This window comes from Sphingomonas sp. CFBP 13706, assembly GCF_014842355.1.
Taxonomy (GTDB): Bacteria; Pseudomonadota; Alphaproteobacteria; order Sphingomonadales; family Sphingomonadaceae; genus Sphingomonas; species Sphingomonas aerolata.
The window spans coordinates 229,484-287,154 of sequence record NZ_JACYVM010000005.1; the positions used below are offsets into that span (position 1 = coordinate 229,484).

The window sequence follows — 57,671 nt, forward strand, 5'->3', positions numbered from 1 at the left end:
GCGCGGCCGATCTTCGCACAGCTTGCCGAACAGGCGCGAAGCTATGTCCTCATGATCTTCAGCGTCGCCGATCTGGCCGGGGTCAATCAGCGCTTCGGCCACGCCGTCGGCGACAATGTGCTGAGCGCCTTTGTCGCGAACCTGCGACGGGTGTTTCCCGACGAGGAGATCATCCGCTGGACCGGCAATGAATTCGTCGTCGTCGTGACCGACGTCGCCCTGACGGCAGCCCGCGATCTCGCCGACGAAGCCATCGCCGCGTTCGAAACCCGCCGCCTCAGGCTGCGCGGCAGCGGCGCATGGATCGGCCCGGTCCGCGCACTCGCGGGACTGGTCGTCGGCCAGGGCGACGATCAGGACGCTGCCCTGAGCCAGGCCCGCGCCGATCTGTACCGTGCCACCGTCGAGGGTTTCGCCCCTGTGGACGGCTGAGCAGGTCGGAGCCGACGGTTCGCTCGCTCCGGCCGCGATCATGGATTCGATAAGTATCTGCATTATGGCGTTTCTATCCCGCGACCCACGCGTTCCAGCGCGATGAGCATCTCGCACCATGGCCGCTACGCCTATCGCCCGATCGTCGACCGCCCGGACTATGACTGGCCCGACGGCCGCCGCCTCGCCATCTATTTCGGGGTGAATTACGAGGTGTTCGATTTCGGCGGCGGGCTGGGTCCGGAACTGGCCCCCGCGCAGTCCGACCCGGACGTGATGAACTATGCCTGGCGCGATTATGGCAACCGGGTCGGGGCGTGGCGCTTTTTCGACCTGTTCGACCGGCTGGGCCTGCGCACCACCGCGCTGCTCAATGCCGACGTCCTCGATCGCTGCCCCGGGCTGGCCGAGGCGTGCCGGGACCGCGGCGACGAGATCGCGGCGCATGGCGGCACCAACGCGACCGCGCAAGGATCCCTTGCGCACCCGCACGAGACCCGGATGATCGCCGACGTGACCGAGCGGCTGGCGACACTCGGGGTGCGTCCCACCGGCTGGCTGGGGCCGTGGATCTCGGAGAGCGACGCCACGCCGGACCTGCTCGCCGAAAATGGCTATCGTTATGTCCTCGACTGGGCACATGACGACCAGCCGACCCGGCTCGCCACCTCTCATGGCGGACTGCTCTCGATTCCCTATTCGCAGGAAATCAACGACCTGCCCGCGATCATCGCGCGCAAGCAGGAGGCGGCGACGTTCGCCGCCATGATCCGCGACGGCGTCGAACAGCTGCTGTCCGAATGCGACCGGCGTCCGCTCGTCCTGGGCATCGCGCTCCACCCCTATATCATGGGACAGGCACACCGCGTCCCCGCACTGGCCCGCGTACTGACCGAACTCCGCGCGGCGAACGATCCGCGCATCTGGTGGACCACCGCCGGCGACATCGCGGCGCATGTCGAGGCGAACGGGCTGGCCGCCTGACCCCGCACTCACTCAGGCTTCACGACCGCCGCGCCACAGGCTCTCTTTCAACGGGCCGATCAGATAGTCGAGCGCGGACCGTTTCCGGAGCGGGACGAGGATCTCGGCGGGCATGCCCGGCGTCAGTGCGCCGGGCCCCTTGAGCGCGACGAGCGTCCGATAGCTTTCCGGCAGCAACGACGCCTCCGCCCGGAAGAAGCGGTTGCCGGTCCGCTCCTCGGTGAAGCTGTCCGCCGACACCGTGTCGATCCGGGCGTCGAGCGCGGGCATCGCGCGGTCGTGGAATCCGGTGAAGCGGACCTGCGTCGTCTGGCCGGGGCGCATGTCGTCGGCATCGTCGGGCGAGACCTGCACCTCGATCACCAGCGCCCTGCGATCGGGCACGATCTCCATCAGCGTCTGCCCTGGCGAGACCACCCCGCCGATGGTGTAGATCGTCGGGCCGACGATCGTGCCGGCCACCGGCGCGCGCACCATCGAACGGGCGAGCTGTTCGCGCGCCGCGAGCAATTTGGGTTGCAGCTCGTTCATCCGCACCAGCAGATCGCGCAGGCTGCCCTCCACCTCCTCGATCTGGCGGCGATCGACGCCCGCGGCCGAGAGTTCGGCTTCGCCGATCGCATCGCGCGTCTGGAGGATCTGTGCCCCCAGCGCGCCATGCTCCCCGTCGAGCGCGGCCTGCGTACGCTCGAGCGCGCGGATCCGGTTGATCGAGGCAAAGCCTTTGGCGGCGATGACCCGCATCCCCGTCAGCTCGTCGTCGAGCAGCGCGCGTTGCCGGCGGTTCGCCGTGATCTGCTCCCCGAACCCGCCAATCTGTTCGGCATTGGCGTGGGCGCGCCGCATCCACACCGCCTTCTCGGTCTGCGCAGTCCGCAGCCGCGCCGCCAGCAGCAACCGCTGCCCACGCAGCGCATCCTCCGCCAGCACCCGGTCCGCCGCCGGCAGCGTGCGGAATTCGACCGGCTCGGCCATCACCGCGCGCCGGTCGCGTTCGGCGAGCAGGCGTTCGCGCTGCGCGAACAGCATCATCAGCTCGGCGGTCATCCCGCGTTCGAGCGCATGCAGGTCCGCCGACGCGATCTCCAGAAGCACCTGCCCGCGGGCGACCTTCTGGCCTTCGACGGCGCGCAATGCCGTGACGATGCCGCCGTCGCGATTCTGCACCGCCTGCCGCTTGCCCGACACGATCACCGCGCCGCGGGCATAGACGCCGGCGTCGAGCGGCATCATCGACGCGCCCCCCAGCAGCCCGATGAAGAACAGCGCCGCGACGCGCAGGCCGCGCCGGATCTCCACCCGCGCCGAATCGTCGATCATGGTCATGACACCGCCCCCTTCAGTCCGACGACATTGCCGCGGCTTCCGCCGGCGCGGCGCGCCAGCTCGGCCAGAACCTCCTCGGCCGGACCTTCGCAGTCGACCGACCCGGCGTTGAGGACGAGCAGCCGATCCGCGGCGGCCAGCACGCTGGTGCGATGCGCCGCGATCACGATCGTCGCGCCGCGCTGGCGACTGGTCTCCAGCGCGCGCATCAGCGCCGCCTCGCCCTCCGCGTCCAGCGCGGCATTGGGTTCGTCGAGCAGAAGGATCGGCGGGTCGTCGAACATCGCCCGCGCCAGCGCGATCCGCTGCCGCTGCCCCGCCGACAGCGCCAGCCCGCCGCGCCCGATCGGACAGTCATAGCCACCGGGCAGCGACAGGATCAGCGCGTGACACCCCGCGACCTTGGCCGCGTCGATCACCCGCCGGTCGAACGAGACCGGGTCCACCGCGTTCGGATCGGCGAACCGGGCGATGTTCTGCGCCACCGTGCCCGTCAGGAAGCCGGGCTCCTGCGGCACATAACCGCGGTACCGCGCGAGCCGCTGCGCATCCCAGAGGATCGAGTCCGCGCCGTCGAGCAGCACCTGTCCGGATTCGGGCGCGATACCCCCGGCGAGGATGCGGATCAGCGTCGTCTTGCCCGCCCCCGACGCGCCGACGATGCCCAGCATCTGCCCCGCCTGCAGGTCGAAGCTCACGCCCTTGAGCAGCATCGCCGCGCCATCGCCGCTGCGCGTGGTGATCTTGCGCGCGGTGATCCGGCCGAGCGGCGCCGGCAGGACGGTCGCGGGCGCCGCCGCCGCGTCCGTGTCGAACAACTGCTTCAGCGATTTCAGCGCCTCGTTCGCGTTCTGCAGGTTCGACCAACCGCCGATCAGCAGCTCGACCGGCTGCAACGCACGGCTGAGCAGCACCGATGCGGCGATGATCGATCCGACCGAGATCTGCCGCTGGACCGCGAGGATCGCGGCGAGCCCCAGCGCCAGCGACTGGAGGAACAGCCGCATGAACTTGGCGATCGCGGCATAGCGCGCGGTCGCCATCTGCGCCGCGGCCAGCGCTGCCTGCCCGTCGCTGCGTTCGGTGATCTGCCGGTCGACCATCGCCCGGCCCATGCCCAGCGCGCGGACGAGCTCGGCCTGCTGGGCGATATCCTCCTGGACGATCGCCGACCGGGCATTGGCGGTGTGCGCGACGGTCATCAGCCCGCGCGTCCCCCGCTCGGACATCCATGTCAGCACCGCGAGGCACGCGCCCGCGGCGATGATGAACAGCCCCAGCAGCGGATGGATCAGCACCGCTGCCAGGACATAGATCGGCGTCCAGGGCGCATCGAAGATCCCGACCAGCGTCGGCGCGGTGATCACCTGCCGCAGCGTGTCGAACTCGCGCATCGCCTGTGCGGTCGTCGGGTCGCGCTGCCGGGTGTGGCCGCGCTCGATCAGCCGCGCCAGGATCGCCCGCGACACACGCTGGTCGAGCCGCAGCGACACCTTGACCATCAGCCGCGACCGCAGGGCCTCGAGCACCCCGATCGTGGCGATCGCCGCGCCGAGCACGAGCGTCAGGATCACCAAGGTGACGACGCCCCCGGTCGGCACCACCCGGTCATAGACCTGCATCATGTACAGCGTCGGTGCGAGGTACAGGATGTTGACCAGCGCACTGAACAGCAGAGCGGCCACCACATGCGACCGGCACTGCCTGACCGCGTCACGTACCGGCAGTGGCAGCCGGTCCTCGAACATCTGCATCATCGATCAGAACCCGAAATCGCTGTGGTCGATCGTCGTCGCGTTCACCCCGGTGAGCGTGATCGTCTGCGTGCCGATCGTGATCACCGTGTTGACGCCGACCTGCGAAATCAGCACCTGTGCCCCGAAATTGGCGGCGGTGATGCCGCAACCCGAAACATCGAGCAGGTCCTGTCCCCCGGCCGCATCGAAGTCGAAATCGACCACCGTGTCATTGCCCTGCCCGGTCACGAACACGAACACGTCGTCGCCCGTGCCCCCGGTCAGCCGGTCGCTGCCCGTGCCGCCGACGAGCCGGTCCTGCCCCGCGCCGCCCAGCAGCTGGTCATTGCCCCCCAGCCCCTGCAACAGGTCGTCGCCGTCGAACCCGGACAGGATATTGCCCGCGCTATTGCCCGTCAGTGCGTTCGCGCCGGCATTGCCGTTGCCGTGCACCCCGGAAGTGCCCGTCAGCGTCAGGTTTTCGAGCCCGTCGGCCAGCGTGAAGGTGATGCTGCTGGTGACGAGATCGACGCCGTCCCCGTCGGTCTCGTCGACGCTGTCCCCCAGAGTGTCGACGATGTAGATATCGTCGCCCAGGCCACCCGCCATCACGTCCGCGCCGGTGCCCCCGTCGAGCGTGTCCGCCCCGGCGCCGCCGAACAGCCGGTCGTCGCCGGCCATGCCGCGCAGCGTGTCGGCCCCCTCCATCCCCGACAGGATGTTGACGCCGGCATTGCCCGTCAGGATATTGGCATCCGCGCTGCCCGTCGCATCGATCGCCGCCACCCCGCTCAACGTCAGACGCTCGACCCCGGCCCCCAGCGTGAAGGACACGCTGCTGGTGACCGTATCGAGGCCGTCGCCGCCGGTCTCGTCGACGACGTCGCCGATATCGTCGACGACATAGCTGTCGTTGCCGCGCCCGCCGGACATCACGTCCTGGCCCGTGCCGCCGTCGAGCGTATCCGTGCCCGCGCCGCCGAACAGCTGGTCGTTGCCGGCAAAGCCCGACAGCGCGTTGGCGCCGTCATTGCCGGTGATGACGTTGTCGGCGGCATTGCCCCGCCCCGCGATTCCCCCCGTCCCGGTCAGGGTGAGGCGTTCGACGCCGGTGCCGAGCGTGTAGGTGATGCTGCTGGTGACGGTGTCGATACCGTCGCTGGCGGTCTCGTCGACGATGTCGCCGGTCGTGTCGACGCTATAGAGATCGTCGCCGTCGCCGCCCGTCATGATGTCCGAGCCGGTGCCCCCGTTCAGGATGTCCGCGCCCGCACCGCCGTTCAGCCGGTCGTTGCCCGACAGCCCGATCAGCGTGTCGTCGCCGTCGAGACCCGTCAGCGTGTTCGCCGCACCATTGCCCGTCAGGATGTTGGCGGCGGCGTTGCCCGTCGCGCTGGGCGAACCGCTCCCCGTCAGCGTCAGATTCTCGACACCGGCGGCGAGCGTGAAGGTCACGCTGCTCTTGACCAGGTCGACGCCGTCACCGTCGGTTTCGTCGACGACGTCGCCGACATTGTCGACGGTATAGATGTCGTCGCCCGTGCCGCCGGACAGGCTGTCCGCGCCGGTACCACCGTCGAGGTCGTCCGCCCCGCCCCCGCCGAACAGCTGGTCGTTGCCGGCCAGCCCGCGCAACGTATCCGCGCCGTCCAGCCCGGTCAGCCGGTTCACCCCGGCATTGCCCGTCAGGACGTTCGCATCGGCGTTGCCCGTCGCGTTGATCGCCGCACTGCCCGTCAGCGTGAGGTTGTCCACGCCGCCCGCGAGCGCGAAGCTCACGCTGCTGTTGACCAGATCGACGCCGTCGCCGCCTGTCTCGTCGACGACGTCACCGACATTATCGACCGTATAGGTGTCGTTGCCGAGCCCACCCGCCATCGCGTCCGCACCGGTCCCGCCGTCCAGCCGGTCGTTGCCGCCGCCGCCGGTCAGCCGGTCGTCCCCCGCGAGCCCCGCCAGACTATTGTCCCCGTCATTGCCGGTGACGATGTTCGCGACCGCGTTTCCGGTGGCGTTCAGTGCCGCGATCCCGGTCAGCGTGACGTTTTCCAGCCCCGTCGCGAGCGTGTAGGCGATGCTGCTGATGACGGTGTCGGTCCCGTCACCCCCGCTTTCGCTGACGACATCGCCCGTGCTGTCGACGACATAGGTGTCGTCCCCCAGCCCGCCCGCCATGGTGTCGGCGCCCGCTCCCCCGTCGAGGAAATCGGCGCCCGCGAGCCCCGTCAGCGTGTTGGCGGCGCCGTTGCCGGTCAGCACGTTGTTGCCCGCATTGCCGGTACCGCTGATCCCCGCGGAGCCGCCGAGCACCAGATTCTCGACCTCGGTGCCCAGCGTGTAGCTGATGCTGCTGGTCACCGTGTCGGTGCCGCCCAAGCTGCCCTCGACGACCGTGTCGCCGCCGTCATCGACGACATAGGTGTCGTCGCCCAGCCCCCCCGCCATCCGGTCGGCCCCGGCCCCGCCGTCGAGGCTGTCGTTTCCGTCTTCGCCGAACAGACGGTCGTCCCCGTCGAGCCCTACCAGCGTGTCATCGCCGCCGCGCGCAAAGACGAGGTCGGCGTCCTCCGTGCCGGTGAGCGCGTTGGCCTCCTCGTCTCCGAGGATCGCGTAATCGGGGATCGCCACCGCCATCGTCGCGTCGGAATAGACCACCGATTCCGGCTGGTTCGTCCCCTGCGTGCTGAACCCGCGATTGTCGGTATAGTTGGTCGCGACGCGCAGCGGCTGGCCGATATCGTCGACCGTGACCTTGTACGTGTCGCCGGTCGCCCCCGCGATATCGACCCACGTCCCTTCGACTTGACGCTGCCACTGCCGCGCAAAGCTCGTCGTGCCGTCATAATCGATGAAACTGCCCGCCGTGACGGTCAGCACCTGATCGAGCTGCGGCGTCACATTGTCGATTCCGAAGGTGCCGACATGCTGGCGGTTGATCTCGGCGACGCTGTCGGCGAACTGGATCCGCTCGACATTGCGCAGCATGTCGCTGCCCTCGTCGCCGATATTGTCGACGACGCTGACCCGCCCGTCGGGCCGCAGCGTGATCGTGAAGTTGGAGCGGTTGCCGATATAGACCGCGGTATCCATCCCCGACCCGATCGTCGCCGCACCCGTGGCATAGCCGTTGACGGTCTCGCGGTAGACGATCTCGCGCGACGCGACGAGCTGGCCGGGGTTGATCGTCCCGTTCAGCAGCCGCGCCTGGATCTCCGTCAGCGAATCCGCGCGGAACAGCTCGGCACCCGACCCGTCCTTGTTTTCGCGCACGCTGATGAAGACGTGCATATAGGCGTCGCCGTCGATGACGTCGTTGCCCGCGCGCCCCTTGATGACGTCCGCACCGCCGCCGCCGATCAGCAGGTCGTCGGTCGTGCTGCCGTCCATCACCAGCGCATCGGCATCGTTCGCATCCCAGGTCTTGAAGCTCAGCAGCTCGCGCAGCCCGGTGATGAGCCGCACGCCGTCCTCGTACAGGTTGTTGCCGAGGATCCGGGGATTGTCGTCGCCGAGCAGATCCGGGAAATTGGCGCCCGTGCTGACGAGCCCGAGCGGGATCTGCCGGCCGGTCAGCGTGTCGGCATATTTCCAGCCCGACAGCGCCTCGACCAGGTCGTTGCGGTCGCGCAGCGTGAACGCCTGCTGGTTGACCGCGGCACTCAGCCCCAGATCCGAATTGGCGGCGGTCGTGTCACCCTGGTGGATGACCCAGTCGAACCCGGCCATGCCGTTGTTGCGCTGGATCCCCGCCCCCTGGATCATGATGTCGTCGCCGCTCTCCCCGTCATAATCGGTGTCGTTGCCGCCGCCGTTCAGGATGTCGTTGCCGATGATCGGGCTGTTGAAGAACAGGTTCGAATTCTCGCCCGTCACGCTGTCGAAGCCGTCGCCGCCCTCGATCCAGTCGTCGCCTTCATTGCCCATCAGACCGTCGCTGCCGCTGCCGCCCAGCAGGAAGTCGTTGCCGCGGCCGGCGAACATCTCCTTCGCGTCGGTGCCGCCGACCATGAAGTCCTGGCCGCCGCCACCGAACATGATGTCGAGCCCAGAGCCGCCGCTGACGACGTCATTGCCCTCGCCACCGCGCAGGAAATCGTCGCCGAACGGATCCTCGATGATGTCGTCGCCGTCACCGGCATAGACCTGATCGGACTCCGTGCCCGCGTTCAGGTAATCGTCGCCGCCATCGCCCCACAGCGTATCGATGCCCTTGTCGCCATATAGCCGGTCATTGCCCTCGGTCCCGCCGAGCACGACATGCTCGCCGCCGCTATATTTGAGCATCCCGCCATCGTCATGGCCGTCGCCGTCGACGTCCTCGCCCGGGGCGATCCGATCCACCTTGGGATCGAACGCCTGCTGAAAACTGTCCTCCCAGACCGGATCGAACGTGCCGCCCGCCAGATACGTGCCGTCCTCGCCGATATTGGTGACCTGCGGCGTCAGCGGATCGAGTTCGAGGATATAGTCCGCGGTGTTGAAGATCTGGCCGTCGACATGCGTCGAATGCACGTCGCCCAGGTCGGAATTGCGCATCACGAGATCGGCGAAGCTGCTCTTCTCCAGCTCGTTGAGCATGTTCATGCCCTGCGTACGGCTGAGATAATAGAAGCGGTCGCCGTTCTGCAGGCTTTCGAGCTGGTGTTCGAACACATAGTTGAACGTCGAACCCAGCATCCCGCCGAATTCCATCTTCTCCTCGGCCAGACCGCCGATCCACAGATCGACCAGGTTCAGCCCGGTTTCGTGGCTATCGACTCCGTCGACGATGCTGGGCGCCCAGTTGCCCTTGCTCTGCAGGAAGTTGAGCCGATCGGCCGGGGCCTGCAGCACATGCTCCTCGACGCCCATCGCGGCATTCGCATGGACGACGATATCCGCGCCGCCCATCACCAGCAGGGTCGCGGCGGCGCGCTTGCCCTCCAGCGTCGTCTCGCCGGTGATCAGCGGATGCGTGCCATAAGCGGCGATGAAATTGACGATCGACAGCGGGTTCTTGATGTTCTGCGCGAAGTCGAACCAGCTCGTATAGGGCTTCAGCTGCGACTCGTTGGTCGAGGCATAGAGCTCCGCACGCACCACGTTGAACGCCGCGACGCCGGCATCGCGGCCGCGCGCGATGTTGAGCGCGGCGAGGTCGAGCGGCAGCCCGACGAGGAAATTGCGCAGCGAATCGGGCACGAACTCGTCGATCTCGCTCCCCTCGACGCGCGTCATCCCGCGGATGATCGCGCCGGCGGCGATTTCGGCATCCTCCTCGCCGGTGACGGGATCCAGACCCGCTTCCGCAAAGGCCTGCGGGTTCAGGAACGCCTCGACCAGGCTCAGCGATTGCGTCGACAGCGTCGGGTCGGTGATCTCGATCGTGTCGGTCAGCATCGAATGGCCGAACCGGTACACGGCGTGCGCGAACTCGGCGGTGATCGCGGGGTCGATGTCGGCGGTATTGCTGAAGATGAACGGATCGATATTGGGCTGGATCCGGCGCGCGAATTCCTCGAACACCAGATGCTGATACTGCATCTCGGTGCTGAACCGCCCCGCCTGGAACAGCCTCTCGCCATCCCAGTCGAGCGCGGCGATCGCCTGCGTCTTCGCCGTCCCGGTCAGCGCCTCGATCGCATCGAGCTCCGCCTGCGTGATCGCGCTGCGCGTGCCGTCCGCGGCGGGCCGCAGCCATTCGTTGACGATGGCAAGGTCACCCGATGCGATGATCGTCAGCTTGTCCGCCTCGACCACGCGGTTGTGCTCGGAATGGAAGACCGTGTGGACCGCGGTCAGCCCGATATTCTCGTTGCCGCGGCCATCGCCCGTGACGAAATGCGCGTCGAGCATCTCGCTGTCATAGGTCAGCGGGTTGTTGTCGTCGGCGATCAGGTCACGCGCGTTGATCACGCCGTCCAGATTGACGTCACGCAGGTCGTCGAGCGTGATCGCGTGGTCGCCATCCACATCGACGATCCGCCCCTCGCCCGCGACCAGGTCGGCCTCGTCGGACATGCCGTCGCCATTAAAGTCGAGCAGGTCGGTATCGGCGGTCTGCCGCACCGCGGGCGTCGCCGGATTGTGATCGAGGTCGACCAGCACCGGCTCGGCATGATGCGCGATGTCGTTGAGGAACGCGTGGCCGGTGAAATAGGCGTTCGCCGGCACCGCGACGCCCTCGGCCGTCCCCTCGAGCAGCGTGCCGTCCTTCAGCATGATCTGCGCATAGCCGTTCGCGCCGGGGATGAACCGGCCGTACGCGTCGGTCAGCAGCAGCGGCACATTGTGCACGTCGTAATCGTCGAGCCGGATGCCCAGCATCGTCAGCGCCTGCGCCTTGGTCTCGGCCCAGTTCGCCATCCCGCCGATCGCGCCGTCGAGCAGCCGCCCGGTCGAGATCGCATGCGAATCCTTGACCCCGTCGCCGTCCGAATCGACCGAGAACTTGTATTCGCGCAGGAACACCTGATGCGATGCATGCGAGGTATAGGTCTGGTTCTGGTCGATGAACGGCGTCGTCGTGTTGACCGTCTCGGTCCCGCCGACGACCGGGTTGCCGTTGGCGTCATATTGCGTCGACCGGGTCAGCGGCATGAAGTTGGGGCCGCCGGGCACATAGAGCGGATCGTCGGGCTGGAGCGGGATCAGCACCGTGCCGTTGCCGCCCTTGGTGATCAGGTCGAGCCCATGATCGAAGAACTGGCCGAAGAACGTCATCCAGGCGTTGAACGACGGCGACAGGCCGATGTCCGGCGACAGGTTCGGGATCGACGCCAGTTCCTCGTTGGTCGGGATATAGCCATCGGGCGGCGCGTCACCGCCATGCGCATCGGCATAGGCCGCCTGCGCATGCGCGTTGACGTACCAGGCGGCGATCGCCGCAGGATTGGTGTTGGTCATGTCGGCGATCAGGTTGCTGATCAGCCGCGGATCGGCATCGACCACGCTGCCCGGCGTGCCATAATCGGTGTTGGTCAGGACCGGCCCGCCGGGCCCGGTGCCGAACGTCGCGCCGTCGTTCAGGTTGCGGAACACCGGCGTCGTCAGCCGCGGCAGCAGCTGGTCCGCCGCGCCCAGCACCGCATTGCCGGGCAGCAGGTTGTTGTAGCTGCCATCGACGGTCCGCAGACCATAGGGGATCAATTGCGCCTGGGGGCCCAGGATATCCGCGAGCGACTCGCCAGCGGCATTGCGCTCGCTGATCCTGATCTGCGCCAGGATGAAGTTCAGGTCTCCCAGATCGACGGTGAAGTCACCAGACATGATGCAATTTCCCCTCTGAATGACGAAACGTGAAACGCCTCGAGCGATCGTGATCGGGTCGTGATCGAGAACCGGCGCACGTCGTGACGGCACCGTTCCATTCCTCGTCCGATTCTATAAGCCGCGTGAAGGACTTACGCCGGCCCTTGGCAGCCTAGGCCCTGTCCTAGGCCGAACGGCCGGGTTCGCGGCCGCGCCGCCTGGCGATGGACCCGAACACGCATCGAATCCCGGTCTGTGCGAGGTCGAGCGGGGCCACGCGCGGCGCTACCCCGCCGCCAGTGAGGGGGGGCTCTTTCCGGCGGCGGGGTCCCGATCCGGCGAGCAAATCGGCCGGTCGAGACGATACTGGACACGAAAGCCGCCGGGTCAGCCCCGGCGGCGTGCCAGATGACGGATCATGTCCTCGAGCGCGACCGAGGGCTGGTCGTGCATCGCATAGCCCGCGACACGCGTGTCGGGCGCGAGGACATAGATGAGCGAGGAATGGTTGATGCTGTGCCCCATCTCGCCGGGCCTTGGCGGGATATGTTCACGCGCGACGTTGAACGCCTGCGTCGCGGCGTTCAGCTGCGCGCGCGTGCCGGTCGCCACGACCAGCCGCCCGTCGAACTTCTTGGCCAGCGCGCGCATCGCGGCGATGCGGTCGAGTTCGCCATGGCCGTGATGCGGCGGCGCCTGCAGCGCCATCGCCGCCGCCGCGCCCGGCCGGCGGAATCGCACCACGCCGAGCGGCGGCACGTCGATGTCGACGAACAGCGCACGCGCCGCGATCCCCGACTGGCGCAGCCGTTCCGCCGTCTGCACCATCCGCGGAATGGCCATCGGGCAGCTCGCGCGGCAGCGGCTGTACCCGAAGAACAGCAGCGTCCATTTATCGCGAAAGTCCGCCGCACCGATCGGGCGGCCTGCGACATCGGAAAAGTCGAACGCCCCGCCCAGCTGCGTGGGCATTGCCGCATGCGTCGCATGGCCGGGACGTGCGGACGGGGAGGCGGACGGGGGGGCGGATCGGGTCGGGGGTGTGGTCATGATACGACAATCTGCGTCTTGGCCACGCCGCGGCCATTGTCCTGGACGCGGCGGGTGATCCAGTGGAGATATTCGATCGTTGCGTTGATCGCGCCGCGCTGAGTCGCGGTGATCAGGAAATCGAGCCGAGCGGCGCTGGTCAGCTCGATCGGCGTGCCCGCGGGAAAGACGATCGGCGCATTCCAGTTTTCCTTGCCCAGCCGGTGCCCGTCGCACGACACGCAGGTCACCGGCACCTGGAACGTCACCCGAAGGATCGAGTAGCTCGCGTTGAGCAGCCGGATCAGGATCGTGTCGCCGACCCGCGCCTTGGCCGCGACCCGCTGATCGGTCATCGTCTTGGTCGGGAACACACCGTTGATCAGGAAATATTTGGGCTCGAACCGGTTCAACCCGACATTCTCCCCGCACATGCCCGCATCATGGTTGTTGCTCAGCACATTGTGCCAGCGCGCATCCATGTCGTCGCACACCCAGAGCCGCTCGACCTGATAGCGCTGGTACGGCGCATTCGCCATCGGCGACGAATAGAGATAGCCGGGCCCCTCCGGCGGATCGACGATCAGCCCGCCGAACATCCCCATCTCGAAATGCAGCGGGGTGTTGCGGTGGCAGTGATAGAAGAAGGTGCCGGGGCTCGACGCTTTCCACTGATAGGTGAACTGGTTCGCCACCTCGAACGACACATGCCCGACGCCGTCATGCATCGTCGTCGGCTCGATCCCGTGATGATGGATCGTGTGCGCATGCTTGGCGGTGAGCAAAGTGACATGCACGATCTGCCCCTGCCGCACGCGCATCAGCGGCGAGGGATAGGGCGATTTGACGCCGCTCGCCGGATCCTCGAACGCCCAGTAGCGCAGCCGTACCCCGTCGGGCGCGACCAGATTGCCGCTGGTCGTCACCTGCCGGACGAAGCTGATGTCGGGCGTCAGCCGGTCGGGCGTCGGCAGGCTCGCCTTGAAGACGTTGCAGCCGAACGTCTGGAAATTGGTGACGCCCTGTGCCGCGGTCTTGGTCCAGTCGATCCCCGACGGACTGATACTCTCATCGCCCATGGTCATTCCCCATCGTCTCGACCGGATCAGAAGGCGTAGATCGGGCTGGTCATCGTCCAGTGCGTGACCAGTCCCTGCGGATAATTGCCCCCGCCCGCGGTCTGCGACATCTCGGTGTGGCAGTGCATGACGTATTTCAGCGGGAACGGCTCCTCCCTCGGCGGCCAGACCGGCACGTCGGGCGGCCGCTCGAACGGCAGGATCATGTCCTTGCGGTCCATCGGCCGCATGATCCACACGTCGCGTTCATAGACGTTGGTCTCGCAATAGGGGACGCCGCTCGCGTCCGCCTCGGTACATTCGAACAGGTGATTGCCGTGGATGTGCGCCGAATGGGTGCACAGCCCGGCATTCATCACCCGGAGCAAGGTCGGTTGCCCCTGCTTCCCGACCGGCTCGATCGCCTGCGCGGCCGCCCTGTCGACGCTGGCCGTGGTGTCGTGGACCGCGGTATCGAACCCGCTCAGGCCGTTGATGTGGAAATAATCGGGCAGGAACGCATCGATCAGCGCCTGGCCTGATATCCGATACCCCGCCGCCACGCGCGCGTTGATCGCCGAATCGGTCTGCGAGAACAGCCACAGCTTGTCGCGGGCCGGATCCCCCGCCTTCCACCGCTCGCCGGGAAACCGCGGGTGCCGCCCGAACGCATCGAACACCGCGGCGATCTGCGGCGTGTGCATCGCGCGGCTGAACGGCGTCGCCGAGCCCGCAACCGTCGTGCCCAGCGCAGGGTCGACGATGAAGGCGCCGTGCAGCCCGAGGATGCGGTTGAGCGGCGGCTCATACGGATCATGATAGAGATAGGAGCCGCCGACCGGCGCGACGAAATCCGGCACCTGCCGCGTCTGGCCGGGGGGGATTTCGGGCACGGTCGCCTGCGGGATGCCGGTGATCGCAAAACCGTGCGGGACGAGGTCGTTGTTCGTGACGCTGAGCGCGACGGGTTCGCCCTCGCGGTACCGCAACACCGGCTGTGGCTGGCCGCTCTCGTGGAAATAGAACACCATGTAGACGATCTTGCCGTCGATCATCTCCTTCTCGACCGGCTCGATGACCAGCCGGAGCGACTGCGCAAGATCGGACGAGCCCGATAGCGACATCGGCGTCGGCGCCGGGCTGCTGAGCGGCGTGTCGGTCGGCGTGATCATCTGCTGCGCCGTCGCGGCGAGCGCCACCGTCGTCGCGCCGGCCCCAATCTTCAGAAAGTCCCGGCGCTCCATCGACTATCCCCATGACGTTCGCGCAGCGCAATATCTGCCCGATTTCCCGGTATTTAGGTGCCAGACGCTGCTGCAGGATCAAGTAGGCCGCTCGGTCTAAGACCATGGACGATGCGGGGCCCGGGCGGGCCGCCGCGCGGCATGGCTGCAGGCCGGCTCAATAGGCCTGCGCATGCACCGACGCGACCGCACCGGTTCGGTTGTGCACCCCGAGCGCCTTGAACAGCCCCGACAGATGCACCTTGATCGTCCCCTCGGCGAGGTTCAGCGCATGCGCGATCTCCTTGTTCGACGCGCCCCCGACGAGCAGTTGCAGCACCTGTTGCTGCCGCCGGGTGAGCGCGCCCTCGGCCCGCACCGAGTCCGGTTCGGGCGCCGACAGGTCGCCGACCATGTCGGGCAGGTAGATATGGCCCGCGGCGACCATCCGTACCGCCTTGGCGATCTCGTCCATCGGCATGGATTCGAGGATATAGGCGTGCGCGCCCGCGCTGATCAGCGACAGGATCTTCATCCGCTCGCGCGTCTGCCCGACGACGATGATCCGAAGGTGCGGGTAGGACAGGCGCAGCCGGCGCATCATCCCGTGACCCTGGCCGTTCAGAACATCGGTATTGATGACGGCGAGCTTGGTGCAGTGCGCCCTCAGGAGATGCGCCTGGACGCTGCTCCAGTTCGATGTCGTCAGAACCGTATCGGCTAGATGCTGCTGGCTGAGAATGCTCGATATGGCGTAGCGGAATATTTCGGCATTGCTTGCGACAATAGCGTTGGATCTATCCAATTCATCATTGCGAATGATCTGCTCATTCATGACGCCCCTCCATTGGATGTTTTTGTAATATTACGCGATAATCTTACCAAAGCTGCCTAGACCATTGGCCGAGGCTGCGACCACGCCGGGTCTTAGGCAAGTCCGTACGGATACGGACCCCAGACAGTCTGTTCAGGCTTGGCACACCATGACCGTCACACCGGCTTTGCTTCAATTTGAGACGGTTGCACTGCACGAAGACCCCGGCCGGTGTCTGGAAACCCCTATGCGGAAAGCGTAGCATTTTGGTTCTTTCCGGCGGATTCGAATTTGGAGCGATCGTGCAGCGGCTATGGGCCATCGTCGACCAGCAGGAGACCGCGTCCGACTGGCGCTGGAACCTGCTGCAGGGCGTCGGTTTCGGTAGCGCCGCGCTGGTCGCCACGGCGGTCGGCCGCCACCTGTTCGGGATCGACCTGCCCTTCACCTTCGCGCTGGCGGCGATCGCGATCGGCGCCGTCCTGGGGGGTGCGCTGACCGCGTGCGTGGGCGCCGCGACGACGATCCCCACCGCGCTGGTGTTCAGCGCGCACCATCCGCTCGTGACGCCGCTGAACACGCTGGTCGTGACCGGTTTTGCGATCGTCCTCGCGCTGTTCGGCGGTCGCATGACCCTTCTGCGCCAGCGCGCCGGCCTCGCGCAGCGCCGGTCGCACCAGCGCGAACTCTGTCTCCACTCGATCTTCAACACCACCCCCGCGGCGATGATCATCGTCGACGCGGCGGGCGACGTGCTCGCGATCAACCGGAGCGCGCGCGGCATCCTGGGGATCACCGACCCCGATACCGGACGCCTGCGGCTCGCGGACCTGCTTCCCGGCCTGCCCGACCTGTCCGGCGACACCCCGACCGCGCACGCGCTGTGCCGCGCCGATGGCACGCGTCTCGCGCTGTCGCTGTCGAGCGGGCCGCTGCCGTTCGCCGCGACCGGGCTGCGCACGCTCCATCTCCGTGACGAGACCGAACAGGTCGCCGCCGCCGAACGGCTCGCGCTGCTGCAGGCGGAGCTCCACCAGCTCGCGCGCGCCACCGCGCTCGGCCAGCTCGGCTCGGCGATCGCGCATGAACTGAACCAGCCGCTGGCGACCGCCGCGAACTTCGCCACCGTCGCGCAGGCGGCGCTGGCGCGCGGCCGCGACGCTAGCGAGGTCGGCGCGGCGCTCGACGGCGCGGTCCAGGAAATCTTCCGTGCGGCCGCCGTGCTCAAAAGGCTGCGCCGGTTCGTCGAGCGCGGCCCCCTGCAAGCGCAATGGGTCGATGCACGCGACATCATCGCGGAGGGCGCGACGCTCGGGATGCTCGCGGTCCGTCAGGCCCAAGCGGAGCTGAAGGTCAGTATCGCGCCCAATCTCGGCGAATTGTGGATCGATGCGATCCAGATCCAGCAGGTCCTGCTCAACCTGATCGCCAATGCGGCCGATGCGGTGTCCGACACGGCGATCCGCGTGATCGATCTGCGCGCCGTTTCGGGACCAGTTGGGCAGTGCACGATCACCGTCTCGGACACCGGCCCCGGCATCGCACCCGGCCAGGAACAGGCGATCTTCGCCCCGTTCCGGACCAGCAAGCCCCATGGTCTCGGTGTCGGGCTCGCCATCTGCCGCGCGATCGTCGACGCGCATGAAGGGACGATCACCGCCGCGACGAACAGCAACGGCGGCGCGACCTTCCGCGTCTCGTTGCCGCAACGTCCTGGTATTGGGTCCAGTGGAGAAATGGTCGCCCATGCCGCGTGACCGGCCGATCTACATCATCGATGACGAGCCCCAGATGTGCCGCTCGCTCGAAATGCTCCTCGCGCTGGAGGATTTCGAGACCCGATCCTTCGCAAGCGTCGAGGCGTTCATCCGCGACCTCCCGCGGCTTCCGCCCGGGATCATCCTCAGCGACGTCGCGCTGGGCGGCCTCAGCGGTCTCGAGCTGCTGCAGACCCTCCCATCGCTCGACCGGTCGGACCCGGTGATCCTCGTCACCGGTCACGCGGATATCCCGATGGCGGTAGCGGCGATGAAATCGGGCGCCGCCGACCTGCTCGAAAAGCCGTTCGAGGCGCAGCGGCTGCTCGGCGCGGTGGCGGCGGTCCGCGACCGGATCCTGCAGTCGACCCTGCTCGAGCAGCGCCTCGCCTCGCTCTCGCACCGCGAACGCCAGGTCCTGCGCCAGATCGTCGAGGGGCTGACCGCGAAACAGATTGCGACGCGGCTGGATATCAGCCCGCGCACGGTCGAAACCTACCGCGAGCATCTCATGCGCAAGACGGGCGCGACCAGTCTGGCGCAGCTCGTCCGGTTCGCGGTCGAGGCGCGAGTCACGTGCGTGCCGTTGTAAGAAACAGATGATCTTAGGCTATGCTTAACCCCGCCGCCCCATAGCGCTGTCGCAGGGAGACCGTGGCTATGGTACTGGAACAATACAGTTTTGATAATGTCGCGCTGCCCGAGCTCGACACGATGCGCGTCGAGGACCGCGACACCCTGCCGTTCGGGGTGGTCGGGTTCGAAGCCGACACGCTCGTCCAGGTCTATAACGCGACCGAGGCGCGGATGTCGGGCCTTGATCCCGCGACCGTCATGGGCGTGCCGTTCTTCGATGCGGTGGCGCAGTGCATGAACAATTTCATGGTCGCGCAGCGGTTCGAGGACGAGCCCGAGATCGACGACATCGTCCCCTATGTCCTGACGCTGCGGATGCGCCCGACCAGGGTCCGGCTGCGTCTGCTCGCGACACCCGGCATTGCGCGCCGCTATATCCTCATCGAACGCTAAGCCGCTTCGATGAGCGATAGGTCGAGCGAGGAAGAGCTTCTCGAGTTTCTGTACGCCTGCCCCGTCGGCCTGATCGAGTGCGACAGCAGCGGCGCGATCGCGATGATGAACCCGCACGCGATGCAGCATCTCCTGCCGCTCGCCGGGCCGCGCGATCCCGGTAACCTGTTTGCCGCGCTCGAACATCATGCGCCCGAGTTGCGCAGCATCGTCGCTGCCTATGCGCCGGCGACGGGCCGGATCTGCGACGGCCACCGGATCTTCGTCGATCTCGCCGCGCGACGGCGCACCACCACGCCCAAGGTGCTGGCGTGCACTCTGGTCAAGCTCGGCCCCGATCGACTGATGGCCACGCTGTCCGATATCAGCGAACAGGTCGCCCAGGAGGCGCGGCTGCGTCAGGCGGATACCTGGTTTGCGACCCTGCTCGACAGCGTCAGCCATTATGCCGCGCTGACGATCACGCCCAACGGCGAGATCCAGTCCGCCGACGCCTGCTTCGCCCGCCAGACCGGACACGCCGCCGCCGATGTCATCGGACGCCACCTCGCCGAGATCGGCGGGAGCGAGGCGAGCGGCGGCGATCTTCGCCTCGACGAGCAGCTGCTGATCGCCACGCGCGAGGGCTGGCATCTCCAGGAGGGATGGCAGCAGCGCGCGGATGGCGAGCGCTACTGGTGCCAGCGGCTCGTCGTCGCGCGATCCGAACGGGGCGAGCCGCGCGCCTCCGGCTTCTCGGTCATCCTGCGCGACGTGCCGCGGCGTGGCGAGGCGGCGGAGGACATGCGCCGCCTGTTGAACCATGATCACCTGACCGGCGCCGCCAACCGACGGCATTTTGGCGAGGTGCTGAAACGCGAACAGCGGCACTGGCGCGAGTTGCGGCAATCGCTGTCGCTGATCGTTCTCGACCTCGATCATTTTAAGGCGGTCAACGACACGCATGGCCACCCGGTCGGCGACACGCTGCTCCGCCGCGTTACCGATGTGTGTACCGCGCTGCTCCCGCCCTGCGGGATATTCGCGCGGCTCGGGGGCGAGGAGTTCGGCGTCCTGCTGCCGCGGTATGACGAGGATCAGGCGGCGGCGCTTGCCGAAGCGATGCGCGCGGCGATCGCCGGCATCGCGGTCGACACGCCGCGCGGTGGGTTGCACGTCACCGCCAGCCTGGGCTGCGCCACGCTGAACGAAACCGACGGTTCGATCGAAGCGCTGCTCGCGCTCGCGGATGATCGCCTCTACGCCGCCAAGCATGCCGGGCGGAACCGGGTCCGCTCGCGCGAGACCGCGACCGCGTGACCCGGCCCGGACTGTCGCGCGCGGCGGTGCACCGCATCGCCTGCGCGGTCGTCGGGACCGAGATGGCGCGGCTGCGCGATCCCGCGCCGCCCGCCGCGACACGGGGCGACTGGCCCGACATGATGCCGATCGGCGACGAGGGCCTCGGGCTCGATTCGATGGAACAGCTCGGCGCGCTGGGCGCGCTGGCGGAGGCGTTCGACCTCGATGACGATACGCTCGGCGAGGGTCCGCCGCAGACGGTCGGCGCCTGGACCGACTGGATCCTGCGCGCGCACGCTACGGGCACCGACCGGATCGCGGTGCGGACGTCCGGCTCGACCGGCAGCCCGCGCCTGTGCGTCCACGCCGTCCCCGACCTGCTCGAAGAAGCAGCCTTCTTCGCGACACGGTTCGCCGATCGGCGCCGGGTCGTCGCACTGGTCCCCGCCGATCATCTCTACGGGCTGGTCTGGACCGCACTGCTGCCCGACGCGCTGGGCGTTCCCGTCGTCGTGCGGACAATCGGCGCACCGCTGTCGCTCGAGGCGGGCGATCTCGTCGTCGCGGTGCCCGACCAGTGGCGCGCGCTGTCGCGGATGATGCGCCACTGGCCGGGGGATGTCGTCGGCGCCAGTTCCGCCGGGCCGCTCGACGACGCCGTCGCCGCCATGCTGCTCGCGGCGGGGCTTGCCGGGCTGGTCGATATCTACGGCGCCTCCGAAACCGGCGGTATCGCGATCCGCACGCTGCCCGCGCTCGGCTATGACCTGCTACCCCGCTGGCAGCTCACGGCCGCCGACCCGGATGGCTGGCGGCTCGTCGACCGCGACGGCCGGCTCCACGACCTGCCCGACCATGTCGCGCGTCTCGGCGAGCGCGTCATTCGCCCGGACGGTCGGCGCGATGGGGCGGTCCAGGTCGCCGGGCACAATGTCTGGCCGGGGCGTGTCGCCGGCGTGCTGCGGACGATGGAGGGTGTCGCGGACGTCGCGGTGCGGCTGCACGGCAATGGCCGGTTGAAGGCGTTCGTCGTGCCGCACCCCGGTCAGGACCCCGCCCGGCTGTCCGCGCGGATCGAGCAATTCGCGGCGAACCGGCTCACCGATCCCGAACGTCCGAAAGCCTATCGCTTCGGCACGGCGGTGCCGCGCACGGTTCTGGGCAAGCTCGAAGACTGGGGCTGATGCGGCCCCGACAGCGTCTAGCGCCCAGTTAGCGCATAGCGCGGGTCTTCTCGCCGAGCGCGGCGTAGATCGCGGCCTGATCGAGGAGCAGGTGACGCTGTTCGTCGGTCTCCGCAGCCGCAGCCGCGGCCAGCGCGTCGATCGTCAGCCGCTCATAGTCGGGGGTCGGGTCTTGGTCTGGCATGGGTCTGCCGTTCATTCCTATTCACGATGTCCCGTGACGATAAATGGCCTGCCTCCGGCCGCAACCTGCTTAAAACGCTGCTTAACCGGCCAGAGAGGTTGCGCACCTCCGGGCGCCGTCGCACGGCTGCGGATACTATTCCGGCATCGCCATCGCGGATTCCCGCCGTCACGGTCGTCGTCACGGCCGGGTAATCTGAGTTAAGATTCTGACCCATATAGACGCGTGACAACAAACCCATCCTGCCACATCGCGCGCAGCACTGGATCGCGAATCTCGTCATAGGGGCAAAGCGCGAGATGGGCGACCGGATCGCTGGCGGCGATACGGCCGTCATTTCTGGCTTTCAAACAGTCTCTTGCGAAATCCGGCATCCTGCGGCCCCACTGCTGTCGTCGCGTCGTCCGCCCCATGCTCAGATTCTTACAAAAGGGGCAATGGCTTGTCCCAAACCGACACAGCGCCCCACGCCGCACGGAGACACGGTTCGCCACGCCGCGAGCCGCACGGTCCGCACTGTCTCTACAGAAGCGACGATCGCGGCCGACGCTCTACGCAAGTACAGCCGGACCAGCGAGACTCACCCGACGGCCGGACGCGGCAGATGAACCAGCAACGCCCGCCATCGCGCGCAAGGATGTTCGCCAAAGATCTGAGCCTTTACGCCCTTCGACATTGCCGCACCGCAGCAAAGTCTGTGCGCATTGCAGCAGTCATTTACCGCGCCGGCCTTTGACCTTCCCGACAACCGCCGATCGCAAGGAAAAAGCGTCCGGCCACCATTGTGCAGTGATAGCGCTATCGATATCATCCCGAAAACAGTCGAAAAGGGGAGAGCGGATATGCGCATCGGATGTCGCGGCAACGAAGTCGTTCGAGGGGCACGACGTCGTCTTGCATGGCTGGTCGGCCTGACGATCGCAGTCGCCCCGCCTGCGCTGGCGCAGTCCTCCGACACCATGGCCTCGATCGCCATCCCCGCGCAGCCCGGCGCGATCGACCTCGGCACCGGGAAACTCCCCGGGGCGACCGCCCCCGAAGCCTGGCACAGCCAATATGGCAGCGTGTTCGCGCGCAACGTCACGGTCGCGACGCTGACCCCCGTCCTGCCCGATCCCGCCAAGGCCAACGGCACCGCGGTGATCGTCGCGCCGGGCGGTGGATTCCGCACGCTGTCGATGGAGAATGAGGGCTGGGACGTGGCGCGCGCGCTCGCCGCGCGGGGCGTCGCCGCGTTCGTGCTCAAATACCGGCTGAACCAGACGCCGGCGGATCTAGAGACCTTCGCACGTCCCGCTCCCGCTGGTGCCCCCGCTGGCGCAACCCCGCCGCGCCGGGATCCCGCGGCGATGATGGCGGGCCTCACGCCGCAGATCGCCGATGCGCGCGCGGCTTTCGCGCTCGTCCGCAAGCGGTCGGGCGAATGGCATGTCGATCCGGCGCGCATCGGCATGGTCGGCTTTTCGGCGGGCGCGATGCTGACGATGGCGACAACACTGGCAGGTCAGGACGCGAAGCCCGCATTCATCGGCAACATCTACGGCCCGCTCGGCGCGATGACGGTGCCCGCCGACGCACCGCCGATGTTCGTCGCGCTGGCGGCGGACGATCCGCTGTTCGGCAATGCCGGCTATGGCCTGATCGACAGCTGGCGCACCGCCAAACGCCCGGTCGAGTTTCACCTGTTCGAACAGGGCGGGCACGGCTTCGGCATGTATCCCAAGACCACCACGAGCACCGGCTGGTTCGACGAATTCGCACGCTGGATGGCGATGCACGGCTGGATCAAGCCGGCGCAGTAACCGCGCGCCTCACGACGCGATCGCCGCCTCCAGCGTCTGCAGGAACCGCGCCGGCGCCTCGACCTGTGGCGCATGACCCAGCCCCTCGAGGCGGATCAGCCGCGCGTCGGGGATGCGTCGTGCCGCGGTCACCGCCGCCTGCGGCACGGTCTGGACCTGTGGACGACGCGCGGGCGGCGCACTGCCTGCGCGGAATGCGGTGAGATCGCGGTCGCCGATGATCAGCCGCACGGGCATCGCCAGCTGCGGCAGCTCGGCCGCGACCGGCTGGGTCTGGATCATGTCGGACAGCCGCGCCTGCGCATCGCGCACGACATCGCCGTCGGGACCGGCATATTGCCCCGCCAGCATCGCGACCCAGCGATCATAGGCCGGGCGCCATTCCCCGTGATAATAGTTACGGAACTGATACGCCTTGATCGACGCGGCATCGGTCTTCGCCTCCTCGGCGCGCAGCGCGCCAAGATCGGTATAGGGCACGCCCTGCGCCAGCGTGTCGTTCAGCCCGAGCGGATTGACGAGCACGAGCCGCGACACGCGCTCGGGGTGGAGCAGCGCGAACCGCGTCGCGAGGATCCCGCCGGTCGAATGGCCGACCAGGATGACCTTGCCCGCCCCGGCCCGGTCGAGCAGCCCGCGGGTCAGTTCGGCCATCGCGTTGAAGCTGTACTGATAGCCCTTGGGCTTGGACGATTTGCAGAAGCCGACCTGATCGGGCGCGATCACCCGGTAGCCTGCGCCCGCCAGCCCGCGCGCGGTCTCGTCCCAGGTCGCGGCACAGAAATTCTTGCCGTGCAGCAGCACGACCGTCGTGCCGTTCGCCCGCGCGGTCGGTGCGAGGTCGAGATACGCCATCCGCACCGCCTGCCCCTGCGACGATCCGTCATACCAGCGCAGCGACGCGGGATAGGCAAAGCGCTCGAGATTGGCGCCGAGCGGCACGGTCTGGGCGAAGCCCGGCGTGGCGGAGACGGCGAAGGCAGCGACGGCGATCGCGGCGGGGATTTTGAAACGGATCATCCGCCTCTAACGACCGGCCGCGGCGAGGTGTCCCGTCCTACAGGCCCGGGCCGTCCGCGTCATATTTGAGTTCGAGATACCGCCCCTGGATCGCGATCTCGTCGAGGCTGGTCCGCCCGAGGCATTCGCCGGCGCGCGCGAGCTCGGCATCGATCAGGCGCAGCCCGTTGATCAGGTGATCGTCGGGCGTCCGGCCATCCGCCTGCATTTCGCGCCGCGCCGAAATGCCGACCATCCGCCAGCTGTCGACCAGCGCGGGCAGCTCGACCGCGACCAGCTTGCGGATCGACGCCGCGGCCGGGCTGCGCGGATCGAGCCGGGCGAGGCGCGGCGCCAGCGCCTCGAACCGGCTGCCCAAAGCATCGGCGAGCCGCAGCGCGGGCAGCGGCATCCCGCGGCGTTGCGCGGCGAGCCAGATCCCCGCCTGCTCGGCGAGGCCAGGCAGCCCGGTTTCCACCAGCGCCTCGCGTCCCGGCGCGCGCGGATCGGCCTGCGCGACGATCACGATCACCAGCAGCAGCATCAGCGCCGCGGCGACGGCAAGCGCCAGCATCGCCGGCAGGACCGCGGCGAGCGCCGCGCCGCCGAGCAGCGACACGATCGCCGCGAGGACCAGCCGGACCATCAGCCGCTTCTGCCGACGCGCCCGCGCCTCGCGCTCGCGCCGCGCCTGCTCGCGGCCTTCGGGCGACAGCCGCCGGAGCAGCTCTTCGGCCTGGGTGAGCCCGACATCGGCAAACCCTGCCGCGACGCTGCGGGCACGGTCGATCATCGGGGCGCGCTGACCGCTATTGTCGTCCATCGCGCGAGGATGCCGGTCTTTGCCCGCCCGGTCCAGACCCGCGCGGCGCGACAGACGCACCCAAAGTGGTCGCAGATCAACACCAAATTGATCTATGTCAATTCCGACGGACGGTGCGATGGAACGGTTCCGCGCCTGCATCGTCCGGTAGGGGTCAGTTTCGCGAGGCCCCATGACCCCACCCACCTTGTTGTTTTTACACGCTCTTGGCGCCAGCGCGCGCGAATGGCAGCAGGTCGCCGATCACCTGTCCGACCATGATTGCATCGCGCTCGACCTGCCGGGGTTCGGCGACGCGGCCGATGCGGGGCATGCCGATGTCGGGACGATGACCGACTGGCTGGCGCAGGAAATCCGCGCCCGCGACCTCACCGCCTGCGTGCTCGTCGGGCACAGCATGGGGGGCAAGATCGCCACGCTCGTCGCCGCGCGCGCCGCCGCGGGCGAGCCGGGTCTTGCGAACATCCTCGGTGTCGTGCTCGTCGCCGCCTCGCCCCCCTCGCCCGAACCGATGGACGAAAAACGCCGGGCGGAGATGATCGGGTGGTTCGCCGATGGCCAGGCCTCGCGCGAAAATGCGGAAACCTTCGTCGATGCCAACAGCGCCGAGACGCTCCCGGTGGCGCTGCGCGATCAGGCGATCGACGACGTGCGACGCTCGAACCGAGAGGCCTGGCTCGGCTGGCTCGAACGCGGCAGCCGCGAGGACTGGGCCGCCGCCGTCGGACAGCTCGCGCTCCCCGCGCTGATCATTGCCGGGACCGAAGACGGCGATCTCGGCGAGGATGCGCAGCGCCGGCTCAACCTGCCGCATTATGCCAATGCCCGGATGCGCGTCGTCCAGGGCGCCGCGCACCTCATCCCCTATGAACAGCCCCGCGCGCTCGCCGCGCTGATCCGCGAGCACGCAGCACTGGCGACGGCGGCTGCGCTGCCCGAAGATTTCGCCCGGCTGCTCGACTCCGATCGCGTCAGCAGCGGGACGCGCGCCGCGATGCTCGACCGGATCTACCCGATGCCCGTCGGTACCGCGTTATGGGACGAGGCCGACCATGCGACCGTCGCGGCGCTGGTGGCCCGGATCCTCCCCGATTGCGGCGCCGACCATGCGCTGGCAGGTCGCATCCTCGACTCGGTCGCGCAGGGTGTCGGCGACGGCTGGCGCTTCGCCGAGCTGCCGGACGACCGTGCGGCATGGTCGCGCGGGCTCGTGACGCTCGATACGGCGACCGGCGGTTTCGTCGCGCTGGCCGATCCCGACCAGGACGGCTGGCTCGATCGCATCGCCGGCGGCACGGTCGGCATCGAAGAGGACGCGACCCGCCTGTCGCCCGTGCAGATGCGGCTCTGGTTCGAGGATGTCCGCGCCGAGACGGTCCGCATCTGGATGGCGCAGCCCGCGACGATGGCCGCGATCGGCTATGACGGCTTTGCAGTCGGCGGCGATGGCCCCCGCAAGCAGGGCTATACCCGCACCGGCGCCGACGATCCCGAAGCGTGGCAGCGCCCGTCGCAGGAGCGCGGGGCGTGACGACGAGGCAGCATGGAGCGAATGACGTCGTCGACGCGGTCGTGATCGGCACCGGCGCGGGCGGTGCGCCGCTCACCGCCCGGCTCGCACAGGCGGGCCTGTCGGTCGTCGCGCTCGAGGCGGGCCGCGCCTTCCGCCCCGACGAGCATGTCGCCGACGAGGTCGCGGCCGACATCTACTGGATGGAGGAACGGCTGAGCGGCGGATCGACGCCGACCGCGTTCGGATCGAACAATTCGGGGATGGGGGTCGGCGGCTCGACGCTGCACTGGGGCGCCTTCTGCCCGCGTCCCGATCCCCGCGACCTGCGGCTCAAGACGCTGACCGGCGAAGGCGCCGACTGGCCGATCGATCCAGCCGAGCTGACGCGGTACATCGCGGAGGTCGAGGCGTTCACCGGCGTCTCGGGGCCGGCCGACTATCCGTGGGACGCCACCCGCCGCTACGCCTATCCCCCGGTCGCGCGCAACGCCGCCGCCGACGCAATGGCGCGGGGCTGCGCGGCGCTCGGCATCACCGCGACCGACGCCCCCGCCGCCCTGGTCTCGCGCGATCGCGACCAGCCGCACTGGGGACAGCGCCAGGCTTGCGTCAATTGCGGCGCCTGTCACCAGGGCTGCCGCAACGCCGCCAAGACGAGCATGGACACGACCTATCTGCCCCTCGCGGTCGCGCATGGGGCCGAGATCCGCGCCGGCGCCCGCGTGATCGCGTTCGACTATAACGGCCGCGGCCGGATTAGCGCGGTCGTGTACAGCCAGAACGGGCAGGAGCATCGCCAGCGCTGCGCCGCGGTCTTTCTGTGCGCGGGCGGAATCGAGACGCCGCGGCTGCTGCTCAACCTCGGCATCGCCAATTCGAGCGGTCAGGTGGGGCGCAACTTCATGGCGCATGTCGCAACCCAGATCTGGGGCCGGTTCGACGCGGAGATGCGGATGAACCGCGGCTATCCCTCGTCGCTGATCAGCGAGGACATGATGCGACCCGGCGATGCCGGCTGCGCGGGCGGCTATCTGATCCAGAGCCTCGGCGTGCTCCCCGTCAACCTCGCCACCGGGCTCGCCCGCGGTGCCGGGCTGTGGGGCGAACGGCTTCAGACGCTCTTGCGCGGCTATAACCGTATGGCCGGGATCGGGATCAACGGCGAATGCCTGCCGCATGCCGACAACCGGCTGACGCTCGCCGACGAGGTCGACGCCTTTGGCCACCGCAAGGCGCGGATCGACTTCAGCTATCACGCCAACGAACAGGCGATCGATCGCCACGCGCGGCGCACGCTCAGCGACATCTGGGCGGCGGCGGGCGCGCAGGACATCTTCGCGGTCGATCGCTCGGCGCATACGATCGGCACCTGCCGCATGGGGCATGACGGCGACACCGCGGTGGTTGATTCCGACGGCCGCAGCTTCGACATTGCGAACCTGCGGATCTGCGACAACTCCATCTTTCCCAGCGCACTGGCGGCCAATCCCGCGCTGACGATCATGGCGCTGTCGCTGCGCACCGCCGACCGTTTTCTCGCATCCGACGATTGAGGAGTTTCACATGGATCTGGGTATCAAGGGCCGTATCGCGCTGATCAGCGGCGCGGATTCCGGCATGGGCAAGGAGACCGCACGGCTGCTGCTCGAAGCGGGCGTGCGCGTCGCAATCACCGATCAGCCGGGCGGCACGCTCGACACGGCGCTTGCCGAACTGTCGCCACTCGGCGAGGTGGTCGCGGTGACCGGCGACGTCACCAGTCTCGACGATGTCCGCGCGATCTGGGCGGAGGTGCGCGAGCGGCTTGGCGATCCCGACATCTATGTCAACGCCGCGGGCGTAACGGGCGCGACCGGCGACTTTCTCGACGTCGACGATGCGGGCTGGGAGCAGACGCTCGACATCAACCTCATGGGCGCGGTGCGCATGTGCCGCGAGGCGATTCCGGCGATGCGCAAGGGCGGCTGGGGCCGGATCGTGCTGTTCGCCTCCGAAGATGCGGTGCAGCCCTATGTCGACGAACTCGCCTATTGCGCGTCGAAGGCGGGCATCCTCGCGCTCGCAAAGGGTCTGTCCAAGGCCTATGGCGGCGACAATGTCCTTGTGAACACCGTCTCGCCCGCATTCATCGCGACGCCGATGACCGATACAATGATGCGCAAGCGCGCCGAGGAACGCGGCGAAAGCTTCGACGCGGCGATCGACAGCTTCCTCGAGGAGGAACGCCCGGGGATGGTGCTCAAGCGCCGCGGCAAGGCCGAGGAGGTCGCCGCCGCCGTCGCCTTCCTCTGCTCGGAGCGGGCGAGCTTCATCAACGGTGCAGGGATACGCGTCGATTCCGGCTCGGTGTTCACGATCGCCGGATGACGGAACAGCGCGTGCACCGGATCGGGTTCGGCGGCGGGTGCCACTGGTGCACCGAGGGCGTCTTTCAGGCGCTCCGCGGCGTGCAGACGGTCGAGCAGGGCTTCCTCCGGTCCGAGGCGCCGTCGGACGCCTGGGCGGAGGGCGTGATCGTGACGTTCGACCCCGCCGCCATCACCCTCGCGACACTGGCCGAGGTGCATCTGCGCACGCATTCGGCGAAATCCGGCTATTCCCCCGCCGGACGCTACCGCAGCGCTATCTATGTGTTCGAGCAGGGCCAGCGCCCCGACGCCGAAGCCGCGATCGCCCGGTTCGCAGCCGAGAACGCTGAGCCGGCCCGCACCCTGGTCCTGCCGTGCACCGGCTTCCGGCCCTCGGACGCGCGCTTCCAGAATTACTACCGGACCGATCCCGACCGGCCCTTCTGCCGCCGCTACATCGACCCCAAGCTCGACTATATCCGCACCCATTTCGCCGCCGTCGCCCTGCCCGCGGAGCCGCGCGCGTGAGCGTCTTCTTCACCGCCGACACGCATTTCGGCGACCACCGCACGATCAACATCGCGCGCCGACCGTTCGCCGACACCGCCGCGATGGACGCCGCGCTTGTCGACCGGTGGAACGCGGTCGTCGGGCCGCAGGACGTGGTGTGGCACCTTGGCGACGTCGCGCGTCGCCCCGCGGACGTGGCCGGGCTGCTCGCGCGGCTGCACGGGACCAAGCACCTGTTGCGCGGCAACAACGATCCCGATGCGACGCTGGCGGCGCCGGGCTGGGCGAGCGTTGCCGACTATGCGGAAATCACGCTCGACGACCGGCGGCTCGTCCTGTGCCATTACCCCTTCCGCAGCTGGAACGGCCAGCATCGCGGTGCGCTCAACCTGCACGGGCACAGCCATGGCCGGCTGAAACCGATGTTGCGCCAGTTCGACGTCGGCGTCGATGTCGAGGGTCACGACTATGCACCGGTCGGTCTCGACCGCCTGCTCGCGCCTCGGCGATAGGTGCGAGGGGAATGGGCGGGCGCGTGAAACGCATGGCCGGACTGGCCGAGGCGGCGGCACGGACCGCGCAGTCTGCGGACGACCCGCCCTGCGCGCTGTGCGGCCGCCCGCTCGGCCACCGCGTCGAGCGCCATCACGTCGTCCCCAAGAGCGAGGGCGGTACACAGACCGTGCCGGTGCACCCGATCTGCCACCGCACCATCCACGCCTTCGTCGCAAACCGCGACCTCGCCACCAGCTACGCGACGATGGACCAGCTCCGCGCGCGCGCGGATATCGCCCGCTACCTGCGCTGGATCGTCGACAAGCCCCCCGACTTCCGCGCCCCCACGCGCAAGCGCAGCACCCCCTGAACGCACCCTGGTGGTGTAACCCGCAAGCAACACCCGTTTCGCAATTTACCGTTGCCGATCGTAACGGAGCAGCAACATATGGTCATAAAAACTATTTTCGTCGTAACCATGGTGCACCGCCGTAAAACGGGGTGTCACAAGGGGGACAGAAATGCGTTGGACGAAATGGATGATGCGCTCGTCGCGGATGGCGATGGGCGCGGGCCTGCTGATCGCGGCCAATGGCGCCGCGGCGCAACTGGCGACCGACCCCCAGACGCCCACCGCGCCGGCAGCGACCGAGGCCCCCACCGAAGACATCATCGTCACCGGATCGCGCATCCGCCGCGACCCGCTCGATCAGCCATCGCCCGTCATCACCGTCGATGAGAACGCGATCGCGCGCACCGGTCTGTCGTCCGTCGCGGACATCCTGCAGCGCCTGCCCGCCTCGTCGGGCGGCCTCAATTCGAAGTTCAACAGCTCGGGCAATTTCGGCAACCCGCCCGATGGCGGCGGCGTCGGCGCGGGCTCCGCGGTGCTCGACCTGCGCTATCTCGGCCCCAAGCGCACGCTCGTGCTCGTCGACGGACTGCGCTTCGTCAACGGCGCGTCGGCCAGCGGCATCCCGGCGACGGTCGATCTCAACTCGATCCCGTCCTCGATGATCGAACGGATCGAGGTGCTGCAATCGGGCGCCTCGACGCAATACGGGTCCGACGCGATCGCGGGCGTCGTCAACATCATCACCAAGCAGAACCAGAAGGGGTTCAAGGGATCGGCGCAATATGGCCAGTATCTCGGCGACAATGACGGCAAGACGCAGGATTACCAGCTGAGCTACGGCTTCGGCAGCCAGGGCGTGCACGTCGTCGCGGGCGGCTATTACACCAAGCAGGAATCGGTCAGCGCCGCCGACCGCGACATCTCGCAATTCCCCAATCCGGGCCAGACCAGCTGCGCCGAACCCATCGGCGGCTGCTCCAGCTTCACGCCCTTCGGCCGGTTCCTGGTGAACGGGCAGAACATCACGCTGCGCGGCCCCGTCGCCAGCGGCCGGCCGGTCTATGACCCGACGCTCGCCACTGGCGACTTCAAGGCGTTCACCGCCGCCGACCGGTTCAACTTCGCCCCGCTCAACTATTTCCTGACGCCGGTCGAGCGCTTCGGCGGCTTCGTCAACACGCGCGCCGAGTTTTCGGAGGCGCTCAACCTGCGCGTGAAGGCGGTCTACAACCGGCGCAATTCGCAGAACCAGGCGGCGTTCCTCCCGCTCGGCATCGGTCCCGACGTCGGCAACGGCAACATGCTCGACACGCTCTCGGTCGATGCCACCAACCCGTTCAACCCGTTCGGCGTGACGCTCGTCCCCGGGCAGAACTACACCGCGATCTTCCGCCGCCTCGTCGAGGCGGGGCAGCGCACCTACAGCCAGCAGGTCGACACCATGTCGCTGACCGGCACGCTGGACGGCAAGTTCCAGATGTTCGGGCACAACTGGTATTGGGATGCGAGCGCGGTCATCGGCTATAACGATGCCAAGCAGCTGTTCACCGGCAACATCAACGCCGCGCGCCTCGCCCGCGCGATCGGCCCGATCAGCCAGTGCACCGGGGAATGCGTGCCGTTCAATTTCTTCGGCGGGGTCGGCTCGATCACCCCGGCGATGCTCGGCTATATCGGCTTCGACGAACGCGACCGCAGCCGCCAGAAGCTGAACGACTATACCGCCAATATCTCCGGCGAGCTGTTCGACCTGCCCGGCGGGCCGGTCGGCATCGCGATCGGCTATGAGCATCGCTATCAGTTCGGCAGCTTCACGCCCGACCCGATCATCCAGGCGGGTCTCGGCGCGGACATCCCGGCACAGGCGGCCAGCGGCAAGTTCAACGTCGACGAGGTCTATGGCGAAATCCGCCTGCCGCTGCTGCGCGACATTCCCGGCATCGCCTCGCTCGAACTGAACGGCGCGGTCCGCCATTCGAACTATTCGACCTTCGGGGGCAATACGACGCTCAGCGGCGGCGCGCTGTGGAAGCCGGTCAGCGACCTGCTGCTGCGCGGCCAATATGCCGAATCGCTGCGCGCACCGTCGATCGGCGAGCTGTTCGGCGCGCAGTCGCGGTTCGACGCCTCGATCGACGATCCCTGCACCAGCGCCGCGGGCGGGCTGTTCCAGTCCAACCCGACCGTCCGCGCGAACTGCGTCGCCAACGGCGTCCCCGCCAGCGGCAGCTACGCCGAACCCTCGGGCCAGTTGCCGGTGCTCACCGGCGGCAATAGCGAGCTGCGCCCCGAAACCGCCCGGACGCTGCTGTTCGGCGGCATCTACAGCCCCAGCTGGGCCCGCGGCGGCACGCTCTCGGCGCTCAGCCTCGAGGTCAACTACTACGACATCAAGGTCGACGACTCGATCGCGTCGATCCCGGCCCAGGTGCTGCTCAGCCGCTGCGCACAGACCGGCGACGCGCTCAGCTGCGCGGCGGTGCGGCGTGCCCCCAGCGGCATCGTGACCGCGATCAACGGCCTGCTGCTCAACACCGGCGGCATCCGCACCAAGGGCATCGACGCGACGCTGACGGTCCGCTCGGGCGAAACGGGCGCCGGGCGCTTCGGCCTCTACGTCTCGGGCAACTATCTGCTCAAGTACAGCGAGCGCACGCCCGCGACCGACGGCTTCGTCACGACCGACTATGTCGGCACCGAACGCGGCTCGCCCGATCAGACCTATCCGCATTTCAAGGGACTGGGCACGATCGACTGGTCGGTAGGCCCGGTCACCACCAGCGTCACCGGACGCTATATCGACAATGTCGACGAGATCGCTGCGGAGAACGCCCTGAAGAGCCGCCTCTACGGCGACGTCCAGCTCCAGTTCCGGCCGACTTGGCTCGATTCGAAGCTCGCGCTGACCTTCGGCGTGAACAACGTCTTCGACAAGGATCCCCCCGCCTGCTTCAGCTGCAGCCTGAACAACTTCGACCCGACGACCTATGACATCCCGGGCCGGTTCGGTTACCTGCGGCTCTCCTACGGGCTGTAGGATGAGGGCTGCCGACCGGCGCGTCGGTCGGCAGCCACACACGCGTCGGAAACATAGGATGCTCCGATCGCCAAAAGACCTTCGTCTCACCGATTGTGAGGAACGAAGTGGGCCGTCCCCGCGCTCGACCCTGACAGAAGGAGACGAGCAATGGACGACACCAGGGTCTGGGCATTTGAAGAAAGCCTGTGGACGGGCGACGCGGACCAGTATCACACGCTGATCGACGACGAATGCGTGATGGTGCTTCCCGAGCAACCCTTCGTGATGACCGGGGCGCAGGCGATCGAGGCGGTCGCCGACACGCCGCGCTGGTCGGAGGTCCGGTTCAGCGAAAAGCAGATCATGCGCCCGCAGGAAGGCTTGATCGCGATCGCCTACAAGGCCGAGGCGAGCCGCGAAGGCGCAACCGGTTATACCGCCTATTGCACGACGACGATGCGCCGGCTCGAGCATGAGGAATGGCGCGTGGTCCAGCACCAGCAGACGCTCGCCCCGGTCGCCGGCGGCGCTTGAGCCGACCGATACGGCGGTCGCCCGACGACCGCCGTTGATCAGGAGCGCGTCGCCAGCCCCCCCGCCAGCGGCATGCTCCTGGTCCTGACCCCCGTCGCCGCTGCCAGCGCATTGGCGAGCGCGGCGGCGGTGGGCCCCTGCGCACACTCGCCCGTGCCGAGAAACGGCGTACCCGGCCGGTCGATGACCTCGACGACGACGCTGTGCGGCACGTCCGCGAACCGCAGGATCGGATAGCCGCTCCAGTCATAGTCGGTTCGGCGTGCACCGTTGTGCCCCGCCGCCTCGTAGGCGGTCCAGCTCAGTGACTGGAGCAACCCGCCCTCGACCTGATTGCGGATGCCGTCGGGATTGACCGCCTCGCCGCTGTCGACCGCGACGACCGCGCGGTGGACGATCAGCCGCCCCTCGTCGGGGATTCGCTCGACATCGAGCGCGACCGCGCAATAGGCGCCGTGATTCTTGTAGCGCGCAAAGGCGAAGCCCCGCCCGCGATTGGGCCGGGGCCGGTAGCGGCTCCATCCGAACCGCGCCGCCGCGCGCCGGATCACGTCTGCGGCGCGCGGATCGTCGAGATGCGCGAGCCGAAACGCGACCGGGTCGCGCCCCGCCGCCGCCGCCAGCTCGTCCATCGCGCTTTCGAGCGCGAAGATGTTCAGATGCGCGCCCAGCCCGCGCAGTGCCGACACCCGCACCGGCATGGCGGGCAGGAAATGGCTGACGATGCTCTGGTTGGCAAAGCGATAAAGCGGGATGGCGTTGCGATCGCCGCCGCCATTGGGCTGCGGGATCGGCTTGGGCGGCGTTGGCACGAACGGCGGCACCACCTCCACGCCTGCGAGCAGGTCGCCCGCCGCGACGGGCCGCGTGCTGTGCGTGTTGCTCCACACCTGATGCCGCCAGTTGACGATCCGCCCCGACGCATCGAGCGTCGCGTCGATCTGCGCGAGCATCGCCGGGCCGAGCGGTTCCCAGCCATGTTCCTGCTCGCGGCTCCATTGCAGCCGGACCGGAACGCCGGGCATCGCACACGCAACCAGCGCGGCATCGCCCGCGACGTCGTCCGCCCCATTATGCCCGTAACAGCCCGCCCCCTCGCGGTGGACGCAGCGGACGCGGTCGGCGGGCATCGCGACCAGCTCGGCGATTGCGGTGCGCAGCGGCTCGACGCCCTGGCTGTGCGTCCAGACCGTCAGCTGTCCCTCGGCCATCAGCGCCACCGCGCAGGATGGCCCGATCGCACCGTGCATCAGATACGGCCGGTCGTACCGCGCGGACAGCCGCCGCACGCCCGGCGCCGCGGCCGCGTCGCGACGCGTGTCGATCGCCTTGCTCTCGCGCCGCATCTCCAGCAATCCCGCGGGCATCGGCAGCAGCGCGGGCACGGCGTCCTCGCGCACCCATGCGCCCTGATTGGCGACGCGCAGCGCCTGTTCGAGCGGCCATTCGCGCGGACCGACGATCGCCGCGAACCGCCCGACCTGCACGACCCGCGCGACGCCCGGCTGCCGTCGCAGCGCGGCAAGATCGGGCGTCAGCCGCTTCCCCGAGGACGGCCCGCGCAGGACGCGCGCATGCACCATGTCCGGCAGCCGCATGTCCTGGACATAGCTCGGTAGCCCGGTCAGCTTGGCGGGCAGGTCGACGCGCGGCACCGGTCGCCCGATCAGCCGCCGCGCCGCCACGGGCTTGCGCGGCACGTCGGCGCGTGCACGCACCGCCAGCGACGTCGACGCGGCAAGCTCGGCATAGCTCGCACGCCGTCCCTGCCCGTCGAGCACGACGCCGTCGCGCGTGAACAGCGTCGTCGCCGCCACGCCCCAGCGCGCCGCCGCGGTCTCGGCGAGCAGCAGCCGGACACAGGCGGCGGCATTGGCGATCGCGGTCCCGCTCTGCTCGAGCGTCTGGCTGCCCGCGGTCACGCCCTCGTTCGGGGTCAGCGCGGTATCCGCGGTGATCAGGTCGACCCGCCCGATCGCGACATCAAGCTCGTCCGCGGCCAGCTGCGCCATCGCGGTCTTCACACCGGTGCCGAGCTCGACCTTGCCCGTGAACACCGTGACCCGGCCATCGGCACCGATACGGATCCACGCGTCGAGATCGGGGAATTTGGCGAGCGTCCCCGGCAAATCGGGCGCAACCGTCGGCGGTCCGCCGCTGCCCTCGCCGCCGCCGGTCTGTGCCAGCCCGGCCGTCGGCGCGAGCGCGAAGGCGACCAGCAGCCCGCCGAGTATGTCGCGCCGCGACGCCTGTCCGCTCACGTCACCGGCTCCGCAGGCTCGACCACCCCGCCGCCGCGCATCACCGCCGCGCGCCGCACCGCGCGCAGGATCCGCATATGCGTCCCGCACCGGCAGAGCGACGGCGCCATCGCGCTGCGCAACTCGGTTTCGGTCGGCGTGACCGTCTTGCGCAACAGCCCCTCGGCGCGCGCGATCATCCCGGGGATGCAATAGCCGCACTGCGCCGCTTGCTCGTGCAGGAACGCGCGCTGCACGTCACCCGGCGCCGCCGCGCTGCCCAGCCCCTCGACCGTCGTGACCGTGCGCGTACCGACCGCACCGACGGGCAGCAGGCAGGAAAAGACCGGCCGGTCGTCGACCAGCACGGTGCACGCGCCGCATTGCCCTAGCCCGCACCCGAACTTGGCCGCATGCAGCCGCAGATCGTCGCGCAGCACATAGAGCAGCGGGGTGGCGGGATCGACATCGACGTGCGCGGTCGCCCCGTTGACGGTCAGGTCGATCATTCACCCTCCATGCGCGCCGCAGCGACGTCTTTCTCGAGGTCCGGCCATGCCGGTCCCGTCCCGTGCCGGACCTGAAGATACGCCACGATCTCCGCCACCTGCCGGTCGTCCAGCGCATCGGCAAAGGCGGGCATGTACGGCCCGCGCGGCGCGACCGGCGGCTTCAGCCCCTTGAGGATGACCTGGATCGTATCGCGCGGATTCGCCTCGTGCAGCGGCGTGCCGAGCGGCAGCGCGGGACGCCCGGCGACCATCATCGCCGCCCCCGGCTCGTGGCAGACCGCGCACGCGCCGTCATACAGCCGCGCGCCCTCGGGATGCCGCTGGCCTGCGAGCGTTCTACGATCGGGCAGCCGCGGCTCGGCCCGCGCGGCGGGCGCAGCGCGCATCTGCCACGCATAATAGGTCGCGAGCGCGCGGACGTCGGTCGGCTTCGCGCGCGCCAGATTATAAGTAACCGGCCCCATCGGCCCCGCCGCCGCGGCATGCGCGGTGCTGAGCCCGGTCCGGAAATAGGCGTCGAGCCGCTCGACGGTCCAGGCGCGGACCGCGGGCGAGCGTGCGTTGATCGGCGGCGCATACCAGCCGCCCGACCAGCCGCCGTCATAGGCCCGGTCGCCGCGCTTCTCCTGCTGCAACAGCCCGCGCGGACTGTGACAGGCGGTGCAATGCGCCAGCGTCTCGCCGATATAGCGCCCCCGGTTCCATGCGGCCGACTGGCGCGGATCGGCGATCACCGGCTGCGGATCGAAGAACAGCAGTTTCCAGCCCGCCAACAGAGGCCGGAAGCCGAGCGGCGGGATCATCCGGTTCGCGGGCGGCACCGCGCGCACCGCCGGCCGGGTCATCAGGAATGCGTAGAGCGCGTCCACATCGCCGTCCGCCACGCCCGCATAATGCGTATAGGGAAAGGCCGGATAGAGATGGCTGCCGTCGCGCCCGACGCCCTCGTGCATCGCCCGGCGAAACGCGACGGGCGACCATGATCCGATCCCGGTCGCGGCATCGGGCGTGATGTTGCTGCCATAGATCGTCCCGAACGGCGTCTTGATCGGATAGCCGCCCGCATAGGGACGCCCGCCCGCCGCCTGATGACAGCTGACGCAATTGCCAAGCCGTGCCAGATTGGCGCCGCGCGCAACCAGCGCGGGATCGAACTGCCGGGGATCCGGGCGCGTCACGCGGGCGATCGCGGGCCGGTAGGCGATTGCGGCAAACGCGATCCCGCACAGACCCAGCAGCACGACGGCGATGACGACGATGCGCCTGATCCCGGGCCGGCTCATCCTCGCCTAGACCCTTGAGTCGCCGAACGCCGTCCGATGCATCGTCTCGTCTCCCCCGTGTGACATCGGACGCACGGGCCGATCGGACGGGGATTGAACGATCCGGATGCCGACAATCTCCCCGCGCCGGGAGATAATCCCGACCCGCCGCATCGATTCGCACTCCGCCCGCGCTGTGCTAGGCTGACCCGACACTATGAGGGGGGCGGAGATGCGCGTGATCCTGACGGCGGCGGCCCTGCTGGGCGCCGCGTTGACCGTGTCGGCGACAGCTGCGCAGCCCCCCGCGCAGACCACACCCCCACCGGCCCCCGCGCCGGCACTCCGGGGAACGCTGGCCGGCCCGTTCGAACTCCGGTCGCGGCGCTTTGCGGGCACGGTGCGGCGCTACTGGGTCTATGTCCCGCCCGGCTATGATCCACGCCGCCCGCCCAATCTGCTGCTGTTCCAGGACGGGCAGCGCGCGACGAATCCGGCAGGGTCGCTCAGGGTGCCCGCGGTCCTCGACACGCTGATCCTGCAGCACGCAATCCCGCCGACGCTCGGCATCTTCGTGACGCCCGGTCACCGCGCGGCGCACTATCCCGACACGCTCGGCATGGAAAATCCGGATCACCGGGTGGAGGAATATGACGCGCTGTCCGACGATTATGGCTGGATGACGCTGAACGAACTGCTCCCCGCGGTCGCGGCACGCTGGCGGTTCGCCGACGATCCGAAGCGCCGCGCGATCGGCGGCACGTCGAGCGGCGCGATCGCCTCCTGGACGATCGCCTGGCGGCATCCGGAAGCGTTCGGCAACGTGATCAGCTTCATCGGCAGCTATACGTCGATCGGCCTCACGCTCGGCCCGGACGGCGCACCGCGCACGCTCGGCGGCGACCTCTATCCCGGGCTCATCCGCAAGAGCCCGATCCGCCCCTTGCGCATCGTCCTGCAGGACGGGGCCGCCGATCTCGACAACGAACATGGCAACTGGTTTCTCGCCAACCAGCAGATGGCAAAGAGCCTCGCATGGGCGAACGCGCAGGCCGATGCGGATCACCGCCCGGGCCCGCGCTACGACGTCAGGACAGCCTGGACGCGCGGTGGCCATTCGGACGCGGACGGCGGCGCGATCCTGCCCGACATGCTGCGCTGGATCTGGCGCGACCAGCCCGCAACCGCGGACGCCCCGCCCCCTACTGTCCCGCCCCCTACTCCCCCACGACGATCTTGGGCAGGGTCGTGATCGGTTCGACCGTGATCGCGCGGAACCAGGTCTCGGCGCCTTCGGATTGCAGCTGGATCCGGCCATGCGTCAGCGGCTGCCGACCATCGGGGCCGATCGTCGCCAGATCATGCACTTCGCCGACCGGTATGCCGTTGACGACATGCACCGCGCGGTCGCCGACGACATAGAGGTCGAGCGTGTTCCACGCGCCGATCGGCCGCTCGGCATCGGTCGCCGCCTCGACATTCCAAGTCGGCGTGCCGTTGACGATGTCGATCTCGCGCCCCCCGGCACGGAAGCGAAGATGCGGTTCGACCAGCGACGGATCGAACGTCACCCCGGTACGGCCGCGCAGCTTACTCCCCACCGCGACGATCATCCCGGTCGATCCGGTCATGATCTCGAACTCGACCGAGGGCCGCCACGTCCCGAACACCTCGCCCGGCGCGCCATGCGTATGATAGAGCAGGCCGTTGTTGCGCGGCTGCGTCGCGCGCGGCGCCCAGGTCCTGGCGCCCCATTTGAACTGCAGCCGCAGGTGATAGTCGCGAAGATCGGCCTGGTGGACCAAACTGCCCCAGGTTTCGCCCTTCACCCAGATCGCCGGCGCCCCGTCGACGCTGCGCGCCGCGAAATCGCCCGTGGTGTCCCGGCTCGTGCCGATCGGCGGCGTGCCCGGCTTTGCCTGATAGGTGATCGACGGGTCGGGATAGCCGAGCCACGCGGTCCAGCCCTTGAGGCTGCGCCCGTCGAACAGCGCGGTCGACTTGCCCGTCGGCACGGGGATGTCGGTCAGCCTGAGTTGCTGCGGCGCCGCGGCGGGCTCGCCCGCAATCGCCCGCGCCCGGTCCTGTGACGTCTGCGCGGTCGCAGGCGCGGACACCAGCATCAGCGCGACCAGCGCGCGCTTGGATCTTCCAGACATTCGCTCTCAACTCCCCCGTCATATTTATGACCCAGCATAGCGCGTTATCGCTACCAGTTGAACTCCGATGGTCCCGCGCGCTAGGACCGGGCGGGAGATTGCACGATGCTCAAGATGTTGGCGCTGGCCGCCCTGCTCACCACGGCGCAGGCCGCGCCCGACCCGCATTTGCCGAAGGCCACGACCGACACCGTCGCCCCCGTGCTGCCCAAGGGCCTCGATCACGCGGTGCTGATCGTGTCGAAGACCAATGGCTGGCGGCATATCGAACATATCCCGCATTCGAACCGCGTGCTCGCCGACATCGTGCAGGGCCTGGGTCGCACGAGCTACGCGACCGAGAATGCGGCGGTCTTCAACGACGAACAGTTGCGCCACTTTTCCGTCGTCGTGCTCAACAGCGCCAGCGGCGGCTTCCTGACGCCAGACCAGCGCGCGGCCTTCGCCCGCTTCGTCGCGCGCGGCGGTGGCGTCGTGGCGCTGCATGCCGCGGGCGACGACAGCCATACCGACGCCTGGTACAGCGACACGGTGATCGGCACCAAGTTCATCGGCCATCCGGGCGGCGAGGATCAGTTCCAGCGCGCACGGCTCGTGGTCGACCGCCCCGACCATCCGGTCATGGCGGGGGTGCGCCTGCCCTGGACCGCGGTCGACGAATGGTATTCGTTCAACGCCAATCCGGCCGCCCGCGGCATGACCGTGCTCGCGACGCTCGACGAGGCGAGCTACCGTCCGGGCGCGAAGCTCGCGATGGGGACGCACCCCGTCATCTGGACCAACCCGCGCACCAAGGGCCGGGTGGTCTATTCGGCGCTCGGCCATTTACCAGAGGCCTATGACGACCCGACCTATCGGCGCGTGCTCGTCAACGCGATCCGCTGGGCGGGCCGGCCATAGCCTCATTCGATCGCGAGGAACGCGGTGATCGTCAGCCGCCCCGCCGCCGGATCCGCCGACAACACCGCATTGCGCGCGATCGCGCCGCTGTGCAGCACATAGCTGCGGTACAGCAGCGCCCGGTTATAGGCGGCGTCGACCAGCGCGGTCCGCTCGAACAATGCGGTATCGTCGGCGATATAGCCGTGCGGCGGCATCGCCGCGACCTCGCGGCCGAGCCGTTCGAAAAAGTCGCGCGCGCGCGTCTCGTCGACCGTCTCGAACCCGGTGGCGCGATGACGGAAGAAGGCCGTCCCGTCGCGGTTCGTCGGCGACAGATAATGGATCAGCGCGATCCGGTCGCGCGCATAGGCATCGACATGCGGCAGCCGTTGCCGGATCTCGAGCGCGTCGGGCGTCACCGTGACGATCGAGAATTGCGCATCGACGACATGGATGCGGCGGCACGGCCCGAAATCGCGGCCCAGCGCGCGGGCGATGCGCGGAAGCTGGTCGGCCAGATAGCGCTCGGGCAGCGCCGCGCGGAGACCGGGATAATGCTCGCCCGCGGATCCGAACACCGCGTCCGCCGCGGCCTTGCGCAATCCGTCCGGATCCTCGGCAAAACCGTCGATGATCACCAGCGGCTCCGCCTCCCGGCCGATACGCCGCCTGGTCACATCCCCCAGCATCATGCCTCGCCATCACCCATCTTTACCGTCCTCTAGCGATCCCGGTGACGCGCGACATAGCGAAATGCACGGGCGCAGCGTAGGGGCGGCACGCTCAGCCACACGGACGATCGCTCATGCCCCTGCCCCGCGCCAAAGCCTTCTGGGCGACGGCCTTTCCCGCCGACCGCCTGCTTGGGGGCGTCGGTGCCTGTATCGGCATCGCGCTGACGATGCTCGTCTGCGTCGCGCTGCTCCCCGCCGGCGACGTTCCTCAGATCGTCGCGCCGCTGGGGGCGTCGGCGGTGCTCGTCTTTGCGGTCCGGTCGAGCCCGCTGGCACAGCCCTGGCCGGTGATCGGCGGCAACACGCTGTCGGCCGCGATCGGCGTCGCCGCGTTTCAGCTCATCCCCGACGCCAGGCTGGCCGCGGGTGTGGCGGTCGGGGCCGCGATCCTGGCGATGTCGCTGCTCCGCTGCCTGCACCCGCCCGGCGGCGCGGCGGCGTTGACCGCAGTGATCGGCGGGCCCGGCATCCATGCGGCGGGCTATGCCTTCGCGCTCGTCCCCGTCGCGCTCAACTCTGTCGTGCTCGTGCTGGTCGCCGGCCTCTTCTACCGCGTGACGCGGCACCCCTATCCGCATCACAGCGCGCTGCCCCCCGCGGCGATCGCGGCCGACCGCCGCGCCGCGGGATTTCACCCCGACGACATCGACGCCGCGCTCGAGGACATGCACGAAAGCTTCGACATCGCCCGCGACGATCTCCACGCGCTGCTCACCAGGGCCGAACTTCACGCGCAACGCCGCCAGCGCGGCTGAGCGCAGACCAGGTCTCGCGGCGCGTCAGTCCGAAAACGTCACGCGACCTGCCGTTGCTGCCGCTCGGGGCCTGCGTCATCGCCAAGGAAATGGCGGGTAAAGGCATGCGCGTCGTCGGCCAGTGACTGCAGCGTCCGCTTCAGCATCGCGCCGGTCCGCTGGACCTCGTCGACCGAGGCCAGGTTGCGATCGACCGACGATGCGATCTGCTGGCTCGCCTCGGTGAGCATCTGGCTGCGGTCCTCGACCGCCTCGATCCGCCCGTTGAGCTGTTCGATCGCCTGCGCCTGCGCACGCGACATCGCCGCCACCCGGCCCGCACCGTCGTCCATGCCGTTGATCAGCGCCCCCAGACTGCCCGTGCTCGCCACGACCGACCGGATCTGATCCTGCACCGCCTCGATCTTCGAGCGCACGTCGCCCGCGCTCGCGCCCGTCCGCGTCGCCAGCGACTTGATCTCGGCCGCCACCACCGAAAAGCCCGCGCCCGCAGGTCCCGCGCGCGCCGCCTCGATCGTCGCGTTGAGCGCGAGCAGGTTGGTCTGCTTGGTGATCGCGCTGATCACGTCGACGATCTGCTCGATGCTGCTGGCCTGTTCCTGCGACAGCGCGACGGTATCGTTGGCACTGCGCGCATGGTCGCTGATCGACCTTGCGGCAAGGCTGGTCCCCGCCACCTCCCGGTCGATCTCCTCGAAGGTGTGCGCCAGCAGATGCGTCTCCTTGCCCGCCTCGAGCATCTCGGTCGCGAACAGCTGCGCGATCGCGTCGAGCTCCTGCGCCAGCCGGCGATTGCCCTCGATCGTCTCGTGCAGGCTGATCGCATTCGCCTCGAGCAGCGCCATCGCCTCCTGCGCCTCGCGGATGATGCCGCCGACCTGACGTTCGAACGCCTCGGCCAGCGCGGCCAGCGTGGCCTCGCGCTCGCGCCGCGCCTGCGCCTCGACCTCGGCGATCGCGCTGGCCTGGCGCGCCTTTTCCTCCTCGGCATGGCGGCGCAGCAGCTCGGCCTGATCCGCGAGGCGTTTCGCATCCTCGCGCTGCGTCTGGAACGTCGTCAGCGCGGTGACGACCAGCCCCAGCTCGTCATGCCGCTTGAGCGTCGACAGATCGATCGCCGCCTCGTGCATCACCGCATCCGTCGCCGCCGCAATGTCGGTGATCGAACCGATGATCGATCGCCCGATGACATAGGCCATTACCAGGCTCCCGCCCGTGCCGACGAGCAGGACGAGCAGCAGGATCGCGATCGTGACATGCGTGACCAGCAGCGCCCCCGATGCCGCCTGCCCGGCGCGGCCGATACCCGCGGCGGTCACGCGCCGGATCCGCGCATCGATCTGCTGCGCATTGGCGCGAAACGGGTCGACCATCGCCGCGGTGCTGGCAAAGTCGACCTCGAGCATCGACGTCAGCACGTCGACGGTCGCGGTATATCGGTCGAGATCGGCGAGCACCGGGCCCAGCTGGGCGCGCTGCCCGGCGTGGCTGCGGCGGTAGCCAACCAGCGCCGTACGGACCCGGGCCAGGTCGCGGTGGATCGCCGCCACCTGCCCGTCGACCGCGATCGTCGGCGTCGCCGCCTTCGTCACCAGCAGGTGATAGACGTTCGCGTTGGCGATATCGAACCGCTGCGTGATCGCGTTGAGCTGCTTGATATCGCGCATGTCGCGATTGACGATGTCGTCGACGCTGCGCCCGGTGATCAGCAGCGCCGCGGTGCTGGCCAGCGCCATCACCACGAACAGCACCAGCATGATGACCGGCGTCGCCGCGACCTTGACCGCGATCGGCCGGTCGGCGAGCGCCAGCCTGCGGTCGAGCCGGTCCGACAGCCGGAAGAACGCGTTAAAGCGCAACTCGCACCCCTGCGCGCACGCGACGATCCGCCGGGATCGGCGATACCGCGGCGCCGTCCGCCAGCGCCAGATTCTCGCCCGCGACATAGACTTCGAGCGCGGAGGTCAGCCGCAGCCCCGCCCGCGCATCGAGCGCCACCGCGTCGTCGACCCGGTAGAGCAGCAGCTGCGGCGTCGACGAGAAGGCGAATTGCCGCGTCGACGAGGTGTAGCGCGCGACCCCCGACAGCGACAGTCGCCCGATGTCATAGCCGAGCGCCAGATTCGCCTTGTGGACCGGCGTCGTCGACTTGGGCGACAGCGCATAGGGGATCGGCAGCGTCAGCGACGCCAGCTGCTCGTCGGTGTGCGTCCAGGTATAATTGGCGCGCCATGTGAGCGCACCGACCGCGCCCGACGCCGACACCTCGGTACCATAGGTGGTATAGTCGCCGATCGCCGTGAACCGCGCGACGAGCGAGGGCAGCGGGGTCAGGAACAGCTCGGTCTGCAGGCCGTCGCCCGGCGACGCGATCGCATTGTCCGTCTTCGTCACGAACGCGTTCGCCTCGATCTGCGTCCCGCCGATCGTCCGCGCATAGCCGACCTCGCCGCTCCACACGCCGACCGGATCGATCCGCGGCGACCCTGCCACGAAGATCGGCACCGGCGCCGGGGTGATGATCGGCAGGCGGATCCCGTAATTCACCAGCGACGGCAGCTGGTAGCCGCGACCGCCATTGATCCGCAGCTGGCCGCGCGCATCGGTCTGGACGAGCAGCGCGACGTTGAAGCTGAACCGGGTGAAGGCGCGGTCGAAATCGCTCGCCACGTCATAGCTCGGCTGCGCGATCGCGCCCGCCTGGTGCAGCCAGAGCCGGTCGATCCGCGCCGCCGCGGTGATCGAAATCGCCTCGTCCGGGTGCAGGTCGAGCATCGCATTGGCCGATCCGACGTCATAGGAAATGCGCTCGGCGAACTGATAGGCCGAGCGCAGCCGGTTGTTGCGATATTCGCCGCCGAGCCGCAGCGTATCGCTCTTGCCCAGCCGGACCAGCGTCGACGCCTGGGTGACGATGATCCGGTTCTTGAACCCGAGCGGCTCGGTCGCATCCGCCGTCGCGCCGACGCCATATTGCACATCGAGCCAGTTGACATAGCCGCCCAGCGTCACGCCGCCCCAGCCCGTGTCGCGCGTGGCCGAGGCATGGACGTTGTCGCTGCGATAGCGCTGGTTCGACAGCAGCTGGCTCGGCAGATACTCGGCCTGCCGATTGGTCGAATGGCCGCCGCCCAGCACCGTCTCCAGTCCGTCGAACGAACCGGTGATGTCGCCCGACACCTGGTCGCTCGCGACGTCGCTGACCATCGCCGGGCGCAGCAGCGTTGCCGGGATGCGACGCTCGTCCTCGCGCGCGCGGACCCCGGCAAGCCGGATCCCGATCGCCGGGGTGACGGGCAGCGTCACCGACCCGGCGAGCCGGCTGATGTCGTGATTGCCGAGCTCGGCGGTCGCGGTGACGGTCGGCGTCTGGCCGACGCGCCGGGTGATGATGTTGACGACGCCGCTGGCGGCGTTGAACCCGAACAGCGCGTTCGCGGGCCCGCGCACCAGCTCGATCTGCTGGATCTCCTCGAGCTGGACCCCCAGCAGATTCCAGTCGGTCATGCCATAATGATCGAGATAGACCTGGCGTCCGTCGACCAGCACGAGCAACCGCGCATTATAGGTCTGCACGCCGCCGCGCACCGACACGTCGCTCTGCCCCGCGGTCCAGCTGTTCACGTCGATGCCGGCATGCGTCTTCAGCAACCCGGGTACGTCGCGGGCGGGCGACCGCGCGATATCCTCGCGGGTGATGATGATCGCGGACGCGGGCAGTTCGGACGCGCGCTGCGGCTTGCCCGTGACGCTGGTCGTCACCGGCTCGCCGATCGTCTCCTGCAACGCCTGGTAATCGACGGCCTGCGCACCTGCGACGGCCGGGCACAGCACTGCACCGGCCGTCAGCATGGCGCGCAATCCGGTGGCGAAAGTCGAAACGGTCATCGTTAAATTTCCTTGATCAGCATCAGGAATGCCGACCCGAATCTGATATTGGCAGCGCGTGCCGCGGCGCGATTGACGGTGATCTGGGTCTTGGGACCCGAGGTGATGCCGACCACGCATCGCGCGGTCTGCACGCAGGCGGGGTCCGACGAGATCGTCAGGACCGACGATCTGGCGGCCGCGGCGGCGATGCCGGCATGCTCCGGGCGCAATCCCGTCGTGACAAAGGCGAGCCGGAATCCGGCCAGCGACCCGATCGCGCCGACCGGCACGCGGCGGGCGCGGATCGCACTGCGTCCGGCGGCCAGTCCCGATCCGATCGCCCGCTCGATCGCCGCCGCCTCGGCCTCCGATGCCGCATTGCCCGGCTCGAACACGATCGCCGCGGCGACCGTCCCCGCCGGACCGGGCTGAAGGAACGACACGACCCGCGCCGCGATCGGCACGTTCAGTTCCGCGGACAACGGCGTCGCGCTGCCCAGCGCGGCCACGCCGCACATCCATATCCAAGGTCTAAACACGCTGTCCCCCACCTGAGGGGACAGCGAGTATCACCCGATATTGTCCAATTAGTTAATGGCTTAGAGACCGCGATACACAATCTGCGGCCCCATCGCGCGGGCCGCCGCGCGCCCAATTAAGACGGTCGCGTAACAGAACGGTCCTCTGCGCGTCATCTGGCGCGGCCATAGCCCGCGGACGACGCCGGCCGGGCGCCAACAGGGCAGGACAATCATGCGTATCTCGACGATGCTGCGGGCGACCGCGGCGGTTCTCCCCCTCGCCCTGTTCGCAGGCACCGCGACCGCGAAGGATGCCGCGCCGCTGCGGATCAACGACATCGCCGTCATCGGCACGCACAACAGCTACAAGCAGCCGATGCCCGCCGCGACGATGGCGAAGGTGCGCGCCGCCGATCCGGCGATGGCCGACGCGCTCGACTATGCGCATCGCAGCCTCGTCGAGCAGCTCGACGCGGGCGCGCGCCAGCTCGAGATCGACGTGAACTATGATCCGCAGGGCGGGCATTATGCGCGCGGCTCGTCGGACCCCAAGCTGCAGCGGCCGGGCTTCAAGGTGCTGCACATCCCCGGCATCGACAATGCGTCGAGCTGCGTCCTGCTCACCGAATGCCTGACAATCGTCCGCGACTGGTCGGCCCGCCATCCGCGCCACGTCCCGATCCTGCTGATGTTCAACGCCAAGGACGAACAGAACGCCGCGCGCGGCGGCATCGACGCGCTGCCGTTCGACGCGGCCGCCTATGACGCGCTCGATGCGGAGATCCGCTCGGTGCTCGCGCCGGCCAGGCTGATCGTGCCCGACGACGTGCAGGGACGCTATCCGACGCTCCGCGACGCCGTCCTCGCCGACAACTGGCCGCTGCTCGAGGCGTCGCGCGGCAAATTCCTGTTCGCGCTCGACGAGCCCCCCGCCAAGGTCGCGGTCTATCGCGGGGCGCGCCGCTCGCTCGAAGGCCGGGTGTTGTTCATCAACACCGACGAGGCGTCGCCCGCCGCCGCCTATCTGACGCTCAACGACCCGGTCCGCGACGCCGAACGCATCCGCCGCGACGTGCGCGCGGGCTTCCTCGTCCGCACCCGCGCCGACGCCAACACGCGCGAGGCGCGCGCCAATGACGGCGTGCCGCGCGACACCGCGCTGGCGGGCGGCGCGCATTATGTCTCGACCGACTATCTCTGGCCCGATCCGCGCTTCGCCGGCGGCTACCGCGTCGCGCTCCCCGACGGCCATGTCGCGCGCTGCAATCCCGTCCGCATCGCCAAGCAATGCGGCGACCTCGAAGGATCCGCCCGGTAAAGCCGCTTCTCAACGCCACGTTGCACACCGCCCCCGACTTCCGCCGCGACATCGACGCCGCGCGCACGGAACTCGCGCACGCCGCGGGCGCTGTCCCCGATGTGTCGCACTGCCGGATCGAGGCCGGCGCCACCTGACGGACGGACCAGCACGCGGATGATCGACGACCCCAGGGCCACGACCCTCACCATCGCCGGCCGCGCGATCCGCGACATTGCGAGCTTCTACGACGAGATCAACCGCGTCTTCATGGCGGGCGAGGACTGGTCGCTCGGCCCCAGCCTCGATGCGCTCGATGACCTGTTCTACGGCAGCTACGGCGCGCTTGCGGGCAAGGCGCCGGTCATCCTCGTCTGGCAGGATATCGAGACGAGCCGCGCCGCGCTCGGCATCGCCGCCACCAGAGCCCATCTCCGCGCCAAGCTCCAGAACACAGCCTTCGACGCCGCACGCATCACCACCCAGCTCGACGCGCTCGAACAGGGCCGCGGCGAGACCTATTTCGACACCATCCTGACCATCATCGCCGACCACCCGAACATCCACCTCGTCCGCGCCTGACCCGGCGCGGTCGGGTTATCGCGGCGTCACCGATGCGCGAATGTGGAACAGGTTGTCGGCGACCAGGCCGACGGCGGACAACAATGTAGCTTGGCTTTTCATGCAAACTCCCGTGGCAGGTGTGTGGAGATACGCCGTACGCCCGCGTCCGCGGCGGGGATCGCCGCGGACGCGAAGGTCAGAAGCTGGTGGTCACGCCGAAGGTGAAGATGCGGCCGCTGCGCGTGTAGACGAGCGTCCGGTCGGCGCTGAGATCGGCGAACTGCTCGATCGGCTGGTTGGTGACGTTGATGCCCTCGATCACGAAGCGCAGATTCTCGACCGGGCTGTAGCGGATCTGGAAATCGACGTTGTTGGTCGGCCGGATGCCGTCGCCGACATTGGCGTTGCTCCCTGCGCCCGTGATGTAGCGGCTGCGATAGGCGGTCGAAACGCGCGCGCCGAACCGCTTGGTCTCGAAATACAGCGTCGCGTTGGCGGCCCATTTCGACAGGTTGAACAGCGGGATGGTCTGGGCGACGCCGTTGTAGATCGCCTTCTGGTCGCCATCGATCCAGGTGCCGTTGGCGACCACGCCGAAATGGTCGAACGGCGCGGGCAGGAAGGTGAAGTCGTGCTGGATCGCGGCCTCGACCCCGCGGATGCTGGCACCGTCGCCATTGACCGGCCGCGTATAGTTGTATGGCGTCGTGCCGTCCTGCCCCGGCAGCAGCAGCGAGACCGGAAAGCCGGTGGCGCTGTAGGGCACCTGCGACGTCTCCGAGGTGATGAAGCTCGCCAGATCCTTCCAGAACACGCCGACCGACGCGAAGCCGTTGCGATCCATATAATATTCGAGCCCGCCTTCCACCGAGGTCGAGCGGAACGGCTGGAGGTTGGGGTTGCCGACCGACACCGTGCCGCCGAACGGCGCGACCGTCAGCGTGCCCGCGGCGGCAAGCTGCGGCAGGCCGGGACGGTTGACGTTGCGGCTCGCCGACGCGCGCGCGATCAGCTTCGGCGTGAGGTCGAGCGCGATGTTGAGCGCGGGCAGCCAGTCGTCGTTGCTGGTCTTGACCGTCACGGGCTGGAGCACCGTGACACCGTTGGTCGCGGTCGCAAGCGACCCGCTCGAGACCAGCGCGGTATGGTAATAGCGCACGCCCGCATTGCCGCGCAGCCGCATCGATCCGAGTTCGGTATCGAGATCGAGCTGCGTGAAGCCCGCCCAGCTCGTCTCGCGGATGCGGAAGTCGCTGCCCGCGGTCAGGTTCGCCGCGGTCAGGTTCCGGTTGTTGCCGAGCAGCGCGTAGATGCCCGCGACGTCGCCGCCGATATAGGGGATCAGGCTGTCGCGGTTGATCACGTATTTCAGCGCGTCGGGCACCGCGCGGTCGCTGGTCGCCTGCGTCCCGTAGAAGATGTTGGTGAGATACTGGTACCCGCTGTTGGTGAAGCGCTTATACTCGCCGCCAAGCTCGAGCTTCAGGATCGGCGACACCGTATAGACCGCCTGCAGCTGGCCGTTGCGATAGGCATTGTCGATCGTGTTTTCCTGCGTCACCAGCCGCTGGACGTTCCAGTTCGCCGGCTTGGTCAGGTCGAAGCCATAGGTGTTGACCGGGATCGTCGGCTGCATGTCGAAACTGAACGCGGTGTTGCGCGCCTGCAGGAAGATCTTGTCGAACGTCGGCTGCGCGAAGGCCGACTTCTGATAGCCGGCGAGCGCGGTCAGCGTCAGGCGATCGCCGACCTTCCATTCGGCATTGGCCACCGCCTGATAGAAATCGGTCTGGTTCTCGACCCGGTGATGCTCGGTCCGCTGGTCGATCCCGGTATAGCTGGCGGCGACGAGCGAATTGCCCTGGATCGTCGCCGAGCGGATGACTTGCGTGCCGCTGACATTGCCGGTCAGCGCGTTATAGCCGCCCGCCGCGATCGCCCAGTCGTCACGCTTGTCGGCGAGGTGTCCGTAGAGCAGGTCGACATCGAGCTTGAACCGATCGCCCGGATGATATTGCAGCGCGCCGGTGACGCCGATCCGCTCGCGGTCGGTGTACCAGGTCGAGGGCGACTGCGCCTGCGGTGCGAAGATCGTGCCGCCGCGCAGCAGCGCGCGTGTCGCCGCATCGATCTCGGGCCCGATATTGTTCGCGCCGTAGGTGACCTTGCCCCAGTTCCAGTTGCGATAGCCATATTCGTTGTTGCGGATCTTCGAATAGGCGACCGAGACGAGCGCACCGAAATCGCCCTGGCGCTGCGAGAACAGCCCGACGAGCCGCGGGGTGATGCCGCTGGTCTGGTCGTTGGTCTGGCCCTTGGCCGACAGCACGATCTTCTGCCCGTCATAGTCGAACGGCTTGGCGGTGAAGAGCTGGACCGTCCCGGCAATGCCGCCCTCGTCCTGATTGGCGGCATAGCTCTTCTGCACGCTGACGCGGTTGAACAACTCGGACGCGAACAGGCTGAAGTCGAAGCCGCGGCTGCGGCTGACGTTGCCGCGATTGTCCATCCCCGACGCGGTGTTGCCGAGCACCTCCATGCCGTTCAGCTGGGTGCGCGTGAAATCGGGGCCGAGCCCGCGCAGCGCGATCTGGCGGCCTTCGCCGGTGTCGCGGGTGATCGCGACGCCGGGGACGCGTTGCAGCGCTTCGGCGAGATTGAGGTCGGGAAAGGCGGCGATGTCGGACGCGACGATATTGTCCTCGGTCCCGACCGCGCGGCGCTTGAGCTCCTGCGCGGCGAGCAGGCTGCGGCGATAGCCATTGACCACGATGTCGTCGGCGACCGCGACCGGCTCAGCCGCCAGCGTCGACACGCCCCCCGCGACGCCCCCCGCGACTGCCGGCGTGGCTACCGGTGCGGGTGCGCTGACGGTGCGCAGGCCCGGGCGCGGCGGCGCGCGCCGCAGGACCAGCACGCCGTTGCTCTCGACCGGGTGCAGGCCCGTGCCGCGCAGCAGCACGGCGAGGGCCGCCGGCGCGGTCAGCCGCCCGCTCACCCCCCCGGTCCGCTGTCCTTGGATCAGCGCGGGCGCCGCGATCACCTGCATCCCCGTCGCGCTCGAATAGGCCGACAGCGCCGCGGCGAGGTCGCCTGCGGGAATGGCGAACGCGCGCGTTCCCGCCGACTGTGCCCCCGCCGGCCGGGCGTGTGCCGCCGCTGGCGCCATAAGCGCACACACCGCCAGAGCGAGTGCCGACGTTCCGTAAAACCGCGTCATGATAATCCCCCGTCATGGCGTCCCCACGCGCCATTCGGGAGGAAGACGGCGCAGCCCGACGGATCCGGACAGTGTTTTTTTCAGCGTGCGGTTTCGAGCGCGAGACCCCCGTCCCGCTCGACCACCGCGAACCCGAACCCGCCGCCGATCGCCGCCAGGAGCTGGCGCGGATGATCGGTCCGGAAACGGCCGAACACCGTCGTCGAGGCGAGCGGCTCGGCAGGGCGCGCGATCCGGACGCCGCCCTGCCGGTCGAGGATCTCGACCAGATCGTCGAGCCGCATGCCCGCGGTGTCGATCCAGCCCTCACGCCAGTCGGGCAGCGCCGGATCGAAGCGCTCGGGTACCGCCGTCACGCCGCCGCGGATGCTGCTGCGATAGCCCGCACGGACCACGACGCCGCGCCGCGCGTCTGCTGACGCCGGGTCGAGCGGGTCGAACCCGACCGCACCGCGATAGACCGCCAGCGCGACCTGTCGCCGTGTCAGATCCAGGTCGAACGCGGTGCCGAGCACGCGCGTCCGGCTGGCGCCCGCACGCACGACGAAGGGGCGCGCGGCATCGTGGCGCACGTCGAAGAACGCCTGGCCCGCCAGCAGTCGCGCGCTGCGCCCGGCGGTCGTGTAGACGACCTGCAGTCGCGTCGCGCCGTTCAGCCGGACGGTGGTGCCGTCCGCCAGCGTCGCGGTCGCGCGCTCGCCGGCCCGCGTCGCGAACAGCTGCGGCGACGGTGCGACCGCGGCCGGCGGCGGGGCCATGCGGAGGCCGAGAACGAGCAGTACGGCGACGACCGGCGCGGTCGTGGCCGCGACGACGACGGACCGCCGCCGCCGCCTGAGCGCGCGGACCTGCTCGTCCGACAGCCGGCCACAGTGCAAAGCGGCGGTCCGCAGCGCATCGGTCAGCGCGGCATCGGTCACGGCCGCGCCCCCGCCCCTGCTGCCAGTGCCGGCGGTCACGCCCCCGCCTCCATCGTGAACCCCCGCCGCGCCAGCGCGGTACGAAGGTCGGCAAAGGCCCGGACGACGTGTTTCTCGACCGCGGCGGTGCTCATATCGAGCCGATCGGCGATCGCCGCGGTGGTGAGCCCGTCCAGCCGTCGGCGCAGGAATATCTCGCGGCGCAGCGGCGGCATGCGTTCGAGCGCGCCCGCCATCAGCGCGACCGCGCGGCGGAACGCCACCACCCGATCCGCCGCCGGCAGCGGACAGACCATCGCCTCGTCCAGCTCGACATGCGCGCCGCGCCGGGCGACGCGGTGATGATCGCGCAGCAGATTGCGCGCGATCGCGAAGCAGAGCGCCTTCACGTCCTCGACCCGCGCGCTCGTCTGATAGGTGAACAGCCGCAGATAGGTTTCCTGCACGACGTCGTCGCCGTCGGCGTGATGCCCCAGCCGCCCGTGCACGAACGCACGCAGCGCGCGTGACAGCGCCGCGTCCGGGCATTGCATCGCCAGCGCCGGCGTCACCGGCCGGCGCTCCCCGACGCCCCTGAAAACCCCCGCGTCCCTGTTCACCACGCCCCCCGCTTGCGATTCGGGGCGTCTTATGCGTCCATCGTGAAGCCGGGATGACACCGCGCGGCCGCGCGGGTCTTGGCCAAGCGCGACCATGCGGCGAGATCGATCCCAGGGGGAGATCGTTACCAAGTTATACTCGATCACCGTATTGCGACTATCGCGCGTCGCATCCATGCTGATAGTGGCGGCCCTACCAGACGGCGTCGGAAAGCTCCTGAATTGACTGTTGCAGGGCGGCATATCGCCATCATCGCGCCGCCGACCGCCGGGCACATCAATCCTCTGGTCGCGCTGGGCACATCGCTCGTCGCCGCGGGGCACCGGGTCACGCTGGTGCATATGGCCGACGTCGCGGCGATGCTGCCCCGCGGCGACGTCGCGTTCGCGCCGCTCGACCATCCCGCCGATCGCCAGGGGCTGCTGGCCGAACATTATCGCAAGCTCGCCCAGCCCTCGGGGCCGGTCGGGCTGCCGCGCATGATCCGCAGCACCGCGGCGATGACCGGGCTCCTGCTCGCGGCGCTGCCGGCCACCCTCACGCGGCTCGGCGTCGATGCGGTCGTGGCGGATTCGGTCGAGCCGGCGGGGGCGCTGGTGGCACGCCATCTCGGCCTGCCGTTCGTGACCGCGATCACCGGGCTGCCGCTGCTCCGCGAACCGATGATCCCCCCGCCCTTTCTCGGCTGGGCGTACCGGGCCGATGCGCTCGGGCGGAATCGCAACAATGGCGGCTATGCGGTCAGCGACCTGCTGATGCGCCCGGTGACCCGCATCGTGACGACCTATGCACAGCTTTGGGGGCTCGATCCCGACCCGCAGCAGCAATGGTCCGACCGCCTGCAGATCGCGCAATGCCCCGCAGGGCTCGACTTTCCGCGCACCGCCCTGCCGCCGAGCTTCCGCTACGGCGCGCCGTGGCGCCTCTACGAACCCGTGGACGACATCCCCGAAAGCGATGGCCGACCGCTGATATATTGCTCGCTCGGGTCGCTGCAGGGCGCGCGCCGGTCGCTGTTCGCCGCGATGACCGCCGCCTGTGCCGCGGTCGGTGCGCGCGCGGTGGTCGCGCATGGCGGCGGCCTGAGCGACGGCGACGCGGCCTCGCTGCCCGGCGACCCGCTGGTCCGCGCCTTCTGGTCGCAGACGCGTATCCTGCCGCACTGTTCGGCGGCCATCCTCCACGGCGGCTTCAACACCGTGCTCGACGCGCTCGCGGCGGGCGTGCCGATCGTCACCGTGCCCTTGGCGTTCGAACAGCCGGCGACCGCGGCGCGGCTGAAGCGGATCGGCGCGGCGCGCATCGTGTCCGCCGCCGACGCCGCCAAAGGCGGGCTCGAACCCGCGCTCCGCCACGTCCTGACCGATCCAAGCTATCGCCGCGCGGCCGGCCTGCTCGCGGCGGAGATGGCCATGGCGGGGGGCGCCGCCGACGCGGCCGCGTGCGTCGAGGCGGCGCTGCGCGACGACGCGATCGTTACGCCGGCAGGCCTGGACCTGGCTGAGGACAGGGCTGCCTGCGCTGCGTGAGGCGCTGCGCCGCGACGATCGCGGGCGGCGCGAGCAACAGCCCCATCAGCACATCGACCCCGTAGTGACCGCCGAACACCGGCGTCGCGACGATCGTCAGGATTGCCCAAGCGCGGCCCGGCCCGGCAAGGCGCGGCATCGCACCGAACGCCCAGATGAAGATCGCGGCGAGCGTCGCATGGAAACTGGGAAAGCTGACGATCCCCATCAGCATGGTGAGATCGAGCACGCGCAGCGATCCGTCGCGAAGCCCCGAGATCAGCCCCTGTTCCAGCCACGCGATCGACGGCCAGAGATGCACGTAGCGCGCCGGGTCGAACAGGTTTCCCATCGCGGGCGTCAGACCCGAGATGAGGATCGTGACGAACCCCGACAGGATCGCGGCGCACACCATCGTCCGCAGCATGTCGAACTTCCCCATCCCGCTCAGCGCGACGATGACCACGATCATCTGCACCGTCAGGCTGTGATAGGCGAGGCCCAGCAGCCAGATCAGCGGCGGACATTGGTCGAGCAACGCGAGCACGACCGGCCAGTCGAAGCCGACCGCACGATCCGCCGCCGCCAGCCGGGCATCCCACAAGGTGCCGGACTTCGCGGCCAGCGCATAGGCGAGGACCACGCCGAACAGCGTGAACAGCGTCATCTGCAGAAACGCCCTCGCCCCCGCGGCAAGCCGCGGTCGCGCGCTATACCGGCCGATCGCCAGCGCGCCGCCCAGCGCGAGCAGCGACAGGATCGCCGGCACCGCCCGCAGCGGATCGACCGTGAAACGGTCATCCTGCTGCGCGACGAGGAAACTGAGGATCATGGCTGCGACCAGCAACCAGGACGGGGTGTCGCGGTGGTCGGCACGGAAATTCGAAGCGGGCATCGGGGTCGAACGCAGCGTCCCGCCCTGCGGTGCCGCGATCGATCGCATCCGTATGATTTACCTGTGTATGCCACCGCCGGCCCGCGGCCGCCGACGCGGTGCGGCGCGTGCTTTTATGGCGGCGCGCCCTCGCATCGTCCGCCCCGAACGGTTATATATACGCCATGTTGAATGCACTGCTTCTGGTCAGCGCCGATTTGCCCGATCGCGCGTCATGACCTGGGTCGAGAAACTGGCGATCGTCGTCGGCATGGTCCTGTTCATGGAGTGCTTCGCCTGGGCGACGCACCGCTATGTGATGCACGGCTGGGGGTGGGGCTGGCACAAGTCGCATCACGAGGAGCATGAGGGCTGGTTCGAGAAGAACGACCTTTATGCGATCGTCTTCGCGATCGTGCCGATCGTGCTGTTCGTCGTCGGGCTCTGGTACCCGCCGCTGTGGTGGGCGGCGCTCGGCATCACCGTCTATGGCGGCATCTACGCCTTCGTCCACGACATGCTCGTGCATCAGCGCGGCGGCTTCCGCTGGGTCCCCAAACAGGGCTATTTCAAGCGGCTGCTCCAGGCGCATCGCCTGCATCACGCGGTCGAGGGCAAGGACGGCACCGTCAGCCACGGCTTCCTGTTCGCACGCAAGCCCGCGGTGCTGAAGGCGCAGCTGCGCGCCAATGCCGATGCGCAGCGTCGTTCGGCCCGTCCCGCGCGGACCCCGAACACCAGTCCGGCAGACCAGCGCGGGTGAGCATCACCGCCGCCCACCCGTCGGACGCGATGAAGCGCCAGATGCGGATCGGCGTGTCGCTGTCCGCCGCGATCATGGTCGCGTGGCTCGCCATCCACATCACCGGCATATTCTTCTGGCAGTGGAGCCTCGCGACGCTGCCGATCGCGGTCCTGATGGTCCTCGTCCAGACCTGGCTCTCCACCGGGCTGTTCATCGTCGCGCATGATTCGATGCATGGGGCGCTCGCGCCCGAGCACCCAAGGCTGAACCGTGCGATCGGCGCGACCTGTCTCTCGCTCTATGCCTGCCTGTCCTATGCGTCGCTGCTCCCGCAGCATCATCTCCACCACAAGCAGACCGGACGCGCCGGCGATCCCGATTTCCATGGCGGCGATCCGCGGCTGACCCGCTGGTTCCTGCAGTTCTTCAAGACCTATTATTCGCACGGCCAGATCATCCGCATCACGCTGGTGGCGCTGGTCTATACGTTGCTGCTCGGCGCGCCGCTCGGCAACATCGTGATCTTCTGGGCGCTGCCCGCGCTCGGCGCCGTCGCGCAGCTGTTCGTCTTCGGCACCTGGCTGCCGCACCGCGAGCGCGACCTGCCCTTCGCAGATACCCACCGCGCGCACAGCCTCGACATCGGACCCGCGCTGTCGCTGATGACCTGCTTCCACTTTGGCGGTTATCATCACGAACATCATCTGTCGCCGGGCACGCCCTGGTGGGGGCTGCCCGCGCGCCGCCGTGCGCTTGCGGTTCGCGCCGCCGACCGCCGCGGTGTAGAGGACCCCGCATGACGCTTGCCATCATCCTCTCCGCCATTGCGATGACCGTCATCGTCGGGGTCCGCTATCTGCTCGTGTCGGGCGCGTTCGCGTGGATCACGACGCGCAAGCATCCGGGGCTGTATCTTGGGCTCGATCCGCAGGTCCGGCGCGAGATCGTCTGGAGCCTCGCCTCCGCCGCACTCTACGGCATTCCCGCCGGCGTCGTCGCCTGGGGCTGGCAGCATCGCGGCTGGACTGAGGTCTATGCCGATGTCCACGCCTATCCGCTCTGGTACCTCCCGGTCTCGGTGTTCGCCTATCTGCTCCTCCACGATGCCTGGTTCTACTGGACGCATCGCTGGATGCACCGCCCCGCCCCGTTCAAGCTCGCGCATGCGCTCCACCACGCCAGCCGTCCGCCGACGGCATGGGCGGCGATGGCGTTCCACCCGATCGAGGCGCTGAGCGGCGCCATCGTCATTCCGCTGCTCGTCTTCTTCGTGCCGATCCACATTTACGGGCTGGGAGTCGTGCTGACGATCATGACGGTGATGGGCGTGACCAACCACATGG

General features: G+C 68.6%; 47 protein-coding genes (2 of these 47 running past the window's edge). 25 read left to right on the forward strand and 22 right to left on the reverse strand.

Annotated features, from left to right (window positions below):
* Together IFS44_RS11750 and IFS44_RS11755 are read left to right on the forward strand one after the other, a co-directional pair.
* Positions 1-432, forward strand: the end of a protein-coding gene (locus tag IFS44_RS11750) for a GGDEF domain-containing protein (RefSeq protein ID WP_166746304.1). The gene continues 513 nt to the left of window position 1, outside the view; only the last 432 of its 945 coding nucleotides appear in the window; the start codon falls outside the window, past its left edge; it ends in the stop codon at positions 430-432.
* A gap of 102 nt (positions 433-534) precedes the next feature.
* Complete coding sequence (locus IFS44_RS11755) at positions 535-1,416, forward strand: polysaccharide deacetylase family protein (protein WP_192098558.1); 882 nt, start codon at positions 535-537, stop codon at positions 1,414-1,416.
* A gap of 12 nt (positions 1,417-1,428) precedes the next feature.
* Here the strand turns inward: IFS44_RS11755 and IFS44_RS11760 are convergent, their stop codons facing one another.
* The 7 genes from IFS44_RS11760 to IFS44_RS11825 all read right to left on the reverse strand — a co-directional run bounded on the left by IFS44_RS11760 (position 1,429) and on the right by IFS44_RS11825 (position 15,853).
* The gene (locus IFS44_RS11760; protein ID WP_192098559.1) at positions 1,429-2,742 is read right to left on the reverse strand and encodes an HlyD family type I secretion periplasmic adaptor subunit; all 1,314 of its coding nucleotides are present in this window, start codon (positions 2,740-2,742) and stop codon (positions 1,429-1,431) included.
* On the reverse strand, positions 2,739-4,499 hold the full coding sequence (locus IFS44_RS11765; protein ID WP_192098560.1) for a type I secretion system permease/ATPase: 1,761 nt from the start codon (positions 4,497-4,499) through the stop codon (positions 2,739-2,741). The genes IFS44_RS11760 and IFS44_RS11765 overlap by 4 nt, the downstream gene beginning before the upstream one ends.
* 3 nt (positions 4,500-4,502) lie before the next feature.
* Positions 4,503-11,726: a peroxidase family protein gene (locus IFS44_RS21815; protein WP_197977851.1), complete on the reverse strand. Its 7,224-nt coding sequence runs from the start codon at positions 11,724-11,726 to the stop codon at positions 4,503-4,505.
* 369 nt (positions 11,727-12,095) lie between these two features.
* Complete coding sequence (locus IFS44_RS11810; protein WP_192098561.1) at positions 12,096-12,758, reverse strand: SCO family protein; 663 nt, start codon at positions 12,756-12,758, stop codon at positions 12,096-12,098.
* Positions 12,755-13,816: a multicopper oxidase domain-containing protein gene (locus tag IFS44_RS11815; RefSeq protein WP_192098562.1), complete on the reverse strand. Its 1,062-nt coding sequence runs from the start codon at positions 13,814-13,816 to the stop codon at positions 12,755-12,757. Before IFS44_RS11815 ends, IFS44_RS11810 begins: the two co-directional genes overlap by 4 nt.
* Before the next feature lie 26 nt (positions 13,817-13,842).
* Positions 13,843-15,039 (reverse strand): multicopper oxidase domain-containing protein, encoded by a 1,197-nt coding sequence (locus IFS44_RS11820; protein ID WP_192098563.1) that lies wholly within the window; start codon positions 15,037-15,039, stop codon positions 13,843-13,845.
* A gap of 157 nt (positions 15,040-15,196) precedes the next feature.
* Positions 15,197-15,853, reverse strand: a complete 657-nt coding sequence (locus tag IFS44_RS11825; RefSeq protein WP_031441816.1) for a LuxR C-terminal-related transcriptional regulator — start codon at positions 15,851-15,853, stop codon at positions 15,197-15,199.
* A gap of 281 nt (positions 15,854-16,134) precedes the next feature.
* Between IFS44_RS11825 and IFS44_RS11830 the strand changes: the two genes are divergently transcribed.
* The 5 genes from IFS44_RS11830 (at position 16,135) to IFS44_RS22780 (ending at position 21,083) form a co-directional block, all read left to right on the forward strand.
* On the forward strand, positions 16,135-17,589 hold the full coding sequence (locus IFS44_RS11830; RefSeq protein WP_192098564.1) for an ATP-binding protein: 1,455 nt from the start codon (positions 16,135-16,137) through the stop codon (positions 17,587-17,589).
* On the forward strand, positions 17,579-18,181 hold the full coding sequence (locus IFS44_RS11835; RefSeq protein ID WP_192098565.1) for a response regulator transcription factor: 603 nt from the start codon (positions 17,579-17,581) through the stop codon (positions 18,179-18,181). The genes IFS44_RS11830 and IFS44_RS11835 overlap by 11 nt, the downstream gene beginning before the upstream one ends.
* Before the next feature lie 68 nt (positions 18,182-18,249).
* On the forward strand, positions 18,250-18,618 hold the full coding sequence (locus tag IFS44_RS11840) for a phosphonate transporter (RefSeq protein ID WP_183937015.1): 369 nt from the start codon (positions 18,250-18,252) through the stop codon (positions 18,616-18,618).
* Positions 18,619-18,627: 9 nt separating this feature from the next.
* Positions 18,628-19,917, forward strand: a complete 1,290-nt coding sequence (locus IFS44_RS11845) for a sensor domain-containing diguanylate cyclase (RefSeq protein ID WP_192098566.1) — start codon at positions 18,628-18,630, stop codon at positions 19,915-19,917.
* Positions 19,914-21,083, forward strand: a complete 1,170-nt coding sequence (locus IFS44_RS22780; protein ID WP_192098567.1) for an AMP-binding protein — start codon at positions 19,914-19,916, stop codon at positions 21,081-21,083. Before IFS44_RS11845 ends, IFS44_RS22780 begins: the two co-directional genes overlap by 4 nt.
* Positions 21,084-21,111: 28 nt before the next feature.
* Here the strand turns inward: IFS44_RS22780 and IFS44_RS11855 are convergent, their stop codons facing one another.
* The gene (locus IFS44_RS11855; protein WP_192098568.1) at positions 21,112-21,267 is read right to left on the reverse strand and encodes a hypothetical protein; all 156 of its coding nucleotides are present in this window, start codon (positions 21,265-21,267) and stop codon (positions 21,112-21,114) included.
* Positions 21,268-22,109: 842 nt separating this feature from the next.
* Here IFS44_RS11855 and IFS44_RS11860 point away from each other — a divergent pair.
* A complete protein-coding gene (locus IFS44_RS11860; RefSeq protein ID WP_192098569.1) occupies positions 22,110-23,069 on the forward strand; it encodes an alpha/beta hydrolase in 960 nt (319 codons plus the stop codon).
* Positions 23,070-23,078: 9 nt separating this feature from the next.
* Here IFS44_RS11860 and IFS44_RS11865 read toward each other — a convergent pair whose 3' ends face one another.
* Together IFS44_RS11865 and IFS44_RS11870 are read right to left on the reverse strand one after the other, a co-directional pair.
* A complete protein-coding gene (locus IFS44_RS11865; protein ID WP_192098570.1) occupies positions 23,079-24,089 on the reverse strand; it encodes an alpha/beta fold hydrolase in 1,011 nt (336 codons plus the stop codon).
* Between the two features lie 37 nt (positions 24,090-24,126).
* Positions 24,127-24,951, reverse strand: a complete 825-nt coding sequence (locus IFS44_RS11870; RefSeq protein ID WP_206757835.1) for a hypothetical protein — start codon at positions 24,949-24,951, stop codon at positions 24,127-24,129.
* 112 nt (positions 24,952-25,063) lie between these two features.
* On the opposite strand from IFS44_RS11870, the gene IFS44_RS11875 reads away from it, so the two are divergent.
* The 8 genes from IFS44_RS11875 (at position 25,064) to IFS44_RS11910 (ending at position 33,665) form a co-directional block, all read left to right on the forward strand.
* Positions 25,064-26,422, forward strand: coding sequence for an alpha/beta hydrolase (locus tag IFS44_RS11875; protein WP_192098572.1), 1,359 nt, complete (start codon positions 25,064-25,066; stop codon positions 26,420-26,422).
* On the forward strand, positions 26,419-27,957 hold the full coding sequence (locus IFS44_RS22785; protein ID WP_192098573.1) for a GMC oxidoreductase: 1,539 nt from the start codon (positions 26,419-26,421) through the stop codon (positions 27,955-27,957). The genes IFS44_RS11875 and IFS44_RS22785 overlap by 4 nt, the downstream gene beginning before the upstream one ends.
* Before the next feature lie 10 nt (positions 27,958-27,967).
* The gene (locus IFS44_RS11885) at positions 27,968-28,771 is read left to right on the forward strand and encodes an SDR family NAD(P)-dependent oxidoreductase (protein WP_192098574.1); all 804 of its coding nucleotides are present in this window, start codon (positions 27,968-27,970) and stop codon (positions 28,769-28,771) included.
* On the forward strand, positions 28,768-29,280 hold the full coding sequence (locus IFS44_RS11890; protein ID WP_192098575.1) for a peptide-methionine (S)-S-oxide reductase: 513 nt from the start codon (positions 28,768-28,770) through the stop codon (positions 29,278-29,280). The genes IFS44_RS11885 and IFS44_RS11890 overlap by 4 nt, the downstream gene beginning before the upstream one ends.
* The gene (locus IFS44_RS11895; RefSeq protein WP_192098576.1) at positions 29,277-29,774 is read left to right on the forward strand and encodes a metallophosphoesterase family protein; all 498 of its coding nucleotides are present in this window, start codon (positions 29,277-29,279) and stop codon (positions 29,772-29,774) included. Before IFS44_RS11890 ends, IFS44_RS11895 begins: the two co-directional genes overlap by 4 nt.
* A 32-nt stretch (positions 29,775-29,806) precedes the next feature.
* Positions 29,807-30,127 (forward strand): HNH endonuclease signature motif containing protein, encoded by a 321-nt coding sequence (locus IFS44_RS11900; RefSeq protein ID WP_192098669.1) that lies wholly within the window; start codon positions 29,807-29,809, stop codon positions 30,125-30,127.
* A gap of 151 nt (positions 30,128-30,278) precedes the next feature.
* Positions 30,279-33,149 (forward strand): TonB-dependent receptor domain-containing protein, encoded by a 2,871-nt coding sequence (locus tag IFS44_RS11905; RefSeq protein WP_274604230.1) that lies wholly within the window; start codon positions 30,279-30,281, stop codon positions 33,147-33,149.
* Positions 33,150-33,299: 150 nt separating this feature from the next.
* Positions 33,300-33,665 carry a DUF4440 domain-containing protein gene (locus tag IFS44_RS11910; RefSeq protein WP_192098577.1) on the forward strand — a complete coding sequence of 122 codons (366 nt, stop codon included), beginning with the start codon at positions 33,300-33,302 and terminating at the stop codon, positions 33,663-33,665.
* Between the two features lie 38 nt (positions 33,666-33,703).
* On the opposite strand, the gene IFS44_RS11915 is transcribed toward IFS44_RS11910, so the two are convergent.
* The 3 genes from IFS44_RS11915 to IFS44_RS11925 are packed head-to-tail and all read right to left on the reverse strand — an operon-like array spanning position 33,704 to position 37,700.
* Positions 33,704-35,926: a molybdopterin cofactor-binding domain-containing protein gene (locus tag IFS44_RS11915; RefSeq protein WP_192098578.1), complete on the reverse strand. Its 2,223-nt coding sequence runs from the start codon at positions 35,924-35,926 to the stop codon at positions 33,704-33,706.
* Positions 35,923-36,414 carry a (2Fe-2S)-binding protein gene (locus IFS44_RS11920; RefSeq protein ID WP_192098579.1) on the reverse strand — a complete coding sequence of 164 codons (492 nt, stop codon included), beginning with the start codon at positions 36,412-36,414 and terminating at the stop codon, positions 35,923-35,925. The genes IFS44_RS11915 and IFS44_RS11920 overlap by 4 nt, the downstream gene beginning before the upstream one ends.
* The gene (locus IFS44_RS11925) at positions 36,411-37,700 is read right to left on the reverse strand and encodes a cytochrome c (protein WP_197977852.1); all 1,290 of its coding nucleotides are present in this window, start codon (positions 37,698-37,700) and stop codon (positions 36,411-36,413) included. Before IFS44_RS11925 ends, IFS44_RS11920 begins: the two co-directional genes overlap by 4 nt.
* Before the next feature lie 211 nt (positions 37,701-37,911).
* On the opposite strand from IFS44_RS11925, the gene IFS44_RS11930 reads away from it, so the two are divergent.
* Entirely contained in the window at positions 37,912-38,931 is a 1,020-nt protein-coding gene (locus IFS44_RS11930; protein ID WP_192098580.1) for an alpha/beta hydrolase, read from the forward strand.
* Here IFS44_RS11930 and IFS44_RS11935 read toward each other — a convergent pair.
* On the reverse strand, positions 38,897-39,838 hold the full coding sequence (locus tag IFS44_RS11935; protein ID WP_192098581.1) for a 3-keto-disaccharide hydrolase: 942 nt from the start codon (positions 39,836-39,838) through the stop codon (positions 38,897-38,899). The genes IFS44_RS11930 and IFS44_RS11935 overlap by 35 nt on opposite strands.
* 105 nt (positions 39,839-39,943) lie before the next feature.
* Between IFS44_RS11935 and IFS44_RS11940 the strand changes: the two genes are divergently transcribed.
* Positions 39,944-40,738 carry a ThuA domain-containing protein gene (locus tag IFS44_RS11940; protein WP_192098582.1) on the forward strand — a complete coding sequence of 265 codons (795 nt, stop codon included), beginning with the start codon at positions 39,944-39,946 and terminating at the stop codon, positions 40,736-40,738.
* Positions 40,739-40,740: 2 nt separating this feature from the next.
* On the opposite strand, the gene IFS44_RS11945 is transcribed toward IFS44_RS11940, so the two are convergent.
* Positions 40,741-41,412: a DUF6445 family protein gene (locus tag IFS44_RS11945; protein WP_192098583.1), complete on the reverse strand. Its 672-nt coding sequence runs from the start codon at positions 41,410-41,412 to the stop codon at positions 40,741-40,743.
* A gap of 113 nt (positions 41,413-41,525) precedes the next feature.
* Between IFS44_RS11945 and IFS44_RS11950 the strand changes: the two genes are divergently transcribed.
* Complete coding sequence (locus tag IFS44_RS11950; protein WP_192098584.1) at positions 41,526-42,209, forward strand: HPP family protein; 684 nt, start codon at positions 41,526-41,528, stop codon at positions 42,207-42,209.
* 38 nt (positions 42,210-42,247) lie between these two features.
* Here the strand turns inward: IFS44_RS11950 and IFS44_RS11955 are convergent, their stop codons facing one another.
* The 3 genes from IFS44_RS11955 to IFS44_RS11965 are packed head-to-tail and all read right to left on the reverse strand — an operon-like array spanning position 42,248 to position 46,588.
* Positions 42,248-44,068 carry a methyl-accepting chemotaxis protein gene (locus tag IFS44_RS11955; protein WP_192098585.1) on the reverse strand — a complete coding sequence of 607 codons (1,821 nt, stop codon included), beginning with the start codon at positions 44,066-44,068 and terminating at the stop codon, positions 42,248-42,250.
* Entirely contained in the window at positions 44,058-46,097 is a 2,040-nt protein-coding gene (locus tag IFS44_RS11960) for a TonB-dependent receptor plug domain-containing protein (RefSeq protein ID WP_192098586.1), read from the reverse strand. Before IFS44_RS11960 ends, IFS44_RS11955 begins: the two co-directional genes overlap by 11 nt.
* Positions 46,098-46,099: 2 nt before the next feature.
* On the reverse strand, positions 46,100-46,588 hold the full coding sequence (locus IFS44_RS11965; RefSeq protein WP_159043639.1) for a YfiR/HmsC family protein: 489 nt from the start codon (positions 46,586-46,588) through the stop codon (positions 46,100-46,102).
* 244 nt (positions 46,589-46,832) lie between these two features.
* Here IFS44_RS11965 and IFS44_RS11970 point away from each other — a divergent pair, with 244 nt between their 5' ends.
* Together IFS44_RS11970 and IFS44_RS11975 are read left to right on the forward strand one after the other, a co-directional pair.
* Entirely contained in the window at positions 46,833-47,918 is a 1,086-nt protein-coding gene (locus IFS44_RS11970; RefSeq protein ID WP_192098587.1) for a Ca2+-dependent phosphoinositide-specific phospholipase C, read from the forward strand.
* A gap of 156 nt (positions 47,919-48,074) precedes the next feature.
* A complete protein-coding gene (locus tag IFS44_RS11975) occupies positions 48,075-48,479 on the forward strand; it encodes a barstar family protein (RefSeq protein WP_192098588.1) in 405 nt (134 codons plus the stop codon).
* A gap of 178 nt (positions 48,480-48,657) precedes the next feature.
* Here the strand turns inward: IFS44_RS11975 and IFS44_RS11980 are convergent, their stop codons facing one another.
* The 3 genes from IFS44_RS11980 to IFS44_RS11990 all read right to left on the reverse strand — a co-directional run bounded on the left by IFS44_RS11980 (position 48,658) and on the right by IFS44_RS11990 (position 53,152).
* A complete protein-coding gene (locus IFS44_RS11980) occupies positions 48,658-51,681 on the reverse strand; it encodes a TonB-dependent receptor (protein ID WP_192098589.1) in 3,024 nt (1,007 codons plus the stop codon).
* A gap of 80 nt (positions 51,682-51,761) precedes the next feature.
* Entirely contained in the window at positions 51,762-52,640 is an 879-nt protein-coding gene (locus IFS44_RS11985; RefSeq protein ID WP_192098590.1) for a FecR domain-containing protein, read from the reverse strand.
* The gene (locus tag IFS44_RS11990; protein ID WP_192098591.1) at positions 52,637-53,152 is read right to left on the reverse strand and encodes a sigma-70 family RNA polymerase sigma factor; all 516 of its coding nucleotides are present in this window, start codon (positions 53,150-53,152) and stop codon (positions 52,637-52,639) included. Before IFS44_RS11990 ends, IFS44_RS11985 begins: the two co-directional genes overlap by 4 nt.
* 270 nt (positions 53,153-53,422) lie before the next feature.
* Here IFS44_RS11990 and IFS44_RS11995 point away from each other — a divergent pair, with 270 nt between their 5' ends.
* Positions 53,423-54,730, forward strand: a complete 1,308-nt coding sequence (locus IFS44_RS11995; protein WP_244650213.1) for a glycosyltransferase — start codon at positions 53,423-53,425, stop codon at positions 54,728-54,730.
* Here IFS44_RS11995 and IFS44_RS12000 read toward each other — a convergent pair.
* Entirely contained in the window at positions 54,678-55,652 is a 975-nt protein-coding gene (locus tag IFS44_RS12000; protein WP_192098592.1) for a phosphatase PAP2 family protein, read from the reverse strand. The two genes, IFS44_RS11995 and IFS44_RS12000, sit on opposite strands and share 53 nt — an antisense overlap.
* 166 nt (positions 55,653-55,818) lie before the next feature.
* Here IFS44_RS12000 and IFS44_RS12005 point away from each other — a divergent pair, with 166 nt between their 5' ends.
* The 3 genes in view from IFS44_RS12005 to IFS44_RS12015 are tightly spaced (each overlapping or abutting the next) and all read left to right on the forward strand, a layout consistent with a single transcriptional unit that may run on beyond the window.
* A complete protein-coding gene (locus IFS44_RS12005) occupies positions 55,819-56,346 on the forward strand; it encodes a sterol desaturase family protein (RefSeq protein ID WP_056673824.1) in 528 nt (175 codons plus the stop codon).
* Positions 56,343-57,128, forward strand: coding sequence for a fatty acid desaturase (locus IFS44_RS12010; RefSeq protein ID WP_234387274.1), 786 nt, complete (start codon positions 56,343-56,345; stop codon positions 57,126-57,128). Before IFS44_RS12005 ends, IFS44_RS12010 begins: the two co-directional genes overlap by 4 nt.
* Positions 57,125-57,671, forward strand: the 5' portion of a protein-coding gene (locus tag IFS44_RS12015; protein WP_031439740.1) for a sterol desaturase family protein. The gene runs 209 nt beyond the window's last position; 547 of the gene's 756 nt are visible here — the first part of the coding sequence; its start codon is at positions 57,125-57,127; the stop codon falls past the right edge of the window. Before IFS44_RS12010 ends, IFS44_RS12015 begins: the two co-directional genes overlap by 4 nt.

Bases quoted from the DNA above. Each gene is read 5' to 3' on its own strand.
- IFS44_RS11755 (WP_192098558.1), top strand. From the start codon at position 535: ATGAGCATCTCGCACCATGGCCGCTACGCCTATCGCCCGATCGTCGAC.
- IFS44_RS11760 (WP_192098559.1), bottom strand. From the start codon at position 2,742: ATGACCATGATCGACGATTCGGCGCGGGTGGAGATCCGGCGCGGCCTG.
- IFS44_RS11765 (WP_192098560.1), bottom strand. From the start codon at position 4,499: ATGATGCAGATGTTCGAGGACCGGCTGCCACTGCCGGTACGTGACGCG.
- IFS44_RS21815 (WP_197977851.1), bottom strand. From the start codon at position 11,726: ATGTCTGGTGACTTCACCGTCGATCTGGGAGACCTGAACTTCATCCTG.
- IFS44_RS11810 (WP_192098561.1), bottom strand. From the start codon at position 12,758: ATGACCACACCCCCGACCCGATCCGCCCCCCCGTCCGCCTCCCCGTCC.
- IFS44_RS11815 (WP_192098562.1), bottom strand. From the start codon at position 13,816: ATGGGCGATGAGAGTATCAGTCCGTCGGGGATCGACTGGACCAAGACC.
- IFS44_RS11820 (WP_192098563.1), bottom strand. From the start codon at position 15,039: ATGGAGCGCCGGGACTTTCTGAAGATTGGGGCCGGCGCGACGACGGTG.
- IFS44_RS11825 (WP_031441816.1), bottom strand. From the start codon at position 15,853: ATGAATGAGCAGATCATTCGCAATGATGAATTGGATAGATCCAACGCT.
- IFS44_RS11835 (WP_192098565.1), top strand. From the start codon at position 17,579: ATGCCGCGTGACCGGCCGATCTACATCATCGATGACGAGCCCCAGATG.
- IFS44_RS11840 (WP_183937015.1), top strand. From the start codon at position 18,250: ATGGTACTGGAACAATACAGTTTTGATAATGTCGCGCTGCCCGAGCTC.
- IFS44_RS11845 (WP_192098566.1), top strand. From the start codon at position 18,628: ATGAGCGATAGGTCGAGCGAGGAAGAGCTTCTCGAGTTTCTGTACGCC.
- IFS44_RS11855 (WP_192098568.1), bottom strand. From the start codon at position 21,267: ATGCCAGACCAAGACCCGACCCCCGACTATGAGCGGCTGACGATCGAC.
- IFS44_RS11860 (WP_192098569.1), top strand. From the start codon at position 22,110: ATGCGCATCGGATGTCGCGGCAACGAAGTCGTTCGAGGGGCACGACGT.
- IFS44_RS11865 (WP_192098570.1), bottom strand. From the start codon at position 24,089: ATGATCCGTTTCAAAATCCCCGCCGCGATCGCCGTCGCTGCCTTCGCC.
- IFS44_RS11875 (WP_192098572.1), top strand. From the start codon at position 25,064: ATGACCCCACCCACCTTGTTGTTTTTACACGCTCTTGGCGCCAGCGCG.
- IFS44_RS11885 (WP_192098574.1), top strand. From the start codon at position 27,968: ATGGATCTGGGTATCAAGGGCCGTATCGCGCTGATCAGCGGCGCGGAT.
- IFS44_RS11890 (WP_192098575.1), top strand. From the start codon at position 28,768: ATGACGGAACAGCGCGTGCACCGGATCGGGTTCGGCGGCGGGTGCCAC.
- IFS44_RS11900 (WP_192098669.1), top strand. From the start codon at position 29,807: ATGGCCGGACTGGCCGAGGCGGCGGCACGGACCGCGCAGTCTGCGGAC.
- IFS44_RS11905 (WP_274604230.1), top strand. From the start codon at position 30,279: ATGCGTTGGACGAAATGGATGATGCGCTCGTCGCGGATGGCGATGGGC.
- IFS44_RS11910 (WP_192098577.1), top strand. From the start codon at position 33,300: ATGGACGACACCAGGGTCTGGGCATTTGAAGAAAGCCTGTGGACGGGC.
- IFS44_RS11920 (WP_192098579.1), bottom strand. From the start codon at position 36,414: ATGATCGACCTGACCGTCAACGGGGCGACCGCGCACGTCGATGTCGAT.
- IFS44_RS11925 (WP_197977852.1), bottom strand. From the start codon at position 37,700: ATGAGCCGGCCCGGGATCAGGCGCATCGTCGTCATCGCCGTCGTGCTG.
- IFS44_RS11930 (WP_192098580.1), top strand. From the start codon at position 37,912: ATGCGCGTGATCCTGACGGCGGCGGCCCTGCTGGGCGCCGCGTTGACC.
- IFS44_RS11935 (WP_192098581.1), bottom strand. From the start codon at position 39,838: ATGTCTGGAAGATCCAAGCGCGCGCTGGTCGCGCTGATGCTGGTGTCC.
- IFS44_RS11940 (WP_192098582.1), top strand. From the start codon at position 39,944: ATGCTCAAGATGTTGGCGCTGGCCGCCCTGCTCACCACGGCGCAGGCC.
- IFS44_RS11945 (WP_192098583.1), bottom strand. From the start codon at position 41,412: ATGATGCTGGGGGATGTGACCAGGCGGCGTATCGGCCGGGAGGCGGAG.
- IFS44_RS11950 (WP_192098584.1), top strand. From the start codon at position 41,526: ATGCCCCTGCCCCGCGCCAAAGCCTTCTGGGCGACGGCCTTTCCCGCC.
- IFS44_RS11960 (WP_192098586.1), bottom strand. From the start codon at position 46,097: ATGACCGTTTCGACTTTCGCCACCGGATTGCGCGCCATGCTGACGGCC.
- IFS44_RS11970 (WP_192098587.1), top strand. From the start codon at position 46,833: ATGCGTATCTCGACGATGCTGCGGGCGACCGCGGCGGTTCTCCCCCTC.
- IFS44_RS11975 (WP_192098588.1), top strand. From the start codon at position 48,075: ATGATCGACGACCCCAGGGCCACGACCCTCACCATCGCCGGCCGCGCG.
- IFS44_RS11980 (WP_192098589.1), bottom strand. From the start codon at position 51,681: ATGACGCGGTTTTACGGAACGTCGGCACTCGCTCTGGCGGTGTGTGCG.
- IFS44_RS12000 (WP_192098592.1), bottom strand. From the start codon at position 55,652: ATGCGATCGATCGCGGCACCGCAGGGCGGGACGCTGCGTTCGACCCCG.
- IFS44_RS12005 (WP_056673824.1), top strand. From the start codon at position 55,819: ATGACCTGGGTCGAGAAACTGGCGATCGTCGTCGGCATGGTCCTGTTC.